This window comes from Kitasatospora sp. NPDC032757, assembly GCF_055579305.1.
The window spans coordinates 1-57,671 of sequence record NZ_JBVINN010000041.1; the positions used below are offsets into that span (position 1 = coordinate 1).

Genomic DNA, 57,671 nt, shown 5'->3' on the forward strand with positions numbered 1-57,671 from the left:
TGTCGGGAAGGTTGTGGGGAAAGGAAACCCCCAGCGTGTTGGCAACCACAAGAGCCAGTACCGTGTCGTTGCTGGTCACGTTCCCGAACTTAGCTCGTCGGCCCCAGCACCGTCATCCGATCGGACCAACGGCGCAGCACCTGAGTACCCGTCGTCAGGCGCCCGCGTACGCGACCGGCGGCCGCGGGAACGCATGCGCGGAGGGGCAAGGCGGTACCGGACGGCGCGGGGCGGAGTCTCCCGGTGCGCTCGCCCGTGGCCCCGGCGGTGCGACGCCGCCACGGGGAGGCCCTCCGTGAGCGGCCGTCAGAAGAGACCGGAGGGTACCGACGGATCCGGCCCGGACGCGCTGGGCGAGGCCTCCCCCGGTGCCGCGCGTCTCTGCCGCATCATGGGCCGGGGGACGGAAGGAGACTCGTGCCGCAGCCTGTCCCGCGGAGCGGCGGATGGCGCCCCTCCCTCCCGGCGCTCCCCGGGCTCACCGTGCTCAGGGGCTACCGGCGCGTCTGGCTGCGCGGTGACCTGCTGGCCGGTGGCACCGTCGCGGCGTACCTCGTGCCGCAGGTGATGGCCTACGCGGGTGTCGCGGGTCTGCCGCCGGTCGCGGGTCTCTGGGCGATCCTGCCGGCGCTGGCCGTGTACGCCTTCGTCGGGTCGTCCCGGCTGCTGTCGGTGGGGCCGGAGTCGACGACGGCGCTCATGACCGCCACCGTGGTCGGGCCGCTGGCCGGCGGGGACGCCGACCGCTACGCGGTGCTCGCCGCCACGCTCGCCGCGGTGGTCGGTGGGCTGTTCGTGCTGGCGTGGCTGGCCCGGCTGGGATTCGTCGCCGACCTGCTCTCGCGGCCGGTCCTGATCGGCTATCTGGCCGGGGTGGCGATGATCATGATGGTGGACCAGCTGTCCAAGCTCACGGGCGTCGAGGTGGAGGGCGAGGGGTTCGGCCCGCAGCTGCGGTACTTCGTGCGGCACCTCTCGCAGGCGGACATCGGCACCGTCGTCTTCAGCGCGGCGGCGCTGCTCTTCCTCTTCGTCCTCAACCGCTTCCTTCCCCGGCTCCCCGGGCCGCTGCTGGCCGTGGTCCTCGGCACTGCCGTCGTCGCGGTGTTCGGTCTGCAGGACCACGGCATCGCGGTGATCGGCGAGATCCCGGCGGGACTGCCCAGCCCCTCCCTGCCGGACCTGAGCGAGGTGCACCGTCTTCTGCTGCCCGCGGCCGGGGTGCTGCTCGTCGGCTACACCGACGTGATCCTCACGGCGCGGGCCTTCGAGTCCCGGGCCGAGGGCGAGCAGCTGGACGCCAACCAGGAACTGCTCGCCCTGGGCGGGGCCAACCTGGGCGCCGGGTTCCTGCACGGGTTCCCGGTGAGCAGCAGCGCCAGCCGCACCGCGCTCGCGCAGTCGGCCGGCGGGCGCACCCAGGCGTACGCGCTGACGGCGGGCGTGGCCGTGCTCGCCGTGCTGCTGTTCCTGAGCCCGCTGCTGAAGTACACGCCGTCGGCGGTGCTCGGCGCGCTGGTCGTCTTCGCCGCGATCCGGATGATCGACGTGTCGGGGCTGCGCCGGCTGAAGGGGTTCCGGCGCCGGGAGTTCCTGCTGGCGATCGGCTGCCTGGTCGGGGTGCTGGCGCTGGACATCCTGTACGGGGTGCTGGTGGCGGTGGGGTTGTCGGTGGCGGAGCTGCTGAGCCGGGTGGCCCGCCCGCACGACGCCGTCCAGGGCCTGGTGCCCGGTGTTCCCGGCATGCACGACATCGACGACTATCCGCAGGCCCGCACCGTTCCCGGGCTGGTCGTCTACCGCTACGACTCGCCGCTGTTCTTCGCCAACGCGGAGGACTTCCGGCGCCGGGCGCTGGCGGCGGTGGACGAGGAGACCGGCCCGGTCCGCTGGTTCGTCCTCAACACGGAGGCCAACGTGGAGGTCGACATCACCGCACTGGACTCGGTCGAGGCGCTCCGGGCCGAGCTTGCCGGACGCGGCGTCGTCTTCGCGCTGGCCCGGGTCAAGCAGGACCTGCGGGGTGAGCTGGACGCTTACGGGCTGACCGAATCCGTCGGCACGGACCGGATCTTCCCGACCCTGCCCACCGCCGTGGCCGCCTACCAGGCCTGGGCCTCCGGCGGCGGTCCCGGAACGGGGACCACCGGCCGGCAGTGAGGTCCACGGGGTCGGGAGCCCTCGTCCGGAATCTCCACGCCTCCGTCGTCGCCACGCCGGTGCACGGCAGCGGCTCAGCCACCGCCGATCCTGCGCCCGGTGATCTCGTCCGCCCGGATCCGCACCCAGAGCGGGCGCTCCCCACCGGCCCACGGGGTGGTCGTGGGCAGCTCGGACAGCCGCCGCACCTCGTCGTCATCCGTCACGTGCCGCGCCTCGCCGAGGATGAGAACGCTCCAGCCCCGGCTCAGGTGGTCGTCGATCCGGTCGACCTGGAACGACACCGCGGCCCCGTCGTCCGGGGCCGCGCTGCTTCGGGTGGCCGTGCGGAAGACGATGCCCGCGTCGTCCACGGTGTAGTTGACCGGGAAGACCGCCGGTCCCGGCTCGACGGGCAGGGCGATCCGGCCCACGCCGTGGGTGCCGATCTTCTCCCAGCACTCGGCGGCGGTGAGGTGGAGGAGGAGTGGACGCGAAGCCGCCTGCGGCTGCCCCGGCGGGGCGTCGGCACGGCCCTCCAGCAGGTCCTGGTAGGTGAGTCCGAGGGCGGCGGCGATCCGCTGGAACCCGGCCGGGTCGAAATCCGGGCCGGCCGCCAGCAGGTGCTGGAGGTAGCGCGGCGCCATCGCCGCCTGGTACGCCAGCATCTGCTCGGTCAGGCCGAGTCGGGAGCGCCGCTCGGTGATCCTGCGCGCGACGTCTGCGGGATCTGCGGGACGGACGGCGTCGATGTCGTGGTTCTGGTTCACCGTGTACTCCTTGGCTCGCCGGTCTCCGGGTCACGTACCTCCGGTCACGTACGGAAGAGCGCGACCTTGAGGGCACCGTTGGTGCCCGCGTCGGCGAAGACGTCGTAGGCCTCCTGCATCTCGTCGAGGCCGAACCGGTGGGTGACCAGCCCGGAGACGTCGAGCCGGCCGGCGGCCAGCATGTCGAGCAGCCGCGGGGTGCTGTGCGTGTCAACCAGGCCGGTGGTGATGGTGACGTCACGGATCCAGAGGTCTTCGAGGTGGAGGACGGCCGGCTTGCCGTGCACGCCGACGTTGGCCACCCGCCCGCCGGGGCGCACCACGCGGGTGCAGAGCTCGAACGCGTCGGGGACGCCGACCGCCTCGATCGCCACGTCCGCCCCGAGGCCGTCCGGGCTCAGCGCGCGCACCGCCTCCGGTGCTGCTTCGGCGACGGTGAGTACGGTGTCGGCTCCCATCCGCTTCGCGGCGTCGAGGCGGCTCGTCGCGAGATCGACGGCGATGATGCGGGAGGGGCTGTAGAGCCGGGCGGTGATGATCGTGGCGAGGCCGATCGGGCCCGCGCCGACGACCACGACGCTGTCGCCGGGGCCGATCCGGCCGTTGTGGACTCCGACCTCGTAGGCGGTGGGGAGGATGTCGGCGAGCGGCAGGGCGTTCTCGTCGGTCACGCCTTCGGGCAGCCGGTGGAGGGAGTTGTCCGCGAACGGGGTGCGGACGTACTCGGCCTGCGTGCCGTCGACCAGGTGGCCGAGGATCCAGCCCCCGCCCCCGGTGCACTGGCCGTAGCTCGCGGCGCGGCAGTAGGCGCAGCGGCCGCAGGCGGAGATGCAGGAGACCAGGACCCGGTCTCCTGCCTTGACGGTCCGTACGCCGGAGCCGGTCTCGGTGACGGTGCCGACGGCCTCGTGGCCGAGAACGCGGCCGTCGGCGACCTCGGGGACGTCTCCCTTGAGGATGTGCAGGTCCGTGCCGCAGATGGTGACCGCGTCCACCCGGACGACGGCGTCCTCGGGGTCGCGGACGGCGGCGTCCGGTACCTCGCCCCAGGTGCGGCGGCCCGGTCCATGGTAGGTCAGCGCCTTCATGTCCTGATCACTCCCTGTCGGACATCGCCGGTGCGGCACGACAGCGGTGCCGTTCTGTCTCCTCCTCCAGCGTTCCCCGTGGAGCGGTTCGCCGCCATGGGCCGGGTGGGACCCGCACCGGGGCCGATGGGCCCGGGCGGCGCCCGGCGAGGCAGGGCGCACCCGAGCTGCCGCGTCCGGTCCGGCCATGGCACCCGGCGAGCTCCGGATCTCTTCTCCCGCTGCTGCCGGGCGGCGCCGGGCATAGCCTGGACGCAGGCCGAACGCGGTGTCCCTCACGAGCACCGGACACTCCCCCGGTGCCGCCCCGCGATCCGGAGGTACCTGCCATGAAGAACCCTGTCGTCGTGGGCGTCGACGGCTCGGAGTCGAGCGCGCGGACCGTGGACTGGGCATCGGACGAGGCGTGGCTGCGAGAGGCGCCCCTCCACGTGGTCCACGCCTGGTTCGGTGAGACCGCGTCCGCACCCGCGGGACGCGAGACACGGCTCACCAGGGAAGCGGGCGCCGCCGTGCTCGACGCGGCACGCGAACGGGTCCTGCTCCGGCACCCCGGCGTCGACCTCGCCACCTCCCTGGTGGACGACCACGCACGTGACGCCCTGGCCACGGCCGCCGAGGGCGCGCTGCTCCTCGTGCTCGGCGCGCGGGGTTCGGGGGGCTTTCCCCGGCTGCTGCTCGGCTCGACCAGCCTTCACGCCGCCGCTCACGCCCCCTGCCCGGTCCTCGTGGTGCACCCCGCCGAGGCCGGGACCGGCGGCGAGGTGGTGGCGGGTGTCCAGGGCGGAGGACAGGACGAACAGGTCCTCGCGTACGCCTTCGATTCCGCGCGGCGCCGGAACCTCCCCCTGCGCGTGGTCCATGCCTGGGCCTATCCGCTGGTCGCCGGCCCGGGGCACGAGCTCCCGCTGGTCTACGAGGAGGGGCACATCGCCGCCGAGCACGAGCGGCTGCTCTCCGAGGTGCTGGCCGGCTGGCGCGAGCGGTTCCCGGACGTCACGGTCACGGCCACCTCCGTGCGCTCCAATCCGGCCCGGGAGCTGGTCTCCAGGTCCCAGGCGCAGCGGCTGGTCGTCGTCGGCCGGCACGGGGAGCACCGCGGCCCGCTCGGCAGGCTCGGCTCGACCAGCCAGTCGGTCGTGCAGCACGCCCGCTGTACGGTGGCCGTCGTACCGGCGTGAGCCCCCACGCCGCCTCGTTCCACCGGTGAGGGTCAGCCGGCGGCACGAGGCGCAGTGTCGTCGATGTCCCAGCCGAGCCGGTCGGTGAGTCCGCTGAGCCCGTCGATGCGGGCGACCTGCAGGCAGATCGCGGCGGCGTCGCTGCGGGTGCGGGCGCGGCCGTGCAGGACGACGTGGCCGCGTTCGCAGGTGACCCGGACGGAGGCGGGGGCGATGCCGGAGCCGGGGGTGAGCACGATGGCGAGGGCTTCGGTCCGGACGGCCTCGTCGTCGTGGCGCAGGGCGTCCAGCAGGTCGTGCGGCGAGACAAGGCCGACCAGGCGGCCGTCGCCGTCGACCACCGGCAGGTGGTGCAGGGATTCGCGGCGCAGCAGGGCCACCGTCTCGGTGACGCTCTGCTCGTCGGTCACGGTGACCGCGGGCGCGGTCATGAGGTCCTGTGCGTGGAGTTCGCCTCGGACGGCTCGCCCTGCCTGTTCGTCGGCGTACGCGGCAAGCAGGTCGGAGGCGGCGACGACCCCCGCGACCGTGCCGTCGGCCGTGACGACGGGCAGGATGCCGCGCCGGGAGGCGGTGATGGCGGCGACCACGGTGGCGAAGTCGGTGCCGGGGGTGACGGCGATGCCGGGGCGGCTCATGCAGGCGCGCACCTGGGTGCGGCCAGGCGTAGGCGAGGCGTCCGGGTGGGCGATGGTCTCGGCCGTGGTGCCGTCGAGGATGCTGTGGTTCATCGTGCTCACGCCTCCCGGGTGGCGGCCGGTCGGCGCAGTCGTCGCAGATAGGGGTCGAACGAGGGCCGGGGTTCCAGTCTGACCCGGGCGTCGACGCAGACGGCGCCGCCGGGGCGGGCGATGAGGGGGTTGAGGTCCGCCTCGACGAGTTGGGGAAGGTCGGCGGCGAGCCGGGAGAGTCTGGCGAGCACGTCGCGGACCGCGGCGAGGTCGGCCGGGGGTGCGCCCTGGTGGCCCAACAGCAGGGGTGCGCCACGGAGTTCGGTGACCATGGTGGTGAGGTCGTGCTCGGTGAGCGGGGCGAGCCGGGCGGCTCGGTCGGCGAGCACGTCGGCGGCGGTGCCGCCCATGCCTAGGACGACGATCGGGCCGAAGACCCGGTCCTGCACCACGCCGGCGAGCAGTTCGACGCCGGGTGCGGCCATCGGCTGCACGACCGCGCCGCTCAGCTGCCCGCCGAAGCGCTCACCGAACTCGCGGAAGACGTCTCTGACCTGCGAGTCCGTGGCAAGCCCGGTGCGCACCGCGCCGACGGCGCTCTTGTGGACCTGGCCGGGCCAGTACGCCTTCAGCGCGACCTCTCCCCCGTGCCCGAGCCCGCGCAGGCCCTCGGCGGCGGCCACGGCGGTGTGCTCGTCCGGGGCCCAGACCGAGGTGATCAGCGGCAGGCCGTAACTCTCCAGGAGGTCGGCCGTGCTCACCGGGTCGAGCCAGCCGCCGTCCGGGTTGGCCGCGAGGTAGGCGTCGACCATGGACCTGGCGGCCTTCGGGTCGCAGCCGGGTGCGTCGGCCTCGGCGGCGAACGGCTCGGCCAGCCACCGGGCGCGGTCGCGGGCGTGGGCCAGGGCCCGGGCGGCGGCCACCGTGTCGGAGTACGCGGGCAGCAGGCCACCGTCGGCGCAGGTCAGGTAGCGGACGGGCACCTGCTGGTCGAGCAGCACGGCGGCGACCGGGATCCTGCGCCGGGCCGGGCCGTCGAGCAGGGCGCGCACGGGGTCGCGTTCGGTGGTCGTGGTGAGTGCGGTGGGGACGAGGCAGACCAGCAGCGCGTCGACGGCCCCGCCGCGTTCCAACGCCTTCAGGCAGCGGGCCATTTCGGCCGGCCCGACGGCCGCCGTGGTGTCGACGGGGTTGCGCGCCGACGCACCGTCCGGAAGTGACTCCAGGAGATCGGGCGCGAGTTCGGGCAGCAGGAGACCTGTGTCGGTGCAGGCGTCCGCGGCCAGGATGCCGATGCCGCCGGCATTGGAGACCACCGCGACCGCGCCGCGCGGAGCGGGCAGCGGCTGGGCGTGCAGCAACGCTGCCGTCCCGACGAGTTCGTCGATGCTGTGGGCCGCGGTGATCCCGGCTTGCCGGAACAGCGCCTCACGGGTGACGGTCGGGGTGGCGGCCGCCGCCGTGTGCGAGGCGGCGCCCCGGCGCCCCGCCGGCGAGCGTCCGGCGTCGACGGTCAGGACGGGCAGCTTCCGGGTGACGCGGCGGGCGGTTCGGGCGAAGGCCCTCGGGCTGCCGAAGGACTCCAGGTGCAGCAGCGCCAGGTCGGTGCGGCCGTCACCCTCCCACCACTGGAGCAGGTCGTTGCCGCTGACGTCGTACTTGTCGCCGAGCGAGACGAAGCCGGAGACGCCGATGCCGAGCCAGGCCAGCCGCTCCAGCAAGGCAATGCCGACGCCGCCGGACTGGACGGCCACGCCGGCACTCCCGGGCAGCGGGAACGCGCCGCCGAACTCGGCGTCCAGCCTGACGTCGGGATCGGTCTGCGCGACGCCCAGGCTGTTGGGGCCGACCATCCTCATGCTGTACCGGCGGCAGGCCCGCATCAGCTGCCGTGACTCGCCCTGCCCGAGGCCGGCAGTGAGTACCACCAGCGCCCGGACGCCCGCCCGGCCGCACTCCTCGGCCACGCCCGCCACCGCGGCCGGGGGCACGGCCAGCACCACAAGGTCCGGGATGGCCGGCAGGGCGCGCACCGACGGGTACGCGCGCTCGCCCGCGACCTCCTCCGCGCGTGGATTGACCGCCCACGCGGGCCCGGCGAAGCCGCCCTCGCGGATCTTCCGCAGCACGGTCTGCCCGACCGACCCCGGCCGGCGCGAGGCCCCCACGACCGCGACCGAGGCCGGCCGCAGCAGCGGGCCCAGGCTGGCGACGTCCGCGCGGCGGCCGCGCTCGTCGACCGCCTCGCGGTAGTGCTCGTCCGCCTCGTCGAGCGGCACCCGCACCCGGATCTCGCCCTGTTCGAGGCGGCGGTGCACGGGCAGCCCGAGGTCGGCGAAGACGCGGTGGACTGCCCGGTTGCCGGCCAGCGTGTCGGCCTCGAAGACCCGGACACCCCGGCCGCGCGCCGCGTGGACCAGGTACTCCAACAGCAGGGTCGCCACTCCCCGGCGGTGCCACTCGTCGGCCACCGCCAGCGCCAGTTCGGCAGCGTCCGGGCGGTCGTCCAGGATCTCGCAATCCGCTTCCCCGACCAGTTCGTCGCCCGCCCATGCACCCAGGGCGAGCAGCCCGGGGCGGTCGGCGCCGCACAGCCGCCCGGCGGCCAGCCGCGGTGCGGTGCGGCTGGCGCCGAAGAAGCGCAGCCGCCGGCTCTCGGCGGACATCCGGTTCGCGTGCAGATCGAGGACGGACTCCCGGTCCGACGGGGCGATCGGGCGGATCTCGACCGTCGTGCCGTCGGCGATCAGCGCCTCGGCGGTCGGCGGCAGGTGCGGAACGGACATGGCCTCTCTCCTCGGCGGCCCCGGCGGTCAGGACATCTCCAGCGTCCGCACACCCGCTCCTCCCGGGAAGGGCCGACCGGCCCCCCATCCGGCCGGGTACCGGCGGACCGTTCAGTACCCCGCACGGCCCGGTCGGCGCTCGCCGTGAGGTCCCCACTCACCGACCATGGAACTGTGCCGGCCGTTCGGCGCCGCTGCAGCGCCCCCGGCGGACCGGGCCGTGAAGGGAGAAGTCCATGCCCATGACAGCATCAGGCGGGGAGCCGCCGCAGGACCGTCCGTCCCGATCCCACGACGGCGGGGACGACCAGGCCGGTCCCGGCGACATCGGCCGCCGGATCGCCCTGCGTCGTCGGCAGCTCGGGCTCAGCCGTGCGGAGACGGCGGACAAAGCCGGCATGGCAGAAGGCTTCCTGGAGTATCTGGAATCCTCGCCGGCCGCCGTCGAGACCGGGCCGCTGATCAGACTCGCCGACGCACTCGGGACCTCCGCCGCACAGCTGCTCGGCGGCGGGCTCGACCTGCCGACCGGGTGGGCCGCGGCCGCCGCCCACCCGGTCCTGACCGAGCTGTCGGCCCCGGAATGCTGGGGCAGGCTGGCACCGGGCGGCGTCGGGCGGGTCGCGCTGAGCACGCCGGAAGGGCCTGTCGTGCTGCCGGTCAACTACCGCGTGCTCGACGGCACCCTGCTCTTCCGCGCCGCCGCCGGGAGCACCCTCGCCACCACCCCGGGAAGCCGGATCGCCTTGGAGGTCGACCGGATCGACGAGGCGTCGCGCACCGGCTGGAGCGTCCTGGCCGTCGGTGAGGCCACCGCCTTCGACGAACCGGAGGCCGTCGAGCACCTCGTCCGGCGCGGCAACCCGGACCCGTGGGCGGGCGGGCCGCGCGACGTGTGGGTGCGGATCAGGCCGACATCCGTCACCGGCCGGGCCATCCACACCCAGGAGGAGGAGGCGGCTGCGGACGACGGCCGGTGAGCGGGCCGACGACCCGTTGCGCAGACTGGAAGGACGCCGACAGCACGGAGGCCGCCGCGTGGAACCGGACAGCCCCGCCGCGGGCCGGGCGGACGCCCTGATGCCCGACCCCTGGGCGCTCCGCTACCAGGGCTTCGACCCCGCGCAGGAGGGACTGCGGGAGGCCCTGTGCGCGGTCGGCAACGGCTACGTCGTCAGCCGCGGCGCCGCACCCGAGTCGGTCGCCGACGGCGTCCACTACCCGGGCACCTACCTCGCCGGCTGCTACGACCGCGCCTCCTCGACGGTCGCGGGCCGCACGGTCACCAACGAGGACCTGATCAACACCCCGAACTGGCTGCCACTGACCTTCCGCCCGGTCGGCGGCACGTGGTTCACCGGCCCGCCGGCCGAGCAGAGCCTGGAGCTGGACCTGCGATGCGGGCTGCTGACCCGTCGAGCCCTGGTCGTCGACGCCGAGGGGCGGCGGACCCGGCTGGTGCAGCGCCGCCTCGCCAGCCAGGCGCAACGGCATCTGCTCGCCCTGGAGACCACGCTGACCGCGGAGAACTGGTCCGGCCTGCTGGAGATCCGCTCCACCCTGGACGGCACCGTGGCCAACACCGGGGTCGCCCGCTACCGCGGCCTGACCGCCCGCCACCTGGTACCGGCCGGCCAGGGCCTGGACGGGGACGGGCCGCTCTGGCTGGAGGTCGCAGCCGCCGGTTCGCCGCTGCACATCGCACTCGCGGCGCGGACCCGCCTGCACCGGGCGGGCGAAGCCGTCGACGGCGGCCGTCGCGGCGAGTTCCGGGAGGGCTGGGCGGCCCAGACCCTGACCGCGGACATCCGGGCGGACCACCCGCTGACCGTGGAGAAGACGGTCGCCGTCCACACCTCACGCGACCCGGCGATCGAGGCTCCCCTGCACGCCTCGCGCCTCCTCGTCGCGCAGGCCTCCGGATTCGAGGGGCTCCTGGCCGACCACTCCCTCCGCTGGGGCGAACTGTGGCGCCGATGCCGGATCGAGGCGGACTTCGAGGGCGCCGGCCCGCTGCACCTGAACCTGTTCCACCTGCTCCAGACGTACTCCGAGCACTCCGCCGACCTCGACGTCGGCATCCCGGCCCGGGGGCTCCACGGCGAGGCCTACCGGGGCCACGTCTTCTGGGACGAGCTGTTCGTCCTCCAACTGCTCAACCTGCGGTTCCCCGAGCTGGCGCGAGCCGTCCTGCGCTACCGCCACCGCCGCCTGGACGCCGCCCGCCGGGCCGCCCGCGAGGCCGGCCTTCGCGGCGCGATGTACCCGTGGCAGAGCGCGAGCGACGGCCGCGAGGAGTCCCAGCGGCTCCACCTCAACCCGCTCTCCGGCCGCTGGCTGCCCGACCACAGCCACCTCCAGCGACACGTCGGCTCGGCCGTCGCCTACAACATCTGGCAGTACTACCAGGCCACCGGCGACCTGGACTTCCTGGCCGAAGCCGGCGCCGAAACGCTCCTGGAGATCGCCCGGTTCTGGTCCTCGGCCGCCACCTACGACCCCCGGCGGGACCGCTACTCGATCCGCGGGGTGCTGGGCCCGGACGAGTACCACGACGCCTACCCGTGGGCGGACGGCCCCGGCCTGGACGACAACGCGTACACCAACGTGCTGGCCTCCTGGGTGCTCGCCCGCGCCCTCGACACCGTCCGCGTCCTGCCCGGCTACCGGCGCGACGAGCTGCTCGAACGACTGGCCCTCGACGACACCGAACTCGGCCGCTGGCGCGAGGTCGGGCGGCGGCTCCACGTCCCCTTCCACGACGGTGTGCCGAGCCAGTTCGACGGCTACGAGCGACTCGCCGAACTGGACTGGGCGGCCTACCGGTACCGCTATCCCGACCTGCGCCGGCTCGACCGGATCCTGGAGGCCGAGGGCGACACCGCCAACCACTACCGGGTGTCCAAACAGGCGGACGTCCTCATGCTCTGGTACCTCTTCTCCGCCCACGAGGTCCGCGACCTGCTCCGCCGGCTCGGCTACCCCGCCGGTCACGAACTGCTGCGCCGTACCACCGCCTACTACCTGCGCCGCACGGTGCACGGCTCCACGCTCAGCTCCGTGGTCCACGCGTGGGTCCTCACCCGCTCCGACCGCCGCGCCTCCTGGCGGCACTTCCGTGACGCCCTGGTCGCCGACCTCCGGGACGCCCAGGGCGGCACCACGGCCGAGGGCGTCCACCTCGGTGCCATGGCCGGCGCGGTCGACCTGCTGCAACGCTGCTACACCGGCCTGGAGATCCGCGAGGACGCACTCTGGCTGGACCCGCACATGCCGTCCGCCCTCGGCCGGATCGAGCTGGAGCTGCGCTACCGCGGCCACTGGGGCGTCGTGATCGCCACCGACCGCCGGACGGTCACGGTGAGCCTGCGGGCGGGATGCCAGGAGCCCGTCCAGATCCGGGTCCGGGGCGCCCCGACCCTCGTCCGGCCCGGCGAGAGCCGTGCCTTCCCGCTCTGAGGCCGTCAGCGATCCGCTGTCAACGCCGGCCGGACGTCTTCCGCCGGGGCCGGAACGGCCGGTGCCCCGTTCGGTCCGACCCGACCGTCGGGCCGACCGGCCCTCCCGCCGGGCGACCCGCTCCTCCTGGCGTGGGAACGGAAGCGGTCATAGCGTGGGAACAGGACCGGTCATCGCGGGCCGGCCGCCCGGTGGAGGAGCCATGACATCCGCCAGCAGGAACCGTCCGATCGTCCTCGGTGTGGACGCCGTCGCCCCGGGGGCGACAGCGCTGGCCTGGGCCGCCGACGAGGCCGACCGCCGCGGGCTGCAGCTGCGGATGGTCCACGCCGTTGTGCCGCTCCCCCACGACGTACGTGCCTTCGCCGGGGGCGCCTACCACAAGGAGCTGCGCGAGCGCGGCGACCAGGCCCTGGACGAGGCCACCGCCCTCGCCCTCCAGCGGCACCCCGGCCTGTCGGTGGCGACGGCCGTCAGCGAGGACGTTCCCGCCCCGATGCTCTGCCGGGAGTCCGCCCACGCCGAACTCGTCGTCCTGGGCTCGCGCCGGCTGAACCGCCTGGAGGAGATGCTGAGCAGCTCCTCGGTGACCGTGCCGGTGAGCGCCCAGGCCCACTGCCCGGTGGCCGTCGTCCACGAACCGGAGCATGCCACCCAGGACCCGCCGTACCTCGTGGTCGGCGTGGACGGCAGCCCGTCCTCCGCCGCGGCCGTCGGCTTCGCCTTCGACCTCGCCGAACGGCGCGGGGCCGCGCTGCGTGCCGTCTGGGTCTGGCAGTCGCACCTGATCGGCCGTCTCGACGAGGAGGAGGCCGTCCGGACCCTGCGGCGGCTGCTGGACGAGACCACGGCCGGACGCCGGGCCCTCCACCCCGACACGGCGCCCACGCACGAGGTGGTGCGCGGCCACCCCGTCGAGGAGCTGGCCAAGGCCTCCGCGCACGCGCTCGGCGTCGTGGTGGGACGCCGCGGGCGGGGCGGGTTCACCGGCATGCGGCTCGGGTCCGTCCCGCACGGCCTGCTGCACCGCGCCCACTGCCCGGTCTTCACCGTCCCCGCTCCGCCTGAGGACGGGCACTGAGCACGGCCGCGGTCGTCCCCTCCAGCTGACGCACCGACCACGGCTGACGCACCGGCCTTCCGGCACCGGGTCCCGTCGGCGGAACGGTCAGGGCCGAACGGCCCACGCCCGGTACGCGAGCGGCGCGGCACGCTGGAGGGAGAGGTGAGAACCATGCACACAGTGATCGTGTACGAGAGCATGTACGGCAACACCCGCGAGATCGCCGAGGCGATCGCCGAGGGCGTCCACGACGCCGACCCGGAGGCCGCGGTCGACTGCATCCCCGTGGCGGAGGCCGGCGCCGACGTGACGCGGACCGCCGATCTCCTGGTGGTCGGTGGACCGACCCACATGCACGGCATGTCCTCAGGTCTCAGCCGTCGGCTGGCCGCCACCGCCGAGGCGAAGAAGGAGGGACACGAGGACGCCGCGAGGGAGGCCGCCGCGACCGCGGGGGGCCAAAGCCTGCGCTCCTGGTTCCACGACCTCCCGAAGACCGAACCCGGCACCCACGCGGCGGCCTTCGACACACGCGCCGACATGCGGATGAGCGGCAGCGCGGCCGAAGGCATCGCACAGCGGCTCTCCCGCCACCACTACGACGTGGTGGCCGAGCCCGAGGGCTTCATCGTCGACGAGGCCGACGGCCCCCTGCGTGCCGGTGAACGGGACCGGGCCAGGGCATGGGGCGCGGCGCTGGTCTGAGGCACCGTCCGACGCGCTGCCCGGCCGGGAGGAGGTGCCGGCCGAGCAGGGGCCGGACAGGAGGTCAGGCCGGGCGGGTCCGTGCCCAGTCGTAGAGGCGGTGGGCGCTGTCGCCGAGGCGTGTGGCGTAGAGCGTGCCGGTCTGCCCGCCCGCGAGTTCGTCGGTGGTGGTTGTGACGCCGACGACGGTGCCGACGCCGGTCCGGGTGTCGAACTGTGCGAGGTGGGGCCCGCCGCTCGCCCCGTGGGACATGTCGCAGGGCTCACCCCACAAGAGGGGGGCCTTGGGGCCGGGCCGGGCCGGTCCGGCGCAGTGGATCATGCGCGAACCGGCGTATGGGGCACCGGGGTTGTTGAGCCGGTCCTTCGGGTACCCGAAGGAGTGGATGAACTCGTCCTTGGCGGGCTTGGTGAACGCGATCCTCTGGCTTCCCGTGACGTCCGCGATCCGTCGTCCGCCGGCCGCAGGGTTCGCTACGAGGATTCCCGTGTCGTACCCGGCGACAGCGACGGCATCGGAGGTCGTCGTGCCCGGATCCGCGTCCCAGCGGGAGGACGTGGCCATGTACTTGATACTGAAGCCGCCGAGCGGTTTCGTCCCGTTGCGGTAGCCGGGCACGAAGTAGAGGTTGTGGTTCCACCTGCCGTCGGTGGCGGGGTCCCCGACGGCCCTCAGACAGTGCGCGGCCGTGATGACGGTGCTGCGGTTCGCGCTGGTGACGACCGTTGCGGTGCAACTGCCGTCGTAGCCGTCGGAGAAGGTGAAGAAGAGACGGCCGACGCTCTCGTTCACCGCTCCGCCGTGCCTCCATACGGCCCCGGGGTCCAGCGTGTCCGGGGGAAGCCGATGCGGATCGTCGGGCGTGTTGTCGTCCTCGGGCACGGGGGTGATCTCGGGGACCATCGCGCCGGCCAGCTTCATCCGGGCGGGGGTCCAGTAGGAGTCGATCCGGCTGCGCTCCTGTTCGGTCGTGGCGCCGGAGTGCGTTGTCACGGACTCCGGTTCCGCGGCGAGGGCCGCCGTCGGCAGCAGCACTGCCGCCGTGGCCGCACTCAGCAGGAGGGCTCCCGCAGCGGCGAGTTTGCGGGGCAACGCCCGGTGGGTGACTGACATGGTTGCCGTCCCTGGTTCGTTTCGAGGGTGGTCGCGATCAAACGGTGACGCCGGGTCCCGGCGCCCGGGGGTGGGGCGGAAGAACAGGGCCCCGGAGGATCGGGGTGCGTCGGTGGTGGTGATCGGCGGGGATCCGCTGCCCCCGGCGGGTCACGCACGGCTCAGCCGACGCTCCGGGCGCTCTGGGCGGCCTCGTACAGCGGTTTCGTGATTGCGGAGGTGAACTGCGGGCCGACCAGATGCCGGGTGCAGGAGGCGGTGCCGGAGGTGCAGACCTGGCTCGAGGAGTCGAGATAGGGGCCCTGGGTGTTGTCGCCCACGACGGTGCCGATCCCGGTGGACGGGTCGTAGCCGGCGATGCGGGGACCGCCGCTGGAGCCGCCACCCATCACGCAGGGCGCGCCCCACTCGCCCCGGGGCTCCGGGTGGTCCTTGGTGCCGAGGTACTCGCGGGTCCGTCCCACGCAGTGGGCGAGCCTGGCCCCGGTGTACTCGGGCAGGCCCGCACGCGCCGGATCGCTCGACGCGCGCGGATAGCCGAACTCATGGACCAGGGCGCCGCCCGGCCGGTCGAATCCGATGCGCTGTGCGGCACCGACGGCGTCCTGTACGCGCCTGCCCTCGGCGTTGCTGTTCAGGACCAGGAACGCCTGGTCGTACGCGTCGAACCTCAGGGCGTTCTGCTGGTCGTTGAGGAGCCAGGTGGCGTCGGCCACCCCGGCGCGTGCCACGAACCTGCCGTAGGGCGCGAGGCCGTCGTGGTAGCCCGGGACGAACATCTCGTTCGACAGCCACTCGTTGTTGTCACCGAGGAGGTCGGTGTTGTTGACGCAGTGCGCCGCCGTGACGACGGTGCTGCGGTTGGCGCTGTCCACGACGGTCGCGGTACAGCTCTCGTCCTCGCCGTGATTGGTGAAGAAGAGCCTGCCCACCGTCTTGTCCAGGGTGGCGGCACCGGTCCACGGAGCGCCGTCGGGGCTGCTCTTGGGCGGGTTGCCGGAGGACGGTGACGTCAGGGCGGCGATCCGCTCCGGGGTCCAGTGGTCCAGGACGGCCTGCTGCTGCGCGGTGGTGACCGCCTCGGCACGGACGGCCACCCGGCTCGTGGGGGCCGCCTCCTTCGGCGCGGCTCCTGTGCTCCCCGCGGCCCCCGCGGGAGCCGCCAGCGCGAGGCCCGCGGCCAACACGCCTGCCGTCAGGACGGCTTGGGTGCGTGCTCGGCTGCGGGTCCTGGTGTGGTGACCGTTGGTCCGGCCGTGTGTAGGTGGCATGTGAGGCACGGTAGGCGTGGGACGTCGGATTCCTGTCCGGGGAGCGTTTCGTCCTTTCATCGGTCACATCAGGGACCTGTAAAGAGCGTTGCATTCCCGTATCGGCACCGCGTGATACCGGGCAGCTCGAGCCGGCCGGGGCCATCCGTCCTGGAGGCAACGCGCCGCCCCGGGGATCGTCCGCCCGCGTGACGCCCGGCGCCGACCTGCGCTCGGATCCGTACGCCGCGAACACCGGACCGTCCTGTCGAACGGCCGCTCCTCCCCGGCGGGCCCCGCGGACGAGTTCACCTTCCAGGTGCTGTGACCCCGGCGGCCGAGAACGCCCCCGCCCTGGCGGGCGGGGACGCTGTCAGTCAACGGTGACACCCCGGAAGCACCGTTGCGCAGGGCGCCCGCCGACCCCGTGGGCCGCCGTTCAGCAGCCGACGCGCGGCCGGACGGCGGGACCACCGGCCCCGGCGGCCGAACCGCGTCGTCCTCGGAGCACACCGGCGCGGTGGGTCAGGAGAGCAGGCCGTCGTAGTCCGGCAGCTTGAAGGTGTGCTCGGCGTGGCCGCCACCGAGGTCGGTCCAGTTGTTGCCGACGCTGGCGATGATCGTGTAACCCTCGTTCTCGATCTCGATCCGCTCATCCGTCTTGTACTGCTGGACCGGCTCGAAGAGATCGCACAGGTCGCGCCCGTGCAGCTCGTCCACGGTGTAGCCCGCCTTCTCCAGGCTGTACCGGGTGACCGGCTCGATGAAGTCCACGCGCGCGGTGACGAAGATGATCGCGACCCCGCGCGCGTGGGCGTACTGCGCCAGCTCCACGACCGGCGAGATGCCCGGCATCGCGAACGGGTGGAAGTGCGTCGCCAGGGTGGTGTTGTCGATGTCGAAGACGATCGCGGGCCTCTCGTCCGTGGGCTCGGCCGTGCGCCGCTCGACGTAGGCGCGGGCGGGCGCGATCGCGGCGGTGACGTCGGCCAGCCACTGCTGCTCGGTCACCGTGCTGCCGCTGCTCGCCGCGGGGGCGGCGGCGACCGCCGGCGCGGCGGGGGCCGCGGCGACCGCAGGGGTGGTGGCGAGGCCGGCGGTGATCGCGGCCGTCAGGGTCGCGGTGGCAACGAGCTTTGCCTTGATGCTCATATCTGGTACTCGGCTTTCGACTTGACGGATTGTCGGTCAGGTGGTGATCGGCGGGGCACTCCGGCCGTGACCCTGCCCTGCACCTGGGCCCGCAGGTACGGCTTGACGGTCGCCTTCACGCCCAACCGTCGACAGGCCGAAGAGATGTCAAGGGCATGCCAGACAGGCCCACGGCAAAGGTCCTCCACGGGAGGAACCCGGATGGCCACGCGTACACCGAGGGGGTCACGGGGATGTGGCCGAAGTCCGCCGTCGGCCCGGGCCACGAAGGTGGGTTGCCTTCGAGGTCCTGGCCTGGCGCCACAGGGGAGACGCCAGGCGCCATCCATGGACACCCCTAAAACTAGAACCCGTAGTTTTCCTGGGCGAGAACGTACACTAGTCCACGGCGAGAGCCCATACCCGGGGGTAACCACCAGCGGACGAGAGGACCAACAGATGGGCAGGCCGTCACGGCCACTGCTGACCCGGGACGGAATCATGCAGGCCGCTCTCGCACTGGTCGACGAGGAGGGCGCCGCCGCGCTCTCGACCACCCGCATCGCGGCCCGGCTGGGCGTCAAGGGGCCCTCGCTCTACAACTACGTCTCCAGCCGCGACGAGATCATCGCCGGAATCAGCGACCTCATCGTCGCCGAGATGGAGCTCGACCCGACCGTCCAGCCGTGGACCGCCGCCCTGGACGCCTGGGCCCGCTCGTACCGCGCCGCCCTCGCCCGCCACCCGAACACGGTGCCGCTGCTCGCCTCCCGGCCGACCCGGTCCGTCGCGGCCCTGCAGGCCTACGCCTGTGCGTTCGCCATGCTGCGGGAGGCCGGCTGGCCCGAGGAGCACGTGCTCTCGGTCGTCCAGTCCGTCGAGTACCTCCTGATCGGCTCCGCGCTCCACCTCGACCGCCCGCACGACGCGGCCTGGACGGACGAGGCGCTCCCGCCCGGGCTCGAACCGCTGCGGAACGCCCCGCCCGACTTCCGCGAGCGGGCCTTCGAGACCGGCCTCGCCGCGCTGATCCGCAGCTTCCAGGAGTCCCTGAACGACCTTCAGGGCCGGCACGACGGCTGACGTGGCACCCGGTCCGACCCGGCTCCGGCCGGCTTCGTCGGACTGGCCGCCGTAGGGACCGGTGCCGCGCCGGCCGGGAGTGGAGGCCGACGGGGCATCCGCTCCGGCGTGATCCGGGGCCCGTGGGTCTTCCGGATGCCCGGTCACCCCGATATTGCGGGCGGGCACCCGCCCGCGTGCCGCAGACTCGGACCGAGCACTACTCGGACCGAAGGATGGTTTTCATGGTTGACCGGCCCTTGACACTGATGGCGGTGCACGCCCACCCCGACGACGAGGCCACCGGGACGGGGGGTGTCCTCGCGCGGTACGCGGCGGAGGGGATCCGCACGGTCCTGGTCACGTGTACCGACGGCGGGTGCGGTGACGGACCGGAGGGCGTCAAGCCGGGCGATCCCGGGCACGATCCGGCGGCCGTCGCCGCGATGCGCCGCCAGGAACTGGAGGCGGCCTGCGAGATCCTGAAGGTCGGTCATCTGGAGATGTTGGGGTACGCCGACTCCGGGATGATGGGCTGGCCGGCCAACGACGCCCCCGGGTCCTTCTGGCGGACGCCCGTGGAGGAGGGCGCTGCCCGCCTCGCCGAACTCCTGCGGCGCTACCGGCCCGATGTGGTCGTGACCTACGACGAGAACGGGTTCTACGGCCACCCCGACCACATCCAGGCGAACCGCGTCACGATGGCGGCGCTGGCGATGACCGGGATGACGCCGAAGGTGTACTGGACGACGGCGCCGCGCTCGATGATGCAGCGCTTCGGGGAGGTCATGCGCGAGTTCGGCGCGGAGTGGGAGGAGCCGGATCCGGCCGAGGCCGCCGCGATGGCCGAGATCGGACTCCCCGACGAGGAGATCACCACCTGGGTGGACACCACCGAGTTCGGTGGCCAGAAGTTCGACGCGCTGGCCGCACACGCCAGCCAGGGCGAGAACATCTTCTTCCTGAAGATGGGCAAGGAGAGGTTCACCGAGCTGATGGGCGTGGAGACCTTCGTACGGATCCAGGACACCACCGGCGCGGCCGTGCCCGAGAACGACCTCTTCGCCGGACTGCACTGATCCCCCGGCACAGCCCGGGCCGTCGGCGTGGCCCGACCTGGACGGCCACGGACGGCCACTGACGGCCACGGCCGGCCCGTCGCCTTCACGCCCGCCGGGCCCGGGCGGCGACGATCGGGGGCTGCCCGCCGGCGGCGCGTGGTGCGCTGCCGGCGGGGAACCCCCGGCCTGGTCAGGCGATGCGGCGGGCGCCGGTCGCGGGAACGGCGGTGAAGGTACGAGGGGCGGTGTGGCCGGCCTGCCGGAAGGCCTCCTCGACCGCGACGGTGACGGCGGGCACGGCGCCGGCGTCGACCAGGGCGATCACCGAACCGCCGAAACCGCCGCCGGTCATCCGGGCGCCCAGCGCACCGGAACCGACCGCCGCCTCGACGGCCAGGTCGGTCTCCGGACAGGAGACGCCGTAGTCGTCGCGCAGCGAGGCGTGCCCGGCGGTCAGGAGCGGACCCAGTCCGCGCAGGTCACCCGTGTCGAGGAGGGCCACCGCCCGCTCCACCCGCGCGTTCTCGCCCACCACATGCCTCACCAGCGGGCGCAGTTCGTGCGGCAGCCGGCCCAGCGCCGCCGGCAGTCCGTCCGGGCCGAGGTCGCGCAGGGCGGGCAGGCCGAGGAGGGCGGAGGCCCGTTCGCAGCCGGCCCGCAGCTTCGCGTACTCGCCGTCGGCGAGGTCGTGCTTGACCCGGGTGTCGACGACGAGCAGCCGCAGGCCGGCCGCGACGAGGTCGAGCGGGACGTGGCGGGCGGACAGGTCGCGGGTGTCGAGGAAGAGCGCCCCGCCCTCGCGGCAGCACATAGACGCCATCTGGTCCATGATCCCGCAGGGGACGCCGACGAACGCGTTCTCGGCCCGCTGCGCGATCCGGGCCAGCTCGGGGCCGTCCAGACCGAGATCGTGCAGGTCGTTGCAGGCGGCGGCCATCACGCATTCGATCGCCGCCGAGGAGGAGAGGCCGGCGCCGGTCGGCACGTCGCTGTCGATGCGCACGTCGGCGCCGCCGACCGGGTGTCCGGCCTCGCGCAGCGCCCACACCACGGCGGCCGGGTAACGGGCCCAGCCGTCCACGCCGCCCGGGGCCAGCTCGGTGACGGCCAGCTCCACGGCGGCTCCACCGCCCTGCTCGCTGTACAGCCGCAACACCCCGTCGGTGCGCAGCCGCACCGTGGCACGCGCGGTGTGCGGCAGGGCGATCGGCAGGACGAACCCGTCGTTGTAGTCGGTGTGCTCGCCGATGAGGTTGACGCGGCCCGGCGCTGCCCACGTCCCTGCGAGGGCGTTCGGGGCAGCGGCGCCGCGGGCGGCGTGGGTCCGGGTCATCGGGTGGGCTCCCCCGTGGCGGTGGTACTCATGATGCGACCTCTCGAAGGCGCTGTGCGGCCGCCTCCGGCGACACATCGTTGACGAACGCGTCCATGCCCGACTCCACGCCGGCGAGGTACTTCAGTTTGCCTGCCGTGCGGCGGATCGTGAACAGCTCCAGGTGCAGGGCCAGTTCGTGGCCGTCCACGGCCGGCGCCTGATGCCAGGCCGCGATGTACGGCGTCGGCCGGGCCTGCTCCGACTGCCCCTCCTCGATGAACAGCCGGTCGAAGCGGCGCAGCAGTTCCAGGTACAGGCCGGGGAACTCGGCGCGTTCGGCCTCGTCGAGGTGGGTGAGGTCGGCGACCCTGCGGTTCGGGTAGAGGTGCACCTCGTAGGGCCAGCGGGCGGCGAACGGAACGAACGCGGTCCAGTGCTCGCCGGTCAGCACCACTCGCACCGGGTCTGCGCGTTCGGCTGCCAGCACGTCCTCGAAGAGGTTGCGGCCGGTGGCGGCGCGGTGCTGGCCGGCCTGCTCGATCATGCTGACGGTGCGCGGCGGGTGGAACGGGAAGGCGTAGATCTGCCCGTGCGGATGGGCGAGGGTGACGCCGATCTCGGCGCCGCGGTTCTCGAAGATGTACACCTGCCTGACGTCGGGCAGCGCGGAGAGTTCGGCGGTCCGGTCCGTCCACGCGTCGAGGACGAGGCGGGCCCGGGACTCGGTCAGGTCGGCGAACGACGAGCCGTGGTCGGCGGTGAAGCAGACGACCTCGCAGCGTCCGGTGCCGGGTGCGGCCTCGGCCACCGGGTGGCCGGGGAGCTCGGGGTCGGCGTCGCCGGCCAGGGACGGGAACCGGTTCTCGAAGACGACGACCTGGTAGTCGGAGGCCGGGATCTCGCTGAGCCTGCCTTCGCGGGACGGGCAGAGCGGGCACTCGTCCGCCGGCGGGTGGTAGGTGCGGGCCTGCCGGTGCGCGGCCACGGTCACCCAGCTGCCGGTGGTCGGGTCGCGGCGGATCTCGGACAGGCTCACCGAGGCCTCCAGCGGGCGCAGGTCGCCGTGGCCCTCCCGTGGAACGGCCTCGTCCGGGTCGAAGTAGAGGAGCTCGCGGCCGTCCGCGAGCTTGTCCGACGTTTTGATCATGGCTTCCTTCCGTACAGGGCCCCGTGTCGGCTCCCCGGACCGAGCAATCGCGCTCATAGTCAAACGATATAGAACAAAAGTCAACACAGCAGCGCCCGAGCGAGCCGCCGACCGCCGGCAGGGCGCGGGCAGTGAGGGCGGATCGGACGGTCCCACCCGTCCTCCACGGCTGATGTCGAGGCGGCGGACACGGACCTCGTCACCGACCGGCCGAATACGGGCCGCGCCGCGCCGACGGGTGTCCCACACCCGGGATCCGCGAGGTCACAAGCTGATCTCGTCCCCGACTTCCTCTTGACACTACCGCGCAACAGAGATGTCATATGTGCCATCCCGTTTGAAAGTGTTGATTCTTGAGGGTTGGTGGCTGGTACCTCGCAGGTCGAAGCGAGTGCGGCCCATCAGCTCCCACTTCCGCCCGGGGCCCGAACGGGCAGTACCCCCCGACCCTTTGTGGGCGCCGGAGTCGGCGCCTGCGCGAAGGAGCTCCCGCATGTTCCGTCCCACCAGCCGTGTTGCCGCCGCGACCGGTCTGCTGCTCGCTCTGGGCCTGACCACCGCCTGTTCGACGGGGCAGGAGTCCGTCGCCGGAGGCGATGCCCCGGTCGCGCCGGTGAGCGGGAAGATCTCGATCACCTACCTGCAGAAGCAGGGAGACCAGGAGTACTTCGTCGGGGAGGCGGCCGGCGCCAAGGCGAAGGCCGCGGAGCTCGGCGTCGACCTGAAGGTGGTGAACCTGGGCAGCGACGCCAACAAGACCATCAGCGAGGTGCAGTCCGCGATCGCGCAGAAGACCAACGGCGTCATCATCGTCGTCCCGGACCCGGCCGTGGGCCCGCAGGTCGTGCAGACCGCCAAGGACGCCAAGGTCGCCCTGCTCACCTCGGACGACCAGATCTGCGCCACCGGCCCGGACCCCGCCGCCTGCGCCAAGGACGACCTGGTCGCCCGGATCGGCTTCTCCGGCCAGCAGATGGGCACCGAGGTCGGCAAGCGCGCCGCCCAGGAGTACAAGAAGGCCGGCTGGAACCCCGCCGACACCCGGATCATCTCCGCCTGGAAGCAGGACGTCACCGTCTGCGGCGACCGCGTCAAGGCCGCCAAGGAGGCGTTCAGCGCCGACGCCGCCCAGGTACAGAACATCGACGTCGCCACCGACAACACCCCCACCGGTGCGCAGGACAAGATCGCCGCGACGATCACCGCCAACGCCGGCGTCAAGCACTGGGTCATCTGGGGCTGCAACGACGAGAACGTCCAGGGCGGCGTCACCGCCCTGCAGAACGCCGGCATCAGCCCCGACAACGTCATCGGCGTCGGCCTCGGCGCCTACCTCGCCTGCAAGAACTGGAGCGGCAACAAGCCCACCGGCATGAAGGCCGCCCTGTTCATCAACGGCAAGGACGTCGGCGCCCTCGCCGTCCAGACCATGTACGACAAGCTCAAGAACAGCAAGGACTTCCCCAAGGAAGCCTTCGCCCCCACCACCATGGTCGACGCGGCCACCTGGCAGAGCGCCGGCGTCACCTGCAGCTGACCCCCGATCGGGCCGGACCCCACGGCCGGCCTCGGTGCCCCGGGCCCGGCCCGGCAACTGCCCCGCCGGGCCGGGGCACCCCCCTCCCGCCGCCTCGGCACCACCCGAGGGGCGGACGGACCGAACCCCACCGGAACCTCCCGCTCCTCCCCGGGTGCGCAAGCGACCGTGACGCACCGGCCACGAGCCCTTCCCGTCCCTCCGTACGCCGTCTCGAGGAACCCCATGAGCCCAGCCCACGACGCGAACCCGGATCCCCGCCCGCCCAGCGCCCAGCCCGCCGCCGGCAGCGCCGGCGTCCACCAGGTCACCAAGCGGTTCGGCACGGTCCAGGCCCTCGGCGGCGTCACCCTCGACTTCCCGGCCGGCCAGGTCACCGCCCTGATGGGCGAGAACGGCGCCGGCAAGTCCACCCTGCTCAAGATCCTCACCGGCGACCACCAGCCCACCGAAGGCTACGTCGTCCTCGACGGCAGGCGCGTGGACCTCGCCTCCCCCGCCCAGGCACGGACCGCCGGGATCCGGATCATCCCGCAGGAACCGGAGATCATCCCGCACGTCTCCGTCGCCGAGAACGTCTACGCCGGCTCCCTGCCCCGCGCCGCCGGCCGACGCCTGGACCGTGCCGAACTGCGCCGCCGCATCACCGCCGACCTCAAGCGCCTCGGCTTCGACAAGGTCCTCGACCCCGACCTCCTCGGCTCCCAGCTCACCCCCGCCCAGCGCCAGCTCGTCGAGATCCTGCGGGCCCTCACCGGCGAGGCCAAGGTCATCGCCTTCGACGAACCCACCTCCTCGCTGTCCGAACACGAGGTCGACGCACTCTTCACCCTGATCCGCCGCCTGCGCGACGACGGCGTCGCCGTCGTCTACGTCTCCCACCGCATGCAGGAGATCTTCCAACTCGCCGACCGCATCGCCGTCCTGCGCGACGGCACCCTCGCCGGCGTCCAGGACGCCGCCACCACCACCGAAGGCGACCTCGTCCGCCTCATGGTCGGCCGCGACCTCTCCTCCCTGTTCTCCCGCACCCGCGTGGCCACCGACCGCCTCGTCCTCGACGTCCGGGGCGTCACCACCGACGCCGTACGCGACATCGACCTGCAGATCCACGCCGGCGAGGTCGTCGGCCTCGCCGGCCTGATCGGCGCCGGACGCTCCGAACTCGCCCTCGCCCTCGCCGGCGACCTGCCCATCCACTCCGGCACCGTCACCCTCGACGGCCGGCGCCTGCCCTCCGGCAAACCCGGCGCCGTCATCCGCGCCGGACTCGGCCTCGCCCCCGAGGAACGCAAGGCCCAGGCACTCTTCCTGCAGCGCTCCATCCGCGACAACACGTCCACGGTGGTGCTCGAACGCCTGCGCCGCTTCCGCTTCGTCAAGCGCGGGGCCGAGCGCGAACTCGCCCAGCAGTACACCGACCGCCTGCGGGTGCGCACCCCCTCCATCGAACACGAGGTCCGCAAACTCTCCGGCGGCAACCAGCAGAAGGTCGTCCTCGCCCGCTGGCTCGCCCGCAAGCCCAAGGTCCTCATCCTGGACGAGCCCACCCGCGGCATCGACATCGGTGCCAAGGCCGAGATCTACCAGATCATCGCCGACCTCGCCGCCGAAGGCGTCGCCGTCCTGGTCATCTCCTCCGAACTCCCCGAAGTCCTCGGCCTCGCCGACCGCATCGTCGTCATGCAGAACGGCCACATCACGGGCGAACTCAGCAGCGCCCAGGCCACCGAGGAAGCCATCCTCAACCTCGCCATGGCCGACGACCTCGCCGGTACGACCAACCCCGCCCCCGCCTCCGGAGCCTCCGCATGAGCACCACGACCCGCACCACGCCATCCGCCAAGAACGGCGGCCACTCCCCACGCCGGTCCGCGGGCTCGCCGAGGGTCCTCGCCTCGGTCGGCGGGCAGAACCTCAGCCTGATCGGCGCACTGGTCGTCGTGCTCGCCCTCTTCGGCGTGCTGAACGACAACTACCTCAGCCTCAACAACATGCAGGTCATCGCCGAAGCCGCCACCATCACCGGCCTGCTCGCCGTCGTCCAGACCGTCGTCATCATCTGCGGCGGCCTCGACATCTCCGTCGGCTCCCAGGCCGGCGTCGCCTCCGTCGTCTCCGCCATGGCCTTCACCTCCGCCGGCTCCAACGCCCTGGCGGGCATGGCCGCCGCCGTCGGCACCGGCCTGCTCATCGGCGTCCTCAACGGCGTCATCATCGTCTACGGCCGCGTCAACCCCACCATCGCCACCCTCGCCGGCCTCGCCGCCTACAAGGGCCTCGCCCAGCTCATCTCCAACGGCCGCGCCCAGGGGTACGTCCTCAACAACGACATCTTCATCTTCCTCGGCCGCGGCAAGATCGCCGGACTCCCCGTCATGGTCTGGATCCTGATCCTGGTCGCCCTCGCCGTCCACCTCCTCCTCAGGTACACCGACATCGGCCGCAACATCTACGCCATCGGCGGCAACGACACCGCCGCCCGCCTCGCCGGCATCAACATCAACAAGTACCTGGTCGCCGTCTACGCCCTCATCGGCACCGTCGCCGCCATCGCCGGCATCCTCCTCACCGCCCGCACCGGAAGCGGCCAGCCCGTGTCCGGCAGTGAAGGCCTCGAACTCAAGGCCATCACCGCCGCCGCCCTCGGCGGCTGCGCCCTCAAGGGCGGAAAGGGCGGCATCGGTGGCACCCTGCTCGCCGTCGCCCTCCTCGGCTGCCTCGAGAACGGCCTCACCGTCCAGGGCATCAACTCCTTCTGGCAGAACGTCGCCCAGGGCGCCCTCCTCGTCGTCGCCGTCGTCATCCAGCAGCGCCGCAACGGCGAACGCGCCATCGGCCTCCCTGCCTGACACCGGGACCGCTCCCTGACTTCCGCCGTCCCCGGAGCGGCCCGGCCGTTCCGGGGACGGAGCGGCCGGGCCGGTACGCCCGGCGGAACGGCGAGGGCCGCCGAGGGTCGGCCTGATCGCCGCCGGCCGCTGGTGGCACCCGTCCGGGACGGGTGCCACCAGCGGTCCCGGTACCGGCCGCGCGCCGGTAGCGGGGCCCGGAGGAACCTCGCGGGAGGCTGACAGCACCGTGGGCGGGCTCTCCGGTCCGCTCTCCGCGCACCCGGTGTCCGAAAGTCCCACTTCGCCCTATCCGATCCGCCCGAGGGAGTCGACGACAGGTATGGGGATGTCCGACCAGGGACTGCTCGTCCACCAGCGCCGCGCCCTCATCCTGGAGGCGGTCCGGCGCGACGGCGCCGTGCGCGTCTCCGATCTCGTCGTCGTGTTCGGGGTGTCGGACATGACGGTCCGCCGCGATCTCGACGCCCTGGCCCGGTCCGGCGCGGTGGAGAAGGTCCACGGCGGCGCGGTCGCCGTCGGCACCAGCGAAGAGCTCGGATTCGAGGTGAAGTCGACCCTGGAATCCGCGGCCAAGGCCGCCATCGCCGAGGCGACCGCGGCCCTGGTCAACCCCGGCACGGTGGTGGCCATCAGTGGCGGAACCACCACGCACGCCGTGGCCGCGCAACTGCTGAACGTGCCGGACCTCACCATCCTCACCAACTCCCTTCCGGTCGAGCGCCTCGTCCGCGGCGCGGCGGACGCCGCCCACCGCGCGCCCGTCGTGCTCCTGACGGGCGGCAGTGCGACCCGCTCCGAGGCGCTCGTCGGCCCGATCGCCGATCACGCCATCGCCTCCCTCCATGTGGACCTTCTGATCCTGGGCACCCACGGAGTCACCGAGAGCGAGGGTCTGACCAGCCCCAACCTCGCGGAAGCACAGACCAACCGGGTGTTCATCTCCCGCGCCCGCCGCGTCGCAGTGGCGGCGGATCACACCAAGTGGGGCATCACCGGGCTCAGCACCTTCGCCGACCTGGACCAGATCGGCTGGTTCGTCACGGACGACAGGATGCCGCCGGACGCCCGGGCGGTCCTCGCGGACAGAGTCGGCGAGCTGGTCATCACGGGTGCTCCCGGGACTTCGCCGGACACCGGCGGCCGGTAGGCGGGACCGGCCTGACACGTGCTCAGCCCGTGCGGCCGTTGCCGGGTGCCGGCAGTCCGAGGCGAACGGCTGAGATCCCCACGGCCTGAGCCCCCGGCCTCGCGACGGTGCACCTGCTCTGCCCACCTGATGGGCCGTGCAGCAGGGACTCCGGCCCCTTCCGCATGCGGAAACCCGGCGATCCGCCGTCCTCCCGATCCGCCGGAGTCACCAAGGCACGCGTGGGTAGTTCGTGATCCCGTACGCTGCTTGATCTCCGGGTGTGGCTGGCATGAGGGGGCGTGGGGATGGCCGGTGGAGAACGCGAGCGCAGGGCTGGGATCGTCCGGTACTGGCGGGCGGTGGAGTTGTTCAGCCCGCAGAAGGTCGACCGGGTGGATCCGTCGAAGGACGTCTACCCGGTCCAGGACGGCCGGCCCCTGCCGTGGGAGCCGGGCCACCGGCTCCGCCGGCGCGCGCCCGGCCGCGGACGGTCCTGGCAGCACACGGTGTACGCGGGCGTGTTCGAGCTGACCGCGCTGCGCGACACGCTGCTCGGCGTGTTCGGCACCGACGGGCCCACGGAGGACTTCGACGGCCGTTTGGGCGGCCAGAGCGCAGTGCTCTGCTTCTCGGTCAACGACCAGGGGCTGCTCCTCAAGGACAGCGTGACGATCTCGTCGTGCGCCTGGGCGGTGGGCCGGGCCCTGCGCCCGGGACCGGCGGACCCGGCCTGGCTCGACGACTTCGAGAAGGACTCCGAGCAGTGCGTGTCCACGCTCCTCGAGCTGGGCGACGGCCGGCTCCCGGTGGTGGAACGGCAGCGAGGAGCGAGCGGCGCGCCGTCCCGGCCCGGATCTGCGCTCGGTGCGATCGCGGGCGTGGCGGTCGACGTCGTGCTCGGCGTGGCCGTCGGCGGGATCGCCTCGGCCGTGGGCACCGTGGCGGGCGCGGCGCTGGGCTCGGTCACCCAGGCGGTCGCCGAGACGCTGACCGGGTCGGCGGCGAACGCGCTCGCGGACGGGGTCACCAGCCGGGTGAGCGATCACGTGACCGAGCGGGTGGAGGGAATCCTCGACGGCGGTCCGCGTTCCGGGGACGACGCGGACGCGGCGGAAGACCCTCGAGGTCCGGACCCGGCGGGCGATCTCCCCGTCCCGTTGGGCCTGAAGCCGCTGGAGGTGAGGGACCTGGCGGCCGTCACCCGCTGGGTCGCCGAACAGCTCGGGATCGCGGAGGCGCTGCGGCCGGACGCCGTGCGGGTGAAGAGCTACACCGTCCGGGAGTCGCAGAGCGCGGAGAGCGACCAGGCCGACTTCCTGAACAGTTTCATCGCGGCGGACCTCGAGCAGGTGACTGCGGCGCTAGCGGAGGGCACGTCGGGGCGGGCGCTGGAGGAGTACCTCCGGCCCACCGCGGCTCTGGACTCCGGCCGCCGGACCGACGTCCGGCAACGGCCGCAGACCCTGCTGGACGGTGTCCGTCCGACGGCTGCCCCGCTCGGCCGGTGGCCCGGCAGGAGTGACCAACCGCTCGTGCTCAGCCAGCAGTTCGCGGTGAACAGCGCGTTGGCGGAGCTCGGCGGCGCCGGGGGCGGCGGCCTCTACGCGGTCAACGGGCCGCCCGGCACCGGCAAGACCACCATGCTCCGGGACCTGATCGCCGCCCTGGTGGTGCAACGTGCGGAGCGGCTGGCGGCGTTGGCCACTCCCGCGGACGCGTTCGGCAAGGTCCACACCTGGAGCTCCGGCCAGTGGAACCGGAAGCTTCACGGGCTGCGCGAGGAGCTGACGGGCTACGAGATCGTCATCGCGTCCGCCAACAACGGTGCGGTCGAGAACGTGACGACCGAGATCCCGTCCGCGGCCGCGGTGGCCGGGGAGTGGCGCGAGGAGGCCGACTACCTCGCCGCGCAGGGCAGGCTCCTGCTCGGCGGCGCCGAGGCGTGGGGAGCGGTGGCGGCGCCTCTCGGCAATCGCGCCAACCGCTCCCAGTTCGTCAGCCGCCTCTGGTGGGGCCGGGAGATCCAGGAGACGGCCGACCCGCAACGGCCCGGCCGGCGCCGCCGACAAGCCGTGGCCACCGGTCAGGGGCTGCGAGATCTCCTCGTCCGGCAGACGGAGTCGGACCGTGACGCCCGACCTGCCCCGGATCGGAACCCGCACAGCGACAGCCGCCCATCCGGTGCCCCGGGCGCGTCGGATGCACCGGCCACCGCTCCGCTGGGAGATCCCTGGCCGGTGGCGGTACGCCGCTTCACCGAGGCGCGCCAGGCCGTCCAGGAGCTCGCCGCAGCCAGGGAGGCCGCGGCCGCCGCACGCGACAGCCGGCAGCTCCTGGCGCAACAGATACGGACGGCTGATGCCGCCGTGGCAGCGGCTCGGGCGGAGAAGGCGCCGGCCGAGCGCGCGCTGGCCCACGCACACGCCGCGGTGCAGGCCGCGGCCGAAGGGCTGGCGGCCGCCCGGCAGACCGAGCACCAGGTGTCCGCAACGTTGGCCGAGGCTCAGCGCACCGTGGAACTGCGCCGGGGGGTGTGCCAGTCACGGCTGGACGACCTGCGCTCGTACGATGCGCGTCAGCGTCCGGGCCGGCTCCGCGCCCGGCTGTCCTCGGATGCGGAGGAGCGCTGGCTGCGCGGGCGGGAACCCCTGGTGAGCGCCATGGCCCAGGCCGAAACGGCATGGGAGACGTCGGAGACCGCACTCGCCCGGCTCGGCGAGCTCCTCGCCACCACACGGGCCGCCGGCATGGAGGCCGCTGCCGCCGAGGCTGCGGCACAGCGCTCGTACGCGGGCCGGCTGGACGGCCTGCGCCGCGCGGAGCAGGCCGTCACCGCTGCCGAGCGGGCAGCGGCGACGGTTCGGACCACCGCCGACATCGCCGCCCACCGGGTCTCCGAGGCGACGCGACGGTGGCGCGCACACGTGCCGGCCGAGGACTGGGCCGCGCTCCCCGGAGACCCGCAGGCCGACCGCCGGCGGGAGACGTCCGCCCCCTGGATGGACGAGGAGTTCAGCGCCGCCCGCACCCGCGTCTTCCTCGCCGCGCTGGATCTGCACCGGGCCTTCCTCGCTGCGGAGGCGAAGCGCCTGCTCACCAGCCTGCAGGCGGTGATGGAGGTCGTGGGTGGGGACGCCCCGAAGGACCTGCCGCCGGAGCACGTCCGCGCAGCCTGGCAGCTGCTGTTCCTGGTCGTGCCGGTGGTGTCGACGACCTTCGCCTCGCTGGACCGCCTCTTCGCGGGCCTGGGCTCCGAGGCCCTGGGCTGGCTGTTCATCGACGAGGCGGGGCAGGCCGCCCCGCAGCAGGCGGTCGGCGCACTCTGGCGGGCCCGCCGCGCGGTCGTGGTCGGCGACCCGTTGCAGCTCGAACCCGTCGTGACGGTGCCCTGGACGGTGCAGCAGCGGCTCCGGACCCACTACGGAGTGGCGCAGGAGTGGGCGCCCGGCCGTACCTCGGTCCAGCGGGTCGCGGACCGCCTCGCCCGGTGCGGCACCTGGCTCCCGGCCGAACTCCCGGACGGCGGGACGGAGGTGTGGGTGGGGTCACCGCTTCGGGTGCACCGTCGCTGCGACGATCCGATGTTCGAGATCAGCAACCGCATCGCCTACGACGGGCTGATGGTGTTCGGCACGGGTGAGCGGGCGCCCTGTCCGCTCGCCGACCGCAGCGTCTGGCTGAACGTCGTCGGGGGCGAGTCCGACGGCAAGTGGGTGGCTCAGCAGGGCCTCGTGCTCGGCAGGGCGCTGGACCTCCTCGAGGATCGGATGCGCGCGCAGATCGAGCAGGAGGAGTCCGAGGCCGCGCACCGGGAGGGCCGGCAGCCGGCCGACCTCCGCACCGTGTCGCCCGACGAGGTGCGCGAGCGCCTCGGCAAGTCCGTGTTCGTGGTGAGCCCCTTCCGTGAGGTGGTCGCCGGGGCACGGCGTACGACCGGAAACCGGCTTCCCGCGAAGCGGGTCGGCACGGTGCACACCACCCAGGGCAAGGAGGCCGACGTGGTCATCCTGTTGCTGGGTACCGTGGCGTCCCAGAACGGAGCCCGCGACTGGGCGGCCGCCAGCCCCAACCTCCTCAACGTCGCCGTGAGCCGGGCCCGCCGCCGACTGCTGGTCATCGGCGACCGGGCCCTGTGGGGCCGGCACCGCCACTTCGACGTCCTGGCCGGGCACAGCGGCCTGGCCCGGTTCGACGCCTCCGGCTGGCTGAACGGCTGACCCGCGGCCCGCTCCGGCGGAAGGACTCCACGAGAGGAGACTGGCCGGACCGACGCCGGTGTTCTCGCGAACCGTGCCCGGAGCAGGGGTCCGCCACCGTTGGAGTGGGAATGGAGCCGCCTGCCTGCCTGCCTGCCTCACGGCGAACCAGCCAGCCGTGGCCGAGGCCGAGCCCGAGGCCCGCGCCCGGGGCCCGGGTCGACCCGAACGCGACCATGGCTTCGTTCAGGTCGGTGGCCGTCACCTCGGCCGAGGGTGCCGCCGCGAGCAGGCCCGACGTCAACGCGCCGGTACCCGCAGCCAGTTCGAGGACTCGCTCAGGGCGGAGTGCCGTCGCCCGGGCGGTCAGGTCCTCGGCGAAGGGCCGGAACACCACCGGCACGAGGTACCGCTCGTAGGCCGCCGGCATGGACTCGGACCACCGCCGGTCGGCATCGATTCCCGTCACCCTGACGACGGTAGCGCCGCGCCGGGAAGCCTCTTCCCCGCCGCGCCGCCGTGCATCCCGGAGCCGGGAGTGCCATCGCGGGCGCTGCACCCGCGGCGGGGCGCCCGCGGCGGGGAACGGCGTGAGCGGAGCTCAGCCGTCCGGAAGCCCTGACGGACTCAGCCCTGAAGGCCGTCGGCCGCCGGCGCGGCGGGTGACGCCGGCGGCCCCTCCTCGGGATCGGTGACCACGAGGATGACGTGCCTCGCGTCGTCGCTGTGGACGGCGCTGGACCGACAGCCGGACGGGAGGTACAGGGCCTCGCCGCTCAGGGTGGAGACCTCGGCGGCGACGTCACCCGGTGACAGGAGCGTCCAGTGGCTCGATCCGGCGGACTGGATCACCAGGACGTGGCCGGAGGGCGGCCGGGCACCGGTGGCGTGCGCGACCTTCCAGCCCAGCAGGGCCGTGAGGCCGGTGGCGACGTATGCGGCCAGTGCCGCGTCCGGCGATCCGCCCGCGTCCAGGGGCACGACGGGGTCGTTCTCGGGCCAGAGCAGCCCGAAGGTGCGGGCGAAGTGGGCGTCCAGGAAGAGCGCCAGCTCCTGGAGGTAGGGGTCCAGCCCGGGGCGCTCGCTCAGGCGTTCCCAGTCCACGTGCACTCTCCTTCGGCGGCGCCGGCCACCACAGCGATGTCGGAGTGTCAAGCATGGAGCATCGGCGTGTCGGACGGCATCACGATTTTCAGGTATCCAGCAGGCCCGTCCGACTGGCGGCCACGCCCGCCTGGAAGCGGCTGTCGGCGCCGAGCTGCTCCAGGATCTCGGCGATGTGACGGCGCGCGGTGCGCAGCGACATGCCCAGCCTCCGGGCGATCGCCTCGTCCTTCAGCCCGTCGGCGAGCAGCCGCAGGATCGTGCGGTGCAGTTCCCGGGCGACGGCCTCCATCTCGCGTCCGGTCGACTCCTGGAACGGGGTGGCCTGGCCCCAGGTGAGTTCGAACATCTCGTACAGGTAGGCGACGGTCGACGGTTCGCGGATGACCACGGCTCCCAGCTCCGGGCCCGCGGCGGGGAGGAAGGCGGTCTCGCGGTCCATGATGATGATCCGCCCGGCCAGTTCGTGCGTGGTGCGGTATTCGGCGCCCAGGACGGAGGCGGCGGCGACGTAGGCCTGACTGGGGCCGTTGAAGCGGGCGGTGTGGTGGTAGAGGGTGCGGATGCGCACGCCGCGCTCCAGCATCGCCCGGTCGCGCACCAGTGCCTCGGACATCGCCTCGGGAATCCGGGCGCCGCCGCCGGGCTGGCAGGAGACCACCTCGGTGGTGCACTGCTCGCCCAGCCGGTTGAGCAGGAAGCGCACCTCCGCCAGTGTGGGGATCACCTCGATGCCCGCGCCGGTCTCCCGGCTGTCCGGGAACAGCGGGGAGAACTCGTCGAACCGGCTGCGCATCCGGGCGATGTCGTCCTGACGCTGACGGATCTCCGCCTCGACGGGAGCGGCGCGCCGGAAGAAGGCCGAGTCGGGGGAGACCACCCTCAGTGCTTCCTGCCTGGCGCCGGCCGGCGCCAGCAGTCCCGAATCGAGCAGACGCTCGACCGCCGCCGTCACACCGGACGGGGACAGTCCCGTCGCCTGCGCCACGACCGCCGGATCGTGGGCGCCGGTGTAGCGGTTCTCCGCAAACCATGCGTAGACGGACAGGTCGGATTCGTGCCCCTGACCTGCTTCGGTCCGACGCTCTGTCACATCGCGATCGTTTTTGTCCATATTTACCCCCACACCCCTTTGCTGTCAGGCAAGTTGATGAACGGCTCCAAGCATGTCGGCGATCTTCGATGCCCGCCAGAGTGGAGCCATGGCCCCTTCACCCAATGGGGCAAATGCCAATGAACCCACGGGAGATCCCCATGAAGCGCATCATCCTCATCACCGTGGCACTCCTCGGCGCTGCTGCCGCCTGGCTGACGCCGGTCGCCTCGGCCACCTCGGCGCCCGCCCGCCACGACGTTCCCACCGCGGCCGGTGTCCTCACCTGCCCGCCCCTCACCCGCTGCGACGACACCTCCTGGGGAGGCTGAACCTTTGTTCACGACGCGAGAGAGGGAGATCCTCGTCCACCTCGCACAGGGCCGCACCTCCCGGGCGATCGCCCGTCTGCTGCACCTGAGCCACCACACCGTCGAGACCCACGTCCGCAACATGCGGGCCAAGAGCGGAGCCAGCAGCCGTACCCAGCTGCTGGCCATCGCCCTCGGGCTCGACGCCGCCGGGCCTGCTGTGCCCGCCGGGCCCGGCAGGGGCTGATTCAGTCCGAATCCGAGCAGCACTCCCCGACGGGGGTCGGACAAGTCCGGCCGGCCGGCGGCTCGCCCGTGGGCGACGCCAGGACCGGCGGGAACCGGGCGTGCTGGGAGGACCACTCCGAAGAAGGGGGATGTCACAGACCGATGGAAATACCCATTCTGATATGTGCGGGCCAGCCGCTGATGCGCAGCGGACTCTCCTCGGCCCTCGTGGCCGAGCCGGACATCCGGGTGGTCGGTGAGACCGCGGACGGGAGCACCGCCAGCGCGCTGGCGCGGGAGCTGAACCCCGCCGTCGTCGTGGCCGACTTCGAGCTCGCGGACATGACGGGGATCGATCTCGTCCGCGAGCTCCTGAGGCCGAGCCGGGAGGCGCCCCGCACGCTGCTGATGGCACCGGCCGAGGGCGACGCCGTCCTGGAGTCCATCCTGGCCGGCGCCACCGGGATCGTCACCCGGAACACCCTGGTGGAGGACTTCCCCCAGGCGATAAGAGCCATGGCCACCGGCCACTCCTTCCTCTCCCCCGACATCGCGGCCCTGCTCCTGGGCTGGGTCCGCGACAAACAGCCCGCGCTGTTCCCGGCGCTCGGCCTGAACCTTCTCACCTTCCGCGAACGCGAGATCCTGGCGCTGCTGGCGAACGGGATGTCCAACGCCGAGATCTCCAAGCGGCTCTGCATCGTTCAGTCGACGGTCAAGTTCCACATCTCCCAGCTGCTCAGGAAACTCGGACTCAGGGACCGCCTGCAGGCCGCCGTTTTCGCCCACCAGAACGGTGTCACCTGATGTTGCGACAGGACCAGCACCACAGCACCCGTTGGCTGCCGTGGACCAAGGGGACGACGGGGTTGCCCCGCCTCTACTGCCTCCCCTTCGCCGGCGGGGCGGCGCACTTCTTCCGCCCTTGGACGGAGGCGGCCCGGCACCTCTCCGTCGAGGCGGTCCCGGTCGAACTGCCGGGCCACGGCACCCGCTTGCGCGACCCCTTGCTGACCGACATGGCCGCCATGGTGGACGCGCTGTGCGAGGAGGTCCTCCGGCAGGAGAGCGGGCCCTTCGCGATCCTCGGGCACAGCATGGGCGCGAAGATCGCGTACGCGGTGGCCGAGGAGCTGGAACGGCGGCCCGGGGGCACGCCGCCGGCCCGGCTCTTCGTGTCCGGGGCCCTGCCGGCCTCGGCCGCCGAGCCGAGGCCGCTGCACGGCCTGCCGGACGCCGCGCTCGTGGCGGAGCTGTCCGCGATGGGCGGCACGCCTCCCGAGATCCTCGCCAACGCCGAACTGATGGAGTTCATGCTGCCGGTGATCCGGGCCGACCTGACCCTGCTCGAACAGTGGCACGCGCCGGCCCGGAGCCGGGTCTCCTGCCCCATCACGGCGTTCGCCGGCCGGGACGACCGGATCGTCCGGGCGGATCTGACCGCGGGCTGGGCCGACCACACCTCGGCGTCCTTCGCCCTCCAGGTCCACCCCGGGGACCATTTCTTCCTCCGGGAGGAGATGGAGGGGATGCTCGGCCGGATCGCGGCCGACCTCCACGAGCACCATGGCGACCGGCCTGCCCCGGGCGGGGCATGACGGTGGCGTCACTCCCCTTCGACGCCGACCTCGATCAGTCCGGTCGCCTCGGCCAGTGCCCGTCCGACCTCCTGCGGCGACGCGCCGACGGCGATGACGTGGCCCAGCCGGTCGTAGGCGCTCCGCGGTGGCCGGACCTCGCGCCCCGGCGTCGCGCTCACCAGGACGCGCTCCACGCCCGGCACCCGCTCGGCCTGCCGGACCCCGTCCACGCCGGTCAGCCGGCCCGGCCGCGGCGCGGTCAGGAACCGCAGGCCGGCCCGGGACGCGTGGTCGGCCGACAGGTTCAGCGGCAGGCCGGCGGCGGCGCGGATCTGCTGCTCCAGCAGGTCGATCCCGGTGGCCGGGCGGATGAGTTCCGGGATCATGCCGCCGGCCAGCCGTCCGTTGATCTCGATGACGGCCGGACCGTCGGCGGTCAGCCTGAGCTCGACGTGTGCCGGGCCGCGCTCGAAGCCGACGGCCTTCAGCGCCTGCCGGGCCGTGTCGGCGATCCGGTCGGCCAGCACGTCGTCGATGTCGGCGGGGAAGAGGTGACCGGTCTCGACGAAGTGCGGCAGCGGGCTGACGGTGCGCTGAGTGACGCCGACGCACCGGGCCTCGCCGTCCTCGCCGAACATCTCCGCGCTGAACTCGGGCCCGTCCAGGTACTGTTCGACCAGCACCGCGCCCGGCGTCCGCTGGCCGCGCACGTTGTGGGTGACGGCGAGCAGCTCGGTGGCGTGCGCGGCGGCGGTCACGGCGTCCTCGCACCACAGCACGGACTGCGAGCCGGACTCCCCGACCGGTTTGACCACGCAGGGCAGCCCCACCGCGGCGACGGCGGCCGCGACCCGGTCCGGGTCCGTGACGATCGCGAACCCGGGCTGGGTCACCCCGGCCTCCTGCAGCGCGGTGCGGGTCAGCGCCTTGTTGCGGCAGCGGGTCATCGCCTCCGGCGGGTTGCCGGGCGTGCCCAGGGCCGCGGCCGCCCGCGCGGTGTGCTCCAGGTAGAACTCGCTGGTCGTCGTGACGCCCGCCACCCGGCGTCCGGCGCTCACCCCGGCGATGGCCGCGGTCAGCGCGGCCTCGTCGTCGGTGTCGCAGACCACGACCCGGCAGCCGGTGTCGGCCAGGTCCGGGTAGCGCGCCGCGTCCTTGGTGAACAGCACCGGCTCCAGGGCCAGCCGGACGGCGGTCCGCAGCGCGATCATCCCGGTGCCGGTGGTGTTGGACTCGACGAAGAGCAGCAGCCGGCGGTCCCGGCGGGGTATCCGGGCGAACGACCAACTGGACACCGTGGCACCGTACTCCACCTCCTCCGGGGCGTCGGCGACGGCGCCCCGCGGTGCGCCCCGGCCGGCGTCGGCGGCGGCGTCGGCGTAGACGCTGTCCACGTAGCGGTCGCCGCGGTCCGGCATGATCCCGACCAGCCGGGTGCCCGGCTCGGCGCGGGCCGCGAGGTGGGTGAGGACCCGGTAGACCGACCCGGAGGTGTTCCCGCCGAAGATCTTCTGCTCCTGGGCGAGCCGGCGGGTGGCGTCGAAGGCCTCGTCGTCGGACAGCCAGTGCACCTCGTCGAAGACGCGGTAGTCGATGTTCTCGGGGATGAGGCTGTTGCCGAGCCCGCCCTGCTTGCGGGTCGGGCGGTCCGGCTGGGCGAAGAGCACGCTGCCCACGCAGTCCACGCCCACCACCGAGACGTCGGGCAGGCGTTCCAGCAGCGCCTTCGACGTCCCGCAGAGCGAGCCGCCGCTGCCCACCGCCCCGACCAGGACGTCCACCGACCCCAGGTCGGCGACCAGTTCGCCGGCCAGGCCGCGGTACGCGGCGGGGTTCTGCGGGTTGCTGTACTGGCGCGGCCAGAACGCGCCGGGCAGGTCGGCCATCAGCTCGGCCAGGCGCTCCAGCCGGGCACTCTGCCACCCCTGCCCGGTCATCTCCGCCACGATGTGGACCTCGCAGCCCAGGGTGCGCAGCTTGGCCAGGGTGATGGGGTCGATGCGCGGGTCGGTGACGATGTGCACGGGGTGGCCGAGGTACGTGCCGACCAGGGCCACCCCGAGCGCCATCGTGCCCGAGGAGCTCTCCACGATCGGCCCGCCCTCGGCCAGCGCGCCGGTGCGCCGGGCTTCGAGGATCACCTGCCGGGCCACCCGGTCCTTCATCGCGAAGAGGTTCTGCATCTCCAGTTTGGCGAAGACCTCGACGCCTTCGGGGGCGTCCACCCGCAGCCGCACCACCGGGGTGTGGCCGATGCCGTCGATGACCGATTCCTGCCGCATGTGTGCACGTCCTTAGGAGGTGTGGGAACTGCCCTGCCGGGAGGGCCGGGGGAGGGTCCGGAACAGCAGCGTGTCGTCGCCCAGGGCCTCGCAGGCCGCGTGCGCCTCGGCCACCTTGCGGGCGCGGTCCGGGTCCGCGTCGTCGAACAGCAGGCCCAGCATGGTGCCGCTGTGCGCGCACACGACGCCGAGCGCCCCGGTCCGCCCGGCGATGGCCAGCATCGCGTCCAGGTGCCGCTTGGGTGCGAACCGCTGGTTGAGGACGGCGCTGCGGGTGGTCACCCGACCCACGGCCGCGAGGTCCCCGGCGCGCACGGCCGCGGTCAGGGTCTCCAGCAGTCCGGTGAACTCGGCGGTGTCGGCCGGCGAGTAGCGCTTGGGCCGCTTGTTGAAGGCGACGGTGTCCAGGTGGCCGCCCTCGTCCACGGCCACCACGGTGGCGGGCGCCAGCCCGCCGAGGGCCTCGCGCAGCCGCACTTCGCGGTGCTCGAAGACGACGACGCCCGGGTGCATCACCCCGTCGGTCGGCTCGATCGGGCGCAGCCAGTGCTCCACCGCCGCCGGGCCGGTGTCCAGTCCCAGCGCGCCGCCGACCGCCCGCGCGGTGGCGACCAGGTCGGCCGAGGAGCTGGCCAGTCCCTTGCCGATGAGCAGGTCGCTGTCCAGGATCAGGGTCCCGCCGCTACCGGGCTGGTGCACCGTCAGCATGGCCTCGGCCAGCCGCAGGGACTTCTTCTTGTGGGCGGGGAAGACCCGCAGCGGACCGGCCCCGTCGAAGCGGAACCAGGCCCGGGAGCGGAGCGTGATCGGCAGGGTGACGAGGAAGTCCGTGCCGTCGGGCAGCCGTCCCTGGAGCAGTTCGCCGAAGGTCCCGGAGGCGTCGGCGCGGCCGCTGCGCAGGTCCGCGCCCGGGCGGCGGGTGATGAGGCTGGGGCCGGTCACGGGGTGCCCGCCGGGGTGCGCTCGGCGGTGTCCTCGACGGCCAGCAGGGCGTCGACGCGCGCCACGGCGACGCTCGCCGCCTCGCCGCGCACCAGCCACTGCCCGGACACCTCGCGGTAGCCGCGTTCCTGCGCGGCGAGCATGGCGCGGACGGCGTCGGGGTGCGTCGACCCCGCGGAGTTCTTGACCCGGACGGCCTTGTCGGCGTCGAGGGCGCCGGACAGCAGTTCGGCGGGTTCCGGCACCCGGTGGCCGTGCTCCTCGGCGACCGCCGCGAGCAGCGGGCCGTCGGGAGTGGCCGCGGTCAGGTTCTCGGCGATGGCGGCCCTGACGTAGGCCCCGGCGATCACCTGCGCCGTCCGCCAGGGGACGCCGGCGTCCAGGGTCAGCCGGTTCGCGAGGGTGAAGGCGCCGAGGAAGTCCCCCTCGCAGGCCTCGCGCATGCGGTCAGTCCGGAAGGTGGCGGTGGCGAGGACGGTGTGGGCCAGCCGCAGGGCCGAGCGCAGCGCGGCGAACTGGGCCTGGAGGTGCCGCCCGGCCTCCTTGGAGACCTCGACGCTGTTGGCGTACGGGGTGCCGTGCTGGGCGAAGGCGAGCTGGGTCGCGCAGCCGACGACGTGCGAGCAGCGGCCGCGGATCCTTTCCAGGACCGGGAAGTTGCGCTTCTGCGGCATCGCGGCCGAGATCCCGGCCAGCGCGTCGGGGAAGTCCACGAACCCGAACCCGGCTCCGCTCCACGTCATCAGGTCGGTGGTGAACCGGCTGAGGAGCACGGCGAAGTTCGAGAGCTCGGACGCGACCGCGAGGGCCCAGGACCGGGAGGCCACCGACACGAGGGCGTGCGGCTGCGGCTGCCGGAAGCCCAGCAGCCCGGCCATCCGCTCGCGGTCCCAGGGCAGTTCCTGGCCGGCCATGCTGCCCGCGCCGAGGGGCGAGCGGTCGATCTCGTCGTAGGTGGTCAGCAGGCGCCGGGCCGCGCCGAGGGTCTCCTCGGAGAGCGCCGAGAGGTAGAAGGCGGGTGTGATGGTCTGCGCGGCCTGCGCGTGGGTGTAGCCGGGCATCGGGCTGTCGGGCAGTTCGGCGGCGCGCGCCGCCACCGTGCGTCCCAGCGCGAGGAGGTCCCCGGCGAGGGCACGGACGTTCTCCCGGCAGGTCAACAGCTGGCCGCAGGCCTGGAAGTCGTTGCGGCTGCGGTCCACGTGCCAGGCGGCGAACGGGGCGGTACCGCCGCGGGCCACGTGGCGTTCCATCGCGAAGAAGATGTCCGACATGTTGTCCCGCGGGTCCGCCCGGATCAGCTCGGGGGTCAGCTCGTCGAGCCGTCCGGCGATCGCGGCCGCCCCCTCCGGGTCGACCAGGCCCATCCTGCGGTACTCCAGCAGCAGCACCTTCTCGATCGACACGTAGTGCGGCAACAGGGCTTCGGCCTCGTAGCCGAACTGCGGGGCCAGCACCTCCTCGTCCCAGACCTCGCTGGGCACGCCGTCGATCCGGCCGGTCACTGCCATGTCTCTCCCTCGGGGTCGGTCTGGTTCTCCCGGTGCGTCGCGGCGTGCCGGTCCAGCTCTGCGGCCAGCCGTGCGACGGTCGGGTTCGAGAAGAAGGCGTCGACGGTGGTCTCGACGCGGTGGTCGGACGACAGCCTGGCGAGCAGGCGCAGCGCCTGCAGCGAGTGGCCGCCGACGGCGAAGAAGTCGTCGTCGACGCCCACCCGGTCGACGCCGAGGACTTCGGCCCAGACGCGGGCCACCAGTTCCTCGGCGGCGGTGCGCGGCGGGACGTGGCCGGGTGGTGGGACCGGGACGGCACCCCCCTCGGGCCCCGGGCCCGCCGGGAGCCGGGACAGCGGTGTCGCCGGGTCGGCGAGGGCCGCCGTGAGCACCGCCGCGTAGTCGGAGAGCAGCCCTTCGGCGGTCTCCCGTCCGAACAGGGCGGTGTTGTACTCGAGGCGGGCCGTCGTGCCGGACACCTCCAGCAGCAGGTCGTCCTCGGCCGCGGTGGACGGGGGCCCGAAGCCCTCGGCCGCCGTGACGTTGAACGCCAGCTGGTAGAGCGGGGGCAGGCCGGGGCCGCGCTGCGGTGCGAGCTGCTCGACCACGGTCTGGAGCGGCATCTCCTGGTGGTCGCGGGCCGCCCGCCACACCGCCCGGACGCGTTCGACGAGCCCGGCGTAGGAGGGGTCGCCCGAGGTGTCCACCCGGAGCACCACCATGTTCACGAAGGTGCCGACGAGGGGCAGCAGTTCGGGGCGGTCCCGGCCGGAGAGCGGCACCCCGAGGACGATGTCGTCCCGGCCGGAGCGCCGGTGGAGCAGGGCCGCGTACCCGGCGAGCAGGACCTCGAACGGCGTGACCCGGTACCGGCCGGCGGCCTCCGCGAGCGCGGACGCCGTGCCGGCCGGGAGTTCGGCCCGGAGCTCCGCGCCGGCGAAGGACCTCCGGGCCGGCCGCGGCAGGTCCAGCGGAAGGCCGTGCGCGGGTGGCAGACCGGCGAGCTGCGCCCGCCAGTAGCCGGCCAGCGCGGCGATCTCGGCGCCGCCGAGGCGCTCGCGCTGCTGCCGCGTGTACTCGCCGTAGGAGAGCGGCAGTCGGGGGACGTGCGGCAGCCGGTCCTGTTCGAACGCCGCGCAGAACTCGGTGATCTCGGCGTGGAGGTTGAAGAGTGACGGGGCGTCGCAGACCGCGTGGTGGGCGACGAACAGCAACCGCCAGCGCCCGGCGCCGAGTCTGACCAGTCCGGCGCGCCACAGCGGTGCGCGGGAGAGGTCGAAGGCGGTGTGCTTCAGCCGGTCGGCGAGGGCCTCGCGGTCCGCGCGCTGCTTCTGCTCGGTCCGGCCGGACAGGTCGACGGCCTCCAGATCGAGGTCGACGCGGTCGTGGACGACCGCGGTCAGCGTGCCGTCCACGACCCGGAACCCGGTGCGCAGCGCCTCGTGCCGGTCCACCACGGCGGCCAGTGCCGCCCGGATCTGTCCCTCGGAGACGTCCCCGTGCAGCGGCCACTGGTCCGCGACGTGGTACAGCGCGGTGTCGGCGGCGAACCGGCTGGCCAGCCAGGCGCGTTCCTGCGCGAAGGAGGCGGCGGTCATCCGGCCTCACCGCCGGGCAGGACGTGGCCGGCGAGCCGGACCGGGTTGCCGAGGACGACGGCGACCTCCCGGGGGCCCTCGTACGGCTCCCGGCTGTGGGCCATCCGGATGTTGTCGACGACCAGGACGTCGCCGTCCCGCCAGGACTCGCCGAAGGCGGCCGCGTCGTAGACCGCGTTGACGGTCTCGACGGTGTCGGCGCCGACCGGGGCGGTGTCGCCGTGGGCCGTGGTGAACGGCAGACCGGCCGGCCCGTACTGGTCGAGCAGGTACTCGCGGATCGCCGGGTCCATGGTCAGTTCGTTGAGGAAGGCGATCTGGTTGAACCAGCCGGGCACGCCGGTGCGGGGGTGGGCGACGACGGCGGCCCGGCGCTGCGCGGTGCGCAGCCGGCCGTCGTCGAACCACTCGTGCCGGATGCCCTCGGCCGCGCAGTAGGCGTCGACCAGGGCCCGGTCCTCGGTGCCGAAGGCGTCGGTCCACGGCAGGCCGACGTCCTGGTACGTGCGCAGCAGCAGCCAGCCGTGCCGACGGAACGGCTCGACCAGTTCCTGGGGGAGGCTGCGCAGCACCTGCTGGGAGTCGGCGAGCATCGTCCGGCCGCCGCGGTCCGGGGCGGTCAGGCAGCCGAACACCAGCAGACCGGGGACCTCGGAGGCGTAACTCTGCTCGTGGTGCATGCACATCGGGGCGTCCGCGGGCCAGTGCGAGGCCGAGTAGACCGTCGCGCCGTGGCGCTCGCGGGGCGCGAACCCCTCCCGCTCGACCATCGGCTCGACCCCGAGGGCGGCGGTGACGGCCGCGAGGTCCGCGGCCGAGGCGACGCCCAGGCCGCGCAGGAGGACGGCCCCGGACGCCTCGACCTCGGCGAGGACCTCCCCGCGGTGCTCGGCGGCCCACCGCGGGCCGGGGGCGGCTTCCAGCACGCGCAGGACCGGTGCGGTGCGGGTGGTGGCGGTGCGGGTGGTGGTGGTCATCGGCGCGCCTCCGCCGTCCGGCCGGCCGCCTTGCGGTCGAGGAGTCCGGCCACCTCGGCGACGGTCGGGGTGGCCTTCAGCTCGCCCACCGTCACCGCGCGGTCCAGGGCGATCGCCAGCCGGATCGCGGCCAGTGAGGTGCCGCCGAGTTCGACGAACCGGGAGCCGCGGCCGACCTGGTCGAGCGGGACGTTGAGCAGCTCGGCCCACAGCCGGGCGACCCGGCGCTCGGTGTCGGTCTCCGGGAGCGCCACGTCGCCGTCGGCGGCCGGCCGGCCCTGCTCCCGGGCCGCGGCGGTCAGCGCCTTCTTGTCGATCTTGCCGTTCGCGGACAGCGGCAGCCTGGCAAGGCGGTGCAGCCGGCCCGGCACCATGTAGTGCGGCAGGACGGCGGCCAGGGCCCGGTCCACGGCCCCGGGCTCCGGGGCGGCGGCGCCGCTGTAGAAACCGACCAGCTGCGGGTCCTCGGCCGAACCCGCGATCACCACGGCGCCGTCGCGGACGCCGGGGACCTGCAGCAGGCGGTTCTCGATCTCGCCGATCTCGATCCGGAATCCGCTCACCTTCACCTGCGAGTCCCGGCGGCCGAGGTACTCGAACTCGCCGGAGGGCAGCCGGCGGCCGAAGTCGCCGGAGCGGTAGAGGCGTTCGCCCGGCCGGTACGGGTCCGCCCGGTACGCGGCGTCCGTCCGGGCGGCGTCGTTGACGTACCCCCGGCCGACGCACACCCCTGCGAAGACGATCTCCCCCGGCGCCCCGTCGGGGACCATGCGCAGCTGCTCGTCCACCACGTACACGCGGACGTTGCGGGTCGGCGGGCCGAGCGGGACGGACCGGCCGGCCGGCGGGCGGTGCATCACGCCGTGGTTGGTGTCGTCCGAAACCTCGGTCGTGCCGTAGCAGTTGACCAGCGGAATGCCGGGGAAGGCGGCGAACCACCGGTGCACCAGTTCGGTCTTGAGCGCCTCGCCCGTCACCGCGAGGCAGCGCAGTGACGGCAGGCCGAGGCTGTCGCCCTGGAGGGTCTCCAGCACCAGGTCCAGGTAGGAGGGCACCAGCTGGGCCACCTGGACGCCCGCCCGGGTGACGGTCTCCACGAAGCGGCGGACGTCCGTGATGGTGTCCTGTCCGATGATCTCCGTCCGGCCGCCGACCAGCAGCGCGCAGAGCAGCTGCCACAGCGAGATGTCGAAGCACTGCGGGGCGGTCTGGGCGATGACGTCGCCCTCGCGGACACCCAGGTCCTCGATCTTGGAGTAGAGGTGGTTGAGGAAGCCGGCGTGCTCGCACATCGCGCCCTTGGGCTCACCGGTCGATCCCGAGGTGAAGTAGATGTACGCCAACTGGTCGGTGCGGACGGGCAGTTCGAGGTCCTCTTCGGGGCCGGGCCCGGCCGTCACCCCGGTCAGCACCGAGACGGTCACGTCGCCGCGCCCCCGCACCGCCTCGTCGAGCTGGGCCAGCCCCTGGTCCGCCAGCACCCGGCGGCAGCCGCTGCGCTCCAGCACCACGGAGATCCGCTCGGCCGGGAACGCCGGGTCCAGCGGGAGGTAGCAGCCGCCCGCCTTGAAGATCGCGATCACCGCGGCCATCCACTCCAGCGAGCGCTCGGCCACCACGGCCACCACGTCCTCGTCGGCCAGCCCCTCCCGCCGCAGTGACCGGGCGATCCGGTTGGCGCGGCCGTTCAGCTCCGCGTACGTCCAGCTCCGCCCTGCCTGCACCGCGGCGACCGCGTCGGGGTGCCGGCGCACCCGCTCCTCGAACAGCTCGTGGAACCGGCGGTCCGGCAGCGGCCGGACCGGCCCGCCCGAGCCCGCGAGCACGGCCGCCAGCTCCTCCCCGCCGACCAGCCCGTGCGCGTCGTGCGCCTCGTCCGGGGAGGCGGTCATCCGCTCCAGGACCGTCCGGACGTAACCCTCGACGCGGTCAGGGCCGACGTGCTCCAGCTCGGCGGCCTCCCGCCCGACCCGCTCGGCCTCGGCCCGCCCCTCCGGGGTGGCCACCCGGGCGACGAGCTCGCGCCAGCTCGCGCCGCCGCCGAGCGCGTCGGAGCCCGTGAGCACCGCCGCCACCTTGAACGACGCGGCCAGCCGCAGGGTGTCCGGGCCGGCCCCGGTCCCGGCCGCCAGGACCGCGATCGCCGCTTCGGCGTTCGTCATGATTCGTCACCTTCCGGTTCGTTCCGTCGTGCCGGCAGGGGCCAGGGCAGCCGCGCACGATCACGTTTGTTGGTGGCGGTGCGCGGCAGGTCGGCCAGCACCGCGATCAGGTCGGGCACCGCGGGGGCCGGCAGCCGCGCCGCGAGGAGCCGCCGCAGCGCCTCCCCGGAGACTCCGGGGTCGGCCACCACGTAGCCCACCAGGCAGGGGTCGCCGGACGCGGTGGTGCGGACGGCCGCGGCGGCCTCCCGCACGCCGGCCTGCTGCTCCAGCACAGCCTCGACCTCGTCCAGTTCGACCCGGTTCCCGCGGATCTTCACCTGGTTGCCGGTCCGGCCGGTGAACGCCAGCGTGCCGTCGGCCCGCACGTAGCCGCGGTCGCCGGTGCGGTACAGCGTCCGGCCGGGCCGCCAGGGATCGGGCAGGTACGCCGAGGCCGTCTCGGCGGGCCGGCGGTGGTAGGAGCCGGCCAGGAACGCGCTGCGCAGGTGGATCTCGCCGGGCACCCCGGCCGGGCACGGCCGGCCGAGGCCGTCGAGGACGAGAACCTCCCGGCCCGGGATCGCCCCGCCGATCGGCACGGTGGCCGGGAAGGCCCCGCCCGGGGGCAGTTCGTGGTGGGTGGCGAGGATGCACTCGGTGGGCCCGTACAGGTTGTGCAGCCCCGGCCGCACCGCCCGGTGCGCCCAGGCCTCGGCCAGGTCCACCGGGAACACCTCACCGGCGACCAGGACGTGTCGCAGGTCCGGCAGTTCGCCGCCCTGCGCGTCCAGCGCCTCGGTGATCAGCCGGAAGAACGACGGCACGGTCTGGATCTGCCCGATCCGTTCCCGCCGCAGCCAGCGCACCACCGAGACCGGATCGCGCCGGGCCGCGGCGGGCGGCAGGCAGAGCGCGGCGCCGGCGGTGAGCGCCGCGAAGATCTCGGTGTACGCGGCGTCGTAGGTGAGCGGCGCCCACTGGGCGACCCGGCTCTGCGGCCCGATCCCGAACCGGTCCCGCTGCCACTCGGCGAACTGCGCGAACGCGGCCCGCGAGAGCGCGATCCCCTTGGGCGTCCCGGTGCTCCCCGAGGTGTGGACGATGCACAGCGGGTGGTCGGCGACCGGCGGGGCCGGGAAGCAGACGTGCTCCCCCGGCGAGTCGTCCCCCGGGGCGGCCTCCAGCGGAAGCACCGGCAGGCCCGCGAGCCGGCCGTCCGGTCCGAGGAGCGCGGGGTGCGCCGCGGCGGCGGCCTCGTCGGCCAGCACGCAGACCGCCCCGGTGCCGGCCAGGATGTCGCGGAGGCGGGCGTCCGGGTCGGCGGGGTTCAGACAGGTGAAGGTCGCGCCGGTGCGCATCGCGCCGAGGACGGCCGCGATCTGGCCGGCGCCGCCACTCGGCAGGAGCGCCACCACCTGCCCGGGGCCCGCGCCGTGGCCGGCCAGGGCGCGGGCGATCCGGCAGCTCCACCGGTCGAGCCCGCCGTAGTCGAGCGTGCCCTCCGCGGAGCTCACCGCGACCGCCTCGGGGGCTTCCTGCACCCGTGCCGCGAACTCCTCGTCCAGGAAGGCCAGGTAGTCACGGTACGGCCGGGTGGTGGCGGGGGCGGGTGCCGGGTACGGCGCGGGGCGGCCGGAGAGGTCGAGTTCGGCCAGGGGCCGGTCGGGGGTGTCGAGCCCGAACCGCAACGCCCGGACGAGGTGGCCGGCGAAGCCCTCGGCCGTCACCCGGCCCGGCAGCGTGCCGGTGAGGGCGACGGTGAACTCGTCCGGCCCGGTCACGGCCAGGATCAGCCGGCCCTCCGGGTCGGGCGGGGAGTCGACGGTCACCTCGGCCGTGATGCCCGGCAGGTCCAGGGCCGCGGCCGGAAGGCCGTGCCCCGCGAACACGGCACGGATCGGGAAGGCCGGTCCGTCCGCGCCGGCCTCCAGCGCCGTACGCACCACGGCGCGCAGTCGAGCGGACGTCAGGGCGTCGGAGAGGTCCGGCCGGATCACCCGGTGCGCCGGGCCGTCCAGCACGGTCACCACGGCCTCGTCCGTCCCGGCGTACCTGCCGAGCACCGCGGTGAAGGCAGCGAGCACCCGCTCGGCCGCGTCGCCGCCGGGCTCCGCGGGCAGCTTGCGGGACGCCCGCTCGCCCGGGAGCCAGGCGCCCGGCAGGGGTCCGGTCGCGGGCGGCGGCGCCGGTGCGTCCGGAATCCGGGCGCGGTAGGCGGCGCCGAGATCCCGGGTCAGCCCCGCGACCGACCACGCGTCGGCCCGCTCCCGGTCCACCGTGAGCAGGAGTTCGTACGCCCCGGCGCCCAGCCCGGCGAGGCAGGCCCGCAGCCGGGGGCGGCCGGCGGGCCCGACCGGCCGGGCGGCCTCGTCGGCCGCCAGGTCGGCGAGGACACGCCGCTGCTGCTCCCCGGCGGACCGCGAGAGGTCGATGACCCTCAGCCGGACCCGGCCCGGCCGCTCCCCCGCCGCTTTGAGCTCCGGATGCGCCGCCACGAGGTCGCCGACGGCGGCCGACAGCGCGGTGACGTCCAACTCCCCCGTCAGACGGGCGCGGAGCACGGCGTTCGCGGGCGGGGCCGCCGCGGGAGCGCTCACGACCCGCTCCGCGCCATGCGGTCCGTCACGGCCGAGGCGAGCCCGGCGACGGTGGGGTCCAGGAGGAACGCCCGCAGCGGGAGGTCCACCTGGTACTCGTAGCGGACCCGGTCCATCAGCCGCGCGATCGCCAGGGAGTCGCCGCCGAGCAGGGTGAAGTCGTCGTCGCGGTTGACCCCCGCCAGGCCGAGGATCTCGCTCCAGATCGCGGCGATCCGCGTCTCCGCCGGCCCCTGCGGCGGTTCCGTGGCCTCCGCCGTCCGCTGCAGCGGGACCGGCGGCAGGGAGCGGCGCTCCACCTTGCCGTTGAGCGTCCGGGGGATCGCCGTCATGCGGACGAACACCGAGGGCACCAGGCCGGGTGCGAGCCGCTGCGCGGCGTGCGCGCGCAGCTCGGCGTCCGGGACGTCCGGGGCCACCACGTAGGCGACCAGGGCGGTCGACGCGTCCTCCGTGACCGCCGCCGCGCAGACGTCGTGCACCCCGGGACGGCCGCGCAGGGCGTTCTCGACCTCGCCGAGGTCGATGCGCACGCCGTGGACCTTGACCTGCTGGTCCCGGCGGCCGTACAGCTCCAATGCCCCGTCGGGCCGCAACCTGCCGAGGTCGCCGGTGCGGTAGGTGGTGGCCGTGCCGCGCCACTCGTCCTCGCCGAGGTAGCCGAGGAGCGGGAACGGGACCTCGATCTCCACCTCGCCGAGCGCGTCCTGCGGATCGCCGGGCCCGGTCAGCACCCGGGCCGCCACGCCCGGCAGCGGCCGGCCGACCGGCACCAGCCGGGCGTGGGCGTCCTCCCCCGTCGTCCGGTGGAAGAGCTTCGTCATGGTCGTCTCGGACGGCCCGTACAGGTTGACCAGCTCCTTGCCGCCGCCGAACAGGCCGCGCCACCACGAGACGTCCGAGGGGTGGAGCTGCTCGCCCGCGAGCAGCACGGCGCGCAGGGCCGGGAAGGAGCCGGGGGTCAGGGCGGCGGAGCGCAGCGTGCGGAAGAGGGTCGGCACGCAGTGCAGGACCTCGACCTCGTTCTCGGTGAGCCAGCGCGCGAGGCCCTCGCCGACCGGCGTCTCGGCGGCCGGGTTCACGCAGACGGTGCCGCCCGCGCACAGCGGGGTGAAGGCGTCGCGCAGGAACGCGTCGAAGCCCGGCGAGGTCAGCTGGGAGACCCTGGTGCCCTCGCCGATCCCGAACTCGGCGATCTCCCAGTCGACGAAGTGGTGGACGGCCCGGAGGCTGCCGCGGATGCCCTTCGGGCGCCCGGTCGTCCCCGAGGTGAAGTAGACGTAGCCGCGGTCCTCCGGGGCGGCCCGCTGCCAGGCCTCGGCGGACCACTCGCGGGGCTCCAGCGTCTCGGGGCGGACGAACCCGGCGCCGTCGGGCAGTTCGCGCCCTTCGAGCACCTCGCGGCCCGCCGTGTCGGCGACGACCGCGCCCGGACGGAGGGCGGCGAGCACGCCGTCCAGCACGGCGGCGGGCAGCCGGGGGTCGACCGGTGCGAACGTGCGGCCGGCGGCCATGCAGCCGAGGACGGCCGCGATCACCTCGACCGGGTCGGCGCAGGAGAGCAGGACCGGGTCGGCGGGCCTGCCGATCCGCTCGAACGCGGCCTGGTAGCCGGCGACACGGCCCGCGAGATCCCGGTAACTCACTTCTCTGCCACCGGACTTGACGGCACAGCGGGAGCTGTCGCGGGCCAGGCTGTCCGCCCATCGCCTCAGAACCGTCGGCGTTGTCATATTGCTCCATCCCTGATTCGCTGTGCGATGACGGTCATCGGGTCGATGCTGGGCAGGTGCCGGGTCAGCCCGCGGGCCTCGATCGCCCGGGTCACCAGGTGCAGTTCGGTGCATCCGGCGACGAACGCGGCGGCCCGGTACTTCGGCAGCAGTCCGCGGACGAAGGCGATCGTCGCGAGCCGGTCGCCGTTGCGCTTGAGGCGGTAGACGTGGCGGTGCAGCTGCTCCTGGTCCTCGTCGTCGGGTAGGACCAGGCGGTGCGCGAACTCGGGCCAGCGCTCGTGGTCGGTGAAGACCCCGGCGAGGACGCTTCCCCGGGTACACAGCACCAGGTGCCGGCCGGGGCGCTCGGCGAGCTGCTCGAAGACCAGGTCCACCAGGGAGACGCAGCGGGAGCGCAGCCGCCCCGGCAGCAGCCGGATCGCGGGGTGCGCGGTGATGCAGGCCACCACGACGACGTCGGCGCCGGCGGTGAGCAGGCGGTCGACCGAGTACTCCAGCGCCTCCCGGACGAGGTCGACCGTCCCGGACTGGATGGCCGTGGTGCGGTCCGCCACGGCCGGGTCGGACCACAGCAGGATCCGCGCGGCGAGCTGCTCGTGCTCGGGCGGTTCGAGTCCGTACACCGTGTTGAGGAGCTCGGTGGAGGCCAGCGGGCCCATTCCGCCGATCACGCCGATCAGCGGCCTGCGGGTGCCGGGCTCCCCGGTGCGCGCGGGGGCGTCGGCCGGGATCGGCCGCACGGCGGTCGTCGGGTGCGTGGTGACGCGTTCTCGGATCATCCCAGGCACGGCAGGTCGAACTCCTCCAGGAAGATCGCGAAGGTCGCGATGACGAGCAGGTAGTCCGTGTCCAGGTGCGGGTGCACGGTGCGGGCCCCCGACGTCTGCCGGCGGATCAGCTCGGCGACGACGGCCGGGTCGAAGTAGCCCTGCCGGCGCACGGTCGAGGGCGAGAGCAGGTCGTTGAACCAGTCGTCGCCGGCCAGCAGCAGCTCGGTGCTGGTCTGGCTGCGGAAGCCGAACTTGCGGCGGTCCAGGACTTCGGGCGGGACGAGGCCCTCGGCCGCGCGCCGCAGCACGGCCTTCTCCCGGCCGTGGGCCGTCATCAGGGACGGCGGGATCGTGGTCGCGTGCCGGACGACGTCCCTGGCCAGGAACGGGAAGCGCATCTCGACGGAGCTGGCCATGGCCATCCGGTCGCCGTGGTCGCCGAGCAGGTGGTCGGCGAGCCGCAGGTGGAAGTCGAGGTAGGAGCGCTGGTGCAGCGGGTGGCGTCCGATCAGGCGCTCCGGTTCGACGAGGCGCTGGGCGGTCACCGAGAAGCCGTCGAACTCCTCGGCCAGCGGGCCGCTGTAGAGCTGGCGGCGCAGGTCGTGGGCGGGGAGCTGGTCGGTCTCGTACCGCAGGTCCAGGCCCCACATCCGGTGGGCGGCCTCGCGTTCGAGCTGCTCCTCCAGGAGGTCGCCCGGCCCGCGGCCCGGGCCGCCCGTGTCGAACAGGTAGCCCGGGTAGCCGCCGAACAGCTCGTCGGCGCCCTCGCCGCTGAGCACCGCGACCGTGCCGGTGGCGCGGACCTTGCGGGCCAGCAGCATCGAACAGACGTTGTAGGACTCCTTCACCGGGGTCTCGGCGTGCCGGACCATGCTGCTGAGCAGGCCGGCGGTGTCCGCGGCGTCCACCGGTACCTCGTGGTGCCGGGTGCCGATCTTGCCGGCCACCAGCCGCTGGTAGCGCGCCTCGTCGATGCTGCTGCCGGGGAAGGTCACCGCGTAGCTGGGCCACGGGTGGCCGGGGCGCTCGGCGGCCATGAGTCCGCCGATCAGGCTGGAGTCCAGGCCGCCGCTGAGGTACATCCCGACGGGGACGTCCGCGACCGAACGGGAGCGGACGGCGGCTTCGAGGAGGCCCCTGGTCCGGTCGGCGTACCCGTCGAGCACGCGCGGGTCGCCGAGCGCGGCGGCGTCCCGGTGGCGCGCCTCGTCGTCCCAGAGCGGGTAGTCGAGGTCCCAGTAGCGCTCGGTGCGGTGTCCCGAGCGGTCCGCGACGAGCCGCTCGCCGGGGCGCAGCGACCGGATGCCCTCGAACATCGTCCGGGGGCTCACCAGTCCGGGCAGCGAGAGCACCTGGTCGAGCCCGCGCAGGTCGACCCGGCGTTCCACCAGCGGGTGCCGGAGAATGCTCTTGATCTCCGAGGCGAAGATGATCCGGCCGGCCACCACCGTGTAGAAGAGCGGAAGGACTCCGCAGTGGTCGCGGGCGAGCAGCAGGCGGTCCTCGCGCCGGTCGTAGAGGGCGAAGGCGAACTGCCCGTCGAGGTGTTCGGTGAGTTCGGTGCCGTATTCCTCGTAGAGGTGGACGAGCACTTCCGTGTCCGATCCGGAACGGAATCGGTGGCCTTTTCGCCGGAGTTCGTCACGCAGGCTCCGGTGGTTGAATATCTCACCGTTGCACACCGAGACGACCGAGGAATCCGGGGTGGCGTGGGGCTGCCCGCCGCCGGCCAGGTCGACCAGCGACAGGCGGCGGAATCCGGCGGTGAACGCGCCGGTCTCACAGGTGGTGTGCGCGTCTGGGCCCCGGTGCACCAGCGCGTCGGTCATGGCCGTCAGGACTTCGGGGTCCAGGCCGGCCGGGTCGTCGAGTCCGTAAACCCCAGCTATTCCGCACATCGAGCTCAGGCTCCTATCACCCGGTCGCTCACGCGAATCCTGACGGAATCCGCTGTTCCTTCGATATGTCCGTCGGTCACATTAGGAGCGGCGCCGCGCACGGGTCAACGTTTTACTGCTCGTCCTTTCGGCCAGAATCCCGGCCGTACCGAAGTACAGGTCAGGTCCCGACCTGCGGGCGGCGACGCACGGGGCTTTCCCGGCCTAGCGTGAGAGCCGAACAATTTCGCGTGGCATCGACGGTGAGGTTGGGAACTATGCGCGTCCTCGGCTACAGCGGGCTGAACGGCGGCCTGGAATTCAAGCGGGAGGCTTTCCCCGGGCTCGATACCCGGCTGCACAGGTTCGCCCAGGGCTACGACTCGGCGGCGGCCCTGGTGATCGACGGCGAGGTGGTGGCCGCCGCCGCGGAGGAGCGGTTCACGGGGGAGAAGACCACCGGGTCGTTCCCCGTCAACGCGATCGAGTTCTGCCTGGCGCAGGCCGGTCTGGGGCCCGATGACATCGACGTCCTGGCGCACGGCTTCGCCTACGGGGAGCCGGCCGGCAGCTTCGAGAGCCCCTACTCCTCGGCCAGGTTCCGCGAGGTGTACTCGACGGAGTCGCAGCTCGCGCTGGCCGAGAAGTTCCTGCCCGGCCGGCCCTGGGGCGACCGCTTCCGGCCCGTCCCGCACCACCTGGCCCACGCCGCCAGCACCTTCTACCCCAGCGGGTTCGAGGAGTCGCTGATCGTGGTGAGCGACGGGATGGGCGAGTCGGAGAGCCTCACCGTCGCGGTCGGCAGGGGCGCGGACATCGAGGTGCTCCAGACCATCCCGGCGATGCACTCGGTCGGGATTCTCTACAGCCTGGTCACCCACCACCTCGGCTTCGTCCCCTTCATGGACGAGTACAAGGTGATGGGCCTCGCGCCGTACGGCGACCCGCAGCGCTACTACGACCGCTTCGCCGCCATGGTGCGGCTGCGGGAGGACGGCACGTACACCGTCCCCGTGCTGGCCCGGGACCGCACGGCCTTCGAGCACGAGACCCACGAGGGCGTCCTGCGCGAGCTGGCGGCCGTGCTCGGCCCCGCCCGGCTCCCGGGGCAGCCCTCGACCCAGGACCACGCCGACATCGCCGCGGGCCTGCAGGCGATCACCGAGCAGGCGATGCTGCACGTCCTGCGCGCGGCCCGGGAGCGCACCGGGTTGAGCCGGCTCTGCCTGGCCGGCGGTGTCGCGCTGAACTGCACGCTCAACGGCCTCGTGTCGCGCAGCCGTCTGTTCGACGACATCTTCGTCCAGCCGGCCTCCAGCGACGACGGCACCGCGATCGGCGCGGCGCTCGCGACAGACGCCGCCGCGTCCTCCCGGGCCGGCCGGATGTCCATGCCGTACTGGGGGCCCGGCTTCTCGGACGAGGAGCTGGCGGCGGCGGTCGGCGAGCCGGAGGGCTGCACCGTCGAGGAGTTCGCCACCGACGCCGACCTCGTCGAGCGCGTCTCGGAGCTCCTGGCCGACGGCTGCATCACCGCGTGGGTCCAGGGCCGGATGGAGTTCGGCCCCCGCGCGCTCGGCAACCGCAGCATCATCGCCGACCCCCGGACCGAGGCCATGCGCGACCGCCTGAACGAGGTGGTCAAGGAGCGCGAGAGCTTCCGGCCGTTCGCGCCGGTGGTCCGCGTCCAGGACGCCACCGAGTACTTCGAGATCGCCCCCGGCACCGAAAGCCGGTACGCCCACATGCTGTTCGTGACGCAGACCCGCGCCGAGCACCGCGAGAACCTCGGCGCGGTGACCCACGTCGACGGCAGCGCCCGCGTCCAGGTGCTCCACCCCGAGAGCAACCCGCGGTTCTTCGAGCTGATCGGCGCCTTCGGCCGCCGCACCGGCACCCCGGTGGTGCTGAACACCTCCTTCAACCTGCGCGGCCAGCCGGTCATCGCGACCCCGCAGGAGGCCCTGCGCACCTTCCTGCGCTCGAAGCTGGACGCCCTCGTCCTCGGCCGCACCCTCATCGTCAAGGACGCCAAGGAGTCGATCGCCGATGTCGGCTAGCCTCATCCAGCCCCGGCAGCCGGCCGCCCACGCGACCCTGCCGCCCGACCGGCCGCGGCCGCCGGTGCCGCAGTTCCGGCGCGCGTCGGTGAGCGTCGACGGCGCCGCCTTCGCCGAGTGCCTCGCGGAGGTCTCGGCCCGGTACGGGGTCGAGGCGCAGACGGTAGCGGTCGCCGCAGTCGCCGCCGCCCTGGCCGCCCGCCACCACCGCGGCCGCACCGCGCTCGCGGTCGGCACGCTCCTGGGGCCGGCCCGACTCCTCGACGTCGAGGTCGACCTGGGCGGCCGGGCCGCCGCGACGGTGACCCTCGGCCGGCTGGACGCCGAGCTCGAAACCGGACTCGAACCCGAAGCCGGGCAGGAGTCCGCCGGGCGCTCAGGCGTCGCGGTGCTGTTCGGGCGCCCGGCCGAGGAGTGGCGGGGCATCGAATCCCAGCTCGCCGACCGGGACCTGGTGCTCAGCCTCGACCCGGACCGCAAGGAGGCCGGCTGCGAGTTCGACCGCGACCTCTATGACCCCGCCGGTGTGACGGCCTTCTGCGAGGACGTCCGGCAGGTGCTGGCCGTGCTCCGGGACTCGCCGGACCTGCCCCTGCTCGACGTCGAGGAGAGCGCGGGCCCGGACGCGGCGGAGGCCGCCCCGGCGACGCCCGGCCTCCCCGAACTGACCGCCACCGAGGACCTCCTGGCGGGCGTCTGGGCCGAGGTGCTGGACGTCTCCCCCGCCGAGATCGACGCCGGCTCCGACTTCTTCGCCCTGGGCGGGCACTCTCTGCTGGCCGCTCGGGTCGCCATGCGGGTGGGCACCGTCTTCAGCGTCGAGCTCACCGTGGAGGACCTCTTCCACCACCCTGTGCTGTCCGCGCTCGCCGACTGGATCGACCGGGCCTCGCCCGCGACGGTACGGCCGATCCCCACGGCACCGACCGGCGGCGCCCACCCTCTCAGCTCCGCGCAGACCGGGATCTGGCTCGCCGAACAGCTCAACCCGGGCGCGGCGCAGTACAACTTCCCGCTGTACTGGCGGCTGCGCGGCACGGTGGACCCGGAGGCGCTGCGGCGGGCCCTGGACGAGCTGGTGCGGCGTCACGAGGCGCTGCGGCTGCGGATCACGGAGTCGGACGGCGGCCCCGTCCAGACCGTCGCCCCGGTCTCGGCGGCCCCCTTCGAGACCGTCGAGCTGCCCGGACCCGACGAGGAGGCCCTCGCCGCGCTGGTCGAGCACACCGTCAACGCGCCCTTCGACCTGGCCGGGAACGCGCTGCGCGCGGTGCTCGTGCGCCTCGCCGACGACGACTGGGCCTTCCTCCTCGTCGTCCACCACATCGTCTGCGACCAGTGGTCGCTGGCCCATCTCGTCGACGAGCTCGGCACGCTGTACGCAGGCCGGGCGACCGCGCCGGACGACGGGCCGCGCACCGGCTACCTGGACTACGCGGCCTGGCACCGGGACGTGCTGGCCGAGCGGCTGCCCGCGCTGCAGGACCACTGGCGGGAGAGCGTCGTCGGCGCCCCCGAGGTGGACCTGACGGCACTGCACCTCTCCGACGCCGGCCCCGGCCTGCGCAGCGGCTGCCACCGCTTCGAGATACCCGCCGGGCTGCTCGGCGAGGTCGAGGCCCTCGGCCGGCGCAGCGGCACGACCCCGTTCATGGTGCTCTACGCCGGGTTCCTCGGGCTGCTCCACCGCTACTCGGGCCAGCACGACCTCACCGTCGGCACCTCCGTGGCCGGCCGCAGCCACCCGCAACTCGAAGCGCTGGTCGGCTCGTTCGTCAACCTCGTGCAGCTGCGCACCGGGCTGGCCGACGGACTCCCGTTCCGTGAGCTCCTGGACCGCGCCCGGACCACCGTCATCGACGCCTACGTGCACCAGGACTACCCGCTGGAGACCGCCCTGCGGGAGCGGCGGGTCCACGGCGCCCAGGGCTCGCCGCTGACCTCGGTCATCTTCGAGCTGCTGAACGTCGACCCGGTGCGGCTCACGCTCCCGGGCGCCGCGGCCGAGGAGGTGCCCGTCCGGGTCCGCTCGGCGAAGTTCGGGCTGATGGTGACGCTGGAGTCCACCACGTCGGGGACCATCGGCAACGTCGAGTACCGGGCCGACCGCTACGACGCCGCGCGCATCGCCCGGTTCGTCGAGCACTACCTGTCGCTCCTCGCGGCCGTGGTGCGGGATCCGGAGCTGCGGGCCGACCAGTGGCTGCCCGCCGGGGAGCCGGTCGCGCCGGACCGGACCGCCGCGGACCCCGGGGCCGTTCCCCAGCAGGAGCAGGCGGCCGCCGAACCGGCCCCGGCCTCCAGCCGGCGCGCCGCCCTCGAAACCGTCCTGGCCGACATCTGGGCCGACGAGCTCGGCGTGGACGCCGTCGGCGCCGACCAGGACTTCTTCGCGCTCGGCGGCTACTCGCTGACCGCGACGCGGATCGTGGCGCGGGTGCGGCGCGAGCTGTCCGTCACGGTGCCGCTGCGCGTCCTGCTCGTCGACGGGACGGTCGCCGCGCTGGCGGCGTACATCGAAGCGCACGAGCCCGATCTCCCGGGCCTGCACAGGACCGTCAGGGTCATCCGGCTGGCGCGGGCGGACGTGCACCGGCAGCGGCAGCGGCAGACCGCCGATCAGGAAAGTTGAGCGTCATGACCCACTCGCTACCCGTCTCGCCGACGCAGCGGAGCATCTGGCTGGCCGAGCAGGTCAACCCGGGGCAGCCGGTCTACAACGTGCCGGTCGCGCTCCACCTGCGGGGCGAGCTGTCCCCGAACGGGCTGCGGGACGCCGTCGAGGCGCTCGTCCGCCGCCACCCCGCGCTGCGGACGAGGTTCGCCTCCGTCGCCGGCCTCCCCCGCCGGACCGTCCTCGACCACACCGACATCCCCGTCCGCGAACTCCGGCTTCCGGACGAGGCGGCGGCCCGGCAAGCGATGGCCGAGGAGATCGCGCGTCCCTTCGCCGTCGCCACCGACGCCCTCCTGCGGGTGTCCGTCATCCGGTACGCCGAGGACGAGTACTTCCTGCTGCTGGTGTCCCACCACCTCGTGAGCGACGGCTGGTCGGTGAACGTCCTGCTGGAGGAGCTCGCCGCCCACTACCGGGCCGGTGCGGACCCCGCGCCCGTGCCCGACGAGGTGCCGCCGGCGCCCGGGCTCCCGCCGGTGGACGCCGCCACGGCCGAGGAGAACCTCGCCTTCTGGGAGCGGACGCTGCGCGACGCCCCCGCGGCGA

The 57,671-nt window shown here is 73.6% G+C and carries 41 protein-coding genes and 1 pseudogene (1 of these 42 running past the window's edge); 20 read left to right on the top strand and 22 right to left on the bottom strand.

The annotated features are described in order from the left end of the window. Window positions 1–417: 417 nt before the first annotated feature. A complete protein-coding gene (locus ACZ5WK_RS32315) occupies window positions 418–2,160 on the top strand; it encodes a SulP family inorganic anion transporter (protein ID WP_465552780.1) in 1,743 nt (580 codons plus the stop codon). Window positions 2,161–2,234: 74 nt separating this feature from the next. Here the strand turns inward: ACZ5WK_RS32315 and ACZ5WK_RS32320 are convergent, their stop codons facing one another. Next, the gene (locus tag ACZ5WK_RS32320) at window positions 2,235–2,909 is read right to left on the bottom strand and encodes a pyridoxamine 5'-phosphate oxidase family protein (protein WP_465552782.1); all 675 of its coding nucleotides are present in this window, start codon (window positions 2,907–2,909) and stop codon (window positions 2,235–2,237) included. Window positions 2,910–2,953: 44 nt separating this feature from the next. Continuing rightward, on the bottom strand, window positions 2,954–3,997 hold the full coding sequence (locus ACZ5WK_RS32325; RefSeq protein WP_465552784.1) for a zinc-dependent alcohol dehydrogenase family protein: 1,044 nt from the start codon (window positions 3,995–3,997) through the stop codon (window positions 2,954–2,956). Window positions 3,998–4,326: 329 nt separating this feature from the next. Here ACZ5WK_RS32325 and ACZ5WK_RS32330 point away from each other — a divergent pair, with 329 nt between their 5' ends. Continuing rightward, entirely contained in the window at window positions 4,327–5,178 is an 852-nt protein-coding gene (locus ACZ5WK_RS32330) for a universal stress protein (RefSeq protein WP_465552786.1), read from the top strand. A gap of 32 nt (window positions 5,179–5,210) precedes the next feature. On the opposite strand, the gene ACZ5WK_RS32335 is transcribed toward ACZ5WK_RS32330, so the two are convergent. Both ACZ5WK_RS32335 and ACZ5WK_RS32340 read right to left on the bottom strand, forming a co-directional pair. Further along, complete coding sequence (locus ACZ5WK_RS32335; RefSeq protein WP_465552872.1) at window positions 5,211–5,909, bottom strand: CBS domain-containing protein; 699 nt, start codon at window positions 5,907–5,909, stop codon at window positions 5,211–5,213. A gap of 5 nt (window positions 5,910–5,914) precedes the next feature. After that, a complete protein-coding gene (locus ACZ5WK_RS32340) occupies window positions 5,915–8,635 on the bottom strand; it encodes a bifunctional acetate--CoA ligase family protein/GNAT family N-acetyltransferase (RefSeq protein WP_465552788.1) in 2,721 nt (906 codons plus the stop codon). Window positions 8,636–8,877: 242 nt separating this feature from the next. On the opposite strand from ACZ5WK_RS32340, the gene ACZ5WK_RS32345 reads away from it, so the two are divergent. The 4 genes from ACZ5WK_RS32345 (at window position 8,878) to ACZ5WK_RS32360 (ending at window position 13,862) form a co-directional block, all read left to right on the top strand. After that, window positions 8,878–9,615 carry a helix-turn-helix domain-containing protein gene (locus ACZ5WK_RS32345; RefSeq protein ID WP_465552790.1) on the top strand — a complete coding sequence of 246 codons (738 nt, stop codon included), beginning with the start codon at window positions 8,878–8,880 and terminating at the stop codon, window positions 9,613–9,615. A gap of 58 nt (window positions 9,616–9,673) precedes the next feature. Then, complete coding sequence (locus tag ACZ5WK_RS32350) at window positions 9,674–12,094, top strand: glycoside hydrolase family 65 protein (RefSeq protein WP_465552792.1); 2,421 nt, start codon at window positions 9,674–9,676, stop codon at window positions 12,092–12,094. 202 nt (window positions 12,095–12,296) lie between these two features. Continuing rightward, window positions 12,297–13,175 (top strand): universal stress protein, encoded by an 879-nt coding sequence (locus tag ACZ5WK_RS32355; RefSeq protein WP_465552794.1) that lies wholly within the window; start codon window positions 12,297–12,299, stop codon window positions 13,173–13,175. Window positions 13,176–13,328: 153 nt separating this feature from the next. Beyond that, complete coding sequence (locus ACZ5WK_RS32360; protein ID WP_465552796.1) at window positions 13,329–13,862, top strand: flavodoxin family protein; 534 nt, start codon at window positions 13,329–13,331, stop codon at window positions 13,860–13,862. A gap of 64 nt (window positions 13,863–13,926) precedes the next feature. Here the strand turns inward: ACZ5WK_RS32360 and ACZ5WK_RS32365 are convergent, their stop codons facing one another. The 3 genes from ACZ5WK_RS32365 to ACZ5WK_RS32375 all read right to left on the bottom strand — a co-directional run bounded on the left by ACZ5WK_RS32365 (window position 13,927) and on the right by ACZ5WK_RS32375 (window position 17,378). Continuing rightward, a complete protein-coding gene (locus ACZ5WK_RS32365; RefSeq protein ID WP_465552798.1) occupies window positions 13,927–14,976 on the bottom strand; it encodes a trypsin-like serine peptidase in 1,050 nt (349 codons plus the stop codon). Between the two features lie 161 nt (window positions 14,977–15,137). Next, the gene (locus tag ACZ5WK_RS32370) at window positions 15,138–16,247 is read right to left on the bottom strand and encodes a trypsin-like serine peptidase (protein WP_465552800.1); all 1,110 of its coding nucleotides are present in this window, start codon (window positions 16,245–16,247) and stop codon (window positions 15,138–15,140) included. 504 nt (window positions 16,248–16,751) lie between these two features. Next, a complete protein-coding gene (locus ACZ5WK_RS32375) occupies window positions 16,752–17,378 on the bottom strand; it encodes an HAD family acid phosphatase (RefSeq protein WP_465552802.1) in 627 nt (208 codons plus the stop codon). A gap of 438 nt (window positions 17,379–17,816) precedes the next feature. Here ACZ5WK_RS32375 and ACZ5WK_RS32380 point away from each other — a divergent pair, with 438 nt between their 5' ends. Together ACZ5WK_RS32380 and ACZ5WK_RS32385 are read left to right on the top strand one after the other, a co-directional pair. Further along, the gene (locus tag ACZ5WK_RS32380; protein ID WP_465552804.1) at window positions 17,817–18,440 is read left to right on the top strand and encodes a TetR/AcrR family transcriptional regulator; all 624 of its coding nucleotides are present in this window, start codon (window positions 17,817–17,819) and stop codon (window positions 18,438–18,440) included. A 224-nt stretch (window positions 18,441–18,664) separates the two neighbouring features. Next, entirely contained in the window at window positions 18,665–19,498 is an 834-nt protein-coding gene (locus tag ACZ5WK_RS32385) for a PIG-L family deacetylase (RefSeq protein WP_465552806.1), read from the top strand. A 172-nt stretch (window positions 19,499–19,670) separates the two neighbouring features. Here the strand turns inward: ACZ5WK_RS32385 and galK are convergent, their stop codons facing one another. Further along, complete coding sequence (gene galK, locus ACZ5WK_RS32390; RefSeq protein WP_465552808.1) at window positions 19,671–20,813, bottom strand: galactokinase; 1,143 nt, start codon at window positions 20,811–20,813, stop codon at window positions 19,671–19,673. Between the two features lie 28 nt (window positions 20,814–20,841). After that, window positions 20,842–21,942, bottom strand: a complete 1,101-nt coding sequence (galT, locus tag ACZ5WK_RS32395) for a galactose-1-phosphate uridylyltransferase (RefSeq protein WP_465552810.1) — start codon at window positions 21,940–21,942, stop codon at window positions 20,842–20,844. A 493-nt stretch (window positions 21,943–22,435) separates the two neighbouring features. On the opposite strand from galT, the gene ACZ5WK_RS32400 reads away from it, so the two are divergent. From ACZ5WK_RS32400 to ACZ5WK_RS32420, 5 genes are all read left to right on the top strand, one after another. After that, window positions 22,436–23,479, top strand: a complete 1,044-nt coding sequence (locus ACZ5WK_RS32400) for a substrate-binding domain-containing protein (protein WP_465552812.1) — start codon at window positions 22,436–22,438, stop codon at window positions 23,477–23,479. A gap of 225 nt (window positions 23,480–23,704) precedes the next feature. Then, window positions 23,705–25,294, top strand: a complete 1,590-nt coding sequence (locus tag ACZ5WK_RS32405; protein WP_465552814.1) for a sugar ABC transporter ATP-binding protein — start codon at window positions 23,705–23,707, stop codon at window positions 25,292–25,294. After that, window positions 25,291–26,331, top strand: coding sequence for an ABC transporter permease (locus ACZ5WK_RS32410; protein WP_465552816.1), 1,041 nt, complete (start codon window positions 25,291–25,293; stop codon window positions 26,329–26,331). Before ACZ5WK_RS32405 ends, ACZ5WK_RS32410 begins: the two co-directional genes overlap by 4 nt. Window positions 26,332–26,659: 328 nt before the next feature. After that, window positions 26,660–27,481: a DeoR/GlpR family DNA-binding transcription regulator gene (locus ACZ5WK_RS32415; RefSeq protein ID WP_465552818.1), complete on the top strand. Its 822-nt coding sequence runs from the start codon at window positions 26,660–26,662 to the stop codon at window positions 27,479–27,481. 287 nt (window positions 27,482–27,768) lie between these two features. Continuing rightward, complete coding sequence (locus ACZ5WK_RS32420; RefSeq protein WP_465552820.1) at window positions 27,769–31,680, top strand: DEAD/DEAH box helicase; 3,912 nt, start codon at window positions 27,769–27,771, stop codon at window positions 31,678–31,680. 181 nt (window positions 31,681–31,861) lie between these two features. Here the strand turns inward: ACZ5WK_RS32420 and ACZ5WK_RS32425 are convergent. The 3 genes and pseudogenes from ACZ5WK_RS32425 to ACZ5WK_RS32435 all read right to left on the bottom strand — a co-directional run. Then, a pseudogene (locus tag ACZ5WK_RS32425) lies at window positions 31,862–32,089 on the bottom strand (class I SAM-dependent methyltransferase); the annotation flags it as partial. 197 nt (window positions 32,090–32,286) lie between these two features. After that, window positions 32,287–32,763, bottom strand: a complete 477-nt coding sequence (locus ACZ5WK_RS32430; RefSeq protein ID WP_465552822.1) for a hypothetical protein — start codon at window positions 32,761–32,763, stop codon at window positions 32,287–32,289. Between the two features lie 88 nt (window positions 32,764–32,851). Next, window positions 32,852–33,856 (bottom strand): helix-turn-helix transcriptional regulator, encoded by a 1,005-nt coding sequence (locus ACZ5WK_RS32435; RefSeq protein ID WP_465552824.1) that lies wholly within the window; start codon window positions 33,854–33,856, stop codon window positions 32,852–32,854. A 161-nt stretch (window positions 33,857–34,017) separates the two neighbouring features. On the opposite strand from ACZ5WK_RS32435, the gene ACZ5WK_RS32440 reads away from it, so the two are divergent. The 4 genes from ACZ5WK_RS32440 (at window position 34,018) to ACZ5WK_RS32455 (ending at window position 35,993) form a co-directional block, all read left to right on the top strand. Beyond that, complete coding sequence (locus tag ACZ5WK_RS32440) at window positions 34,018–34,188, top strand: hypothetical protein (protein ID WP_331741448.1); 171 nt, start codon at window positions 34,018–34,020, stop codon at window positions 34,186–34,188. A 4-nt stretch (window positions 34,189–34,192) separates the two neighbouring features. Next, the gene (locus ACZ5WK_RS32445; RefSeq protein WP_331741446.1) at window positions 34,193–34,414 is read left to right on the top strand and encodes a response regulator transcription factor; all 222 of its coding nucleotides are present in this window, start codon (window positions 34,193–34,195) and stop codon (window positions 34,412–34,414) included. A gap of 143 nt (window positions 34,415–34,557) precedes the next feature. Beyond that, window positions 34,558–35,202, top strand: coding sequence for a response regulator transcription factor (locus tag ACZ5WK_RS32450; RefSeq protein WP_331741444.1), 645 nt, complete (start codon window positions 34,558–34,560; stop codon window positions 35,200–35,202). After that, the gene (locus ACZ5WK_RS32455) at window positions 35,202–35,993 is read left to right on the top strand and encodes a thioesterase II family protein (RefSeq protein ID WP_465552827.1); all 792 of its coding nucleotides are present in this window, start codon (window positions 35,202–35,204) and stop codon (window positions 35,991–35,993) included. Before ACZ5WK_RS32450 ends, ACZ5WK_RS32455 begins: the two co-directional genes overlap by 1 nt. Before the next feature lie 8 nt (window positions 35,994–36,001). On the opposite strand, the gene ACZ5WK_RS32460 is transcribed toward ACZ5WK_RS32455, so the two are convergent. Genes ACZ5WK_RS32460 through asnB form a run of 10 tightly spaced genes read right to left on the bottom strand, consistent with a single transcriptional unit; the run spans window position 36,002 to window position 52,409 of the window. After that, the gene (locus tag ACZ5WK_RS32460) at window positions 36,002–38,257 is read right to left on the bottom strand and encodes a pyridoxal-phosphate dependent enzyme (protein WP_465552829.1); all 2,256 of its coding nucleotides are present in this window, start codon (window positions 38,255–38,257) and stop codon (window positions 36,002–36,004) included. A gap of 12 nt (window positions 38,258–38,269) precedes the next feature. Then, complete coding sequence (locus tag ACZ5WK_RS32465) at window positions 38,270–39,199, bottom strand: GHMP family kinase ATP-binding protein (protein ID WP_465552831.1); 930 nt, start codon at window positions 39,197–39,199, stop codon at window positions 38,270–38,272. Further along, a complete protein-coding gene (locus tag ACZ5WK_RS32470) occupies window positions 39,196–40,707 on the bottom strand; it encodes a lyase family protein (RefSeq protein WP_465552833.1) in 1,512 nt (503 codons plus the stop codon). Before ACZ5WK_RS32470 ends, ACZ5WK_RS32465 begins: the two co-directional genes overlap by 4 nt. Continuing rightward, window positions 40,698–42,287 (bottom strand): condensation domain-containing protein, encoded by a 1,590-nt coding sequence (locus ACZ5WK_RS32475; RefSeq protein ID WP_465552835.1) that lies wholly within the window; start codon window positions 42,285–42,287, stop codon window positions 40,698–40,700. The genes ACZ5WK_RS32470 and ACZ5WK_RS32475 overlap by 10 nt, the downstream gene beginning before the upstream one ends. Next, the gene (locus ACZ5WK_RS32480) at window positions 42,284–43,264 is read right to left on the bottom strand and encodes a TauD/TfdA family dioxygenase (RefSeq protein ID WP_465552837.1); all 981 of its coding nucleotides are present in this window, start codon (window positions 43,262–43,264) and stop codon (window positions 42,284–42,286) included. Before ACZ5WK_RS32480 ends, ACZ5WK_RS32475 begins: the two co-directional genes overlap by 4 nt. Next, window positions 43,261–45,426, bottom strand: coding sequence for a non-ribosomal peptide synthetase (locus ACZ5WK_RS32485; protein ID WP_465552839.1), 2,166 nt, complete (start codon window positions 45,424–45,426; stop codon window positions 43,261–43,263). Before ACZ5WK_RS32485 ends, ACZ5WK_RS32480 begins: the two co-directional genes overlap by 4 nt. After that, window positions 45,423–48,005 (bottom strand): amino acid adenylation domain-containing protein, encoded by a 2,583-nt coding sequence (locus ACZ5WK_RS32490; protein ID WP_465552841.1) that lies wholly within the window; start codon window positions 48,003–48,005, stop codon window positions 45,423–45,425. Before ACZ5WK_RS32490 ends, ACZ5WK_RS32485 begins: the two co-directional genes overlap by 4 nt. After that, complete coding sequence (locus ACZ5WK_RS32495; RefSeq protein ID WP_465552843.1) at window positions 48,002–49,852, bottom strand: non-ribosomal peptide synthetase; 1,851 nt, start codon at window positions 49,850–49,852, stop codon at window positions 48,002–48,004. The genes ACZ5WK_RS32490 and ACZ5WK_RS32495 overlap by 4 nt, the downstream gene beginning before the upstream one ends. Next, window positions 49,735–50,520, bottom strand: a complete 786-nt coding sequence (locus ACZ5WK_RS32500; RefSeq protein WP_465552845.1) for an aspartate/glutamate racemase family protein — start codon at window positions 50,518–50,520, stop codon at window positions 49,735–49,737. Before ACZ5WK_RS32500 ends, ACZ5WK_RS32495 begins: the two co-directional genes overlap by 118 nt. Further along, window positions 50,517–52,409, bottom strand: a complete 1,893-nt coding sequence (gene asnB, locus ACZ5WK_RS32505; RefSeq protein ID WP_465552847.1) for an asparagine synthase (glutamine-hydrolyzing) — start codon at window positions 52,407–52,409, stop codon at window positions 50,517–50,519. Before asnB ends, ACZ5WK_RS32500 begins: the two co-directional genes overlap by 4 nt. A gap of 257 nt (window positions 52,410–52,666) precedes the next feature. Between asnB and ACZ5WK_RS32510 the strand changes: the two genes are divergently transcribed. The 3 genes in view from ACZ5WK_RS32510 to ACZ5WK_RS32520 are tightly spaced (at most 5 nt apart) and all read left to right on the top strand, a layout consistent with a single transcriptional unit that may run on beyond the window. Continuing rightward, complete coding sequence (locus ACZ5WK_RS32510) at window positions 52,667–54,448, top strand: carbamoyltransferase family protein (protein ID WP_465552849.1); 1,782 nt, start codon at window positions 52,667–52,669, stop codon at window positions 54,446–54,448. Further along, on the top strand, window positions 54,438–57,080 hold the full coding sequence (locus ACZ5WK_RS32515) for a condensation domain-containing protein (protein WP_465552851.1): 2,643 nt from the start codon (window positions 54,438–54,440) through the stop codon (window positions 57,078–57,080). The genes ACZ5WK_RS32510 and ACZ5WK_RS32515 overlap by 11 nt, the downstream gene beginning before the upstream one ends. Before the next feature lie 5 nt (window positions 57,081–57,085). Next, window positions 57,086–57,671, top strand: the 5' portion of a protein-coding gene (locus ACZ5WK_RS32520) for an amino acid adenylation domain-containing protein (protein WP_465552853.1). 5,717 nt of this gene lie beyond the right edge of the window; only the first 586 of its 6,303 coding nucleotides appear in the window; its start codon is at window positions 57,086–57,088; its stop codon lies beyond the right edge, outside the window.

Coding starts and splice junctions, on each gene's coding strand:
- ACZ5WK_RS32325 (WP_465552784.1), bottom strand. CDS start 3,997: ATGAAGGCGCTGACCTACCATGGACCGGGCCGCCGCACCTGGGGCGAG.
- ACZ5WK_RS32330 (WP_465552786.1), top strand. CDS start 4,327: ATGAAGAACCCTGTCGTCGTGGGCGTCGACGGCTCGGAGTCGAGCGCG.
- ACZ5WK_RS32335 (WP_465552872.1), bottom strand. CDS start 5,909: ATGAACCACAGCATCCTCGACGGCACCACGGCCGAGACCATCGCCCAC.
- ACZ5WK_RS32340 (WP_465552788.1), bottom strand. CDS start 8,635: ATGTCCGTTCCGCACCTGCCGCCGACCGCCGAGGCGCTGATCGCCGAC.
- ACZ5WK_RS32345 (WP_465552790.1), top strand. CDS start 8,878: ATGACAGCATCAGGCGGGGAGCCGCCGCAGGACCGTCCGTCCCGATCC.
- ACZ5WK_RS32355 (WP_465552794.1), top strand. CDS start 12,297: ATGACATCCGCCAGCAGGAACCGTCCGATCGTCCTCGGTGTGGACGCC.
- ACZ5WK_RS32360 (WP_465552796.1), top strand. CDS start 13,329: ATGCACACAGTGATCGTGTACGAGAGCATGTACGGCAACACCCGCGAG.
- ACZ5WK_RS32365 (WP_465552798.1), bottom strand. CDS start 14,976: ATGTCAGTCACCCACCGGGCGTTGCCCCGCAAACTCGCCGCTGCGGGA.
- ACZ5WK_RS32370 (WP_465552800.1), bottom strand. CDS start 16,247: ATGCCACCTACACACGGCCGGACCAACGGTCACCACACCAGGACCCGC.
- ACZ5WK_RS32375 (WP_465552802.1), bottom strand. CDS start 17,378: ATGAGCATCAAGGCAAAGCTCGTTGCCACCGCGACCCTGACGGCCGCG.
- ACZ5WK_RS32380 (WP_465552804.1), top strand. CDS start 17,817: ATGGGCAGGCCGTCACGGCCACTGCTGACCCGGGACGGAATCATGCAG.
- ACZ5WK_RS32385 (WP_465552806.1), top strand. CDS start 18,665: ATGGTTGACCGGCCCTTGACACTGATGGCGGTGCACGCCCACCCCGAC.
- galK (WP_465552808.1), bottom strand. CDS start 20,813: ATGACCCGGACCCACGCCGCCCGCGGCGCCGCTGCCCCGAACGCCCTC.
- galT (WP_465552810.1), bottom strand. CDS start 21,942: ATGATCAAAACGTCGGACAAGCTCGCGGACGGCCGCGAGCTCCTCTAC.
- ACZ5WK_RS32400 (WP_465552812.1), top strand. CDS start 22,436: ATGTTCCGTCCCACCAGCCGTGTTGCCGCCGCGACCGGTCTGCTGCTC.
- ACZ5WK_RS32405 (WP_465552814.1), top strand. CDS start 23,705: ATGAGCCCAGCCCACGACGCGAACCCGGATCCCCGCCCGCCCAGCGCC.
- ACZ5WK_RS32410 (WP_465552816.1), top strand. CDS start 25,291: ATGAGCACCACGACCCGCACCACGCCATCCGCCAAGAACGGCGGCCAC.
- ACZ5WK_RS32415 (WP_465552818.1), top strand. CDS start 26,660: ATGTCCGACCAGGGACTGCTCGTCCACCAGCGCCGCGCCCTCATCCTG.
- ACZ5WK_RS32420 (WP_465552820.1), top strand. CDS start 27,769: ATGGCCGGTGGAGAACGCGAGCGCAGGGCTGGGATCGTCCGGTACTGG.
- ACZ5WK_RS32440 (WP_331741448.1), top strand. CDS start 34,018: ATGAAGCGCATCATCCTCATCACCGTGGCACTCCTCGGCGCTGCTGCC.
- ACZ5WK_RS32450 (WP_331741444.1), top strand. CDS start 34,558: ATGGAAATACCCATTCTGATATGTGCGGGCCAGCCGCTGATGCGCAGC.
- ACZ5WK_RS32455 (WP_465552827.1), top strand. CDS start 35,202: ATGTTGCGACAGGACCAGCACCACAGCACCCGTTGGCTGCCGTGGACC.
- ACZ5WK_RS32460 (WP_465552829.1), bottom strand. CDS start 38,257: ATGCGGCAGGAATCGGTCATCGACGGCATCGGCCACACCCCGGTGGTG.
- ACZ5WK_RS32470 (WP_465552833.1), bottom strand. CDS start 40,707: ATGGCAGTGACCGGCCGGATCGACGGCGTGCCCAGCGAGGTCTGGGAC.
- ACZ5WK_RS32475 (WP_465552835.1), bottom strand. CDS start 42,287: ATGACCGCCGCCTCCTTCGCGCAGGAACGCGCCTGGCTGGCCAGCCGG.
- ACZ5WK_RS32480 (WP_465552837.1), bottom strand. CDS start 43,264: ATGACCACCACCACCCGCACCGCCACCACCCGCACCGCACCGGTCCTG.
- ACZ5WK_RS32485 (WP_465552839.1), bottom strand. CDS start 45,426: ATGACGAACGCCGAAGCGGCGATCGCGGTCCTGGCGGCCGGGACCGGG.
- ACZ5WK_RS32495 (WP_465552843.1), bottom strand. CDS start 49,852: ATGCACCGAACTGCACCTGGTGACCCGGGCGATCGAGGCCCGCGGGCT.
- ACZ5WK_RS32500 (WP_465552845.1), bottom strand. CDS start 50,520: ATGATCCGAGAACGCGTCACCACGCACCCGACGACCGCCGTGCGGCCG.
- asnB (WP_465552847.1), bottom strand. CDS start 52,409: ATGTGCGGAATAGCTGGGGTTTACGGACTCGACGACCCGGCCGGCCTG.
- ACZ5WK_RS32510 (WP_465552849.1), top strand. CDS start 52,667: ATGCGCGTCCTCGGCTACAGCGGGCTGAACGGCGGCCTGGAATTCAAG.
- ACZ5WK_RS32515 (WP_465552851.1), top strand. CDS start 54,438: ATGTCGGCTAGCCTCATCCAGCCCCGGCAGCCGGCCGCCCACGCGACC.